At 68.4% G+C, this 57671-nt stretch carries 33 protein-coding genes and 1 tRNA gene (1 of these 34 running past the window's edge); 20 read left to right on the top strand and 14 right to left on the bottom strand.

Going from position 1 to position 57671, the window contains the following annotated elements; translation table 11 throughout:
- Positions 1–466: the beginning of a hypothetical protein gene (locus AC5JJ2_RS09170; protein WP_495857678.1), read on the bottom strand. 566 nt of this gene lie to the left of the window's left edge; 466 of the gene's 1032 nt are visible here — the first part of the coding sequence; the start codon lies at positions 464–466; its stop codon lies off the left edge, out of view.
- Between the two features lie 254 nt (positions 467–720).
- Here AC5JJ2_RS09170 and aceE point away from each other — a divergent pair, with 254 nt between their 5' ends.
- From aceE to AC5JJ2_RS09155, 3 genes are all read left to right on the top strand, one after another.
- Entirely contained in the window at positions 721–3525 is a 2805-nt protein-coding gene (aceE, locus tag AC5JJ2_RS09165) for a pyruvate dehydrogenase (acetyl-transferring), homodimeric type (protein WP_495857677.1), read from the top strand.
- A 24-nt stretch (positions 3526–3549) separates the two neighbouring features.
- Complete coding sequence (locus AC5JJ2_RS09160) at positions 3550–5166, top strand: 2-oxo acid dehydrogenase subunit E2 (RefSeq protein WP_495857676.1); 1617 nt, start codon at positions 3550–3552, stop codon at positions 5164–5166.
- A 122-nt stretch (positions 5167–5288) separates the two neighbouring features.
- Positions 5289–6305 (top strand): quinone-dependent dihydroorotate dehydrogenase, encoded by a 1017-nt coding sequence (locus AC5JJ2_RS09155; protein ID WP_495857675.1) that lies wholly within the window; start codon positions 5289–5291, stop codon positions 6303–6305.
- On the opposite strand, the gene AC5JJ2_RS09150 is transcribed toward AC5JJ2_RS09155, so the two are convergent.
- Entirely contained in the window at positions 6280–7035 is a 756-nt protein-coding gene (locus tag AC5JJ2_RS09150) for an SDR family NAD(P)-dependent oxidoreductase (RefSeq protein WP_495857674.1), read from the bottom strand. The two genes, AC5JJ2_RS09155 and AC5JJ2_RS09150, sit on opposite strands and share 26 nt — an antisense overlap.
- 184 nt (positions 7036–7219) lie before the next feature.
- Here AC5JJ2_RS09150 and AC5JJ2_RS09145 point away from each other — a divergent pair, with 184 nt between their 5' ends.
- Complete coding sequence (locus tag AC5JJ2_RS09145) at positions 7220–8440, top strand: NYN domain-containing protein (protein ID WP_495857673.1); 1221 nt, start codon at positions 7220–7222, stop codon at positions 8438–8440.
- Position 8441: 1 nt separating this feature from the next.
- Here AC5JJ2_RS09145 and AC5JJ2_RS09140 read toward each other — a convergent pair whose 3' ends face one another.
- Positions 8442–9404 carry an aldo/keto reductase gene (locus AC5JJ2_RS09140; RefSeq protein WP_495857672.1) on the bottom strand — a complete coding sequence of 321 codons (963 nt, stop codon included), beginning with the start codon at positions 9402–9404 and terminating at the stop codon, positions 8442–8444.
- 156 nt (positions 9405–9560) lie between these two features.
- Here AC5JJ2_RS09140 and AC5JJ2_RS09135 point away from each other — a divergent pair, with 156 nt between their 5' ends.
- From AC5JJ2_RS09135 to AC5JJ2_RS09125, 3 genes are read left to right on the top strand one after another with little or no spacing between them, the layout of a single operon-like run.
- Positions 9561–12056 (top strand): PSD1 and planctomycete cytochrome C domain-containing protein, encoded by a 2496-nt coding sequence (locus AC5JJ2_RS09135; protein ID WP_495857671.1) that lies wholly within the window; start codon positions 9561–9563, stop codon positions 12054–12056.
- A 20-nt stretch (positions 12057–12076) separates the two neighbouring features.
- Positions 12077–13498, top strand: a complete 1422-nt coding sequence (locus AC5JJ2_RS09130) for a DUF1501 domain-containing protein (RefSeq protein ID WP_495857670.1) — start codon at positions 12077–12079, stop codon at positions 13496–13498.
- 37 nt (positions 13499–13535) lie between these two features.
- Positions 13536–15503, top strand: a complete 1968-nt coding sequence (locus tag AC5JJ2_RS09125) for a redoxin family protein (protein WP_495857669.1) — start codon at positions 13536–13538, stop codon at positions 15501–15503.
- 4 nt (positions 15504–15507) lie between these two features.
- On the opposite strand, the gene AC5JJ2_RS09120 is transcribed toward AC5JJ2_RS09125, so the two are convergent.
- Complete coding sequence (locus tag AC5JJ2_RS09120) at positions 15508–16695, bottom strand: patatin-like phospholipase family protein (RefSeq protein ID WP_495857668.1); 1188 nt, start codon at positions 16693–16695, stop codon at positions 15508–15510.
- 161 nt (positions 16696–16856) lie between these two features.
- On the opposite strand from AC5JJ2_RS09120, the gene AC5JJ2_RS09115 reads away from it, so the two are divergent.
- From AC5JJ2_RS09115 to AC5JJ2_RS09095, 5 genes are read left to right on the top strand one after another with little or no spacing between them, the layout of a single operon-like run.
- Positions 16857–17882 carry a VWA domain-containing protein gene (locus tag AC5JJ2_RS09115; protein ID WP_495857667.1) on the top strand — a complete coding sequence of 342 codons (1026 nt, stop codon included), beginning with the start codon at positions 16857–16859 and terminating at the stop codon, positions 17880–17882.
- The gene (locus AC5JJ2_RS09110) at positions 17879–18991 is read left to right on the top strand and encodes a vWA domain-containing protein (RefSeq protein WP_495857666.1); all 1113 of its coding nucleotides are present in this window, start codon (positions 17879–17881) and stop codon (positions 18989–18991) included. Before AC5JJ2_RS09115 ends, AC5JJ2_RS09110 begins: the two co-directional genes overlap by 4 nt.
- 16 nt (positions 18992–19007) lie before the next feature.
- Positions 19008–19844: a hypothetical protein gene (locus AC5JJ2_RS09105; RefSeq protein WP_495857665.1), complete on the top strand. Its 837-nt coding sequence runs from the start codon at positions 19008–19010 to the stop codon at positions 19842–19844.
- A 16-nt stretch (positions 19845–19860) separates the two neighbouring features.
- A complete protein-coding gene (locus tag AC5JJ2_RS09100; protein ID WP_495857664.1) occupies positions 19861–20799 on the top strand; it encodes a BatD family protein in 939 nt (312 codons plus the stop codon).
- Positions 20796–21557, top strand: coding sequence for an SH3 domain-containing protein (locus tag AC5JJ2_RS09095; RefSeq protein ID WP_495857663.1), 762 nt, complete (start codon positions 20796–20798; stop codon positions 21555–21557). The genes AC5JJ2_RS09100 and AC5JJ2_RS09095 overlap by 4 nt, the downstream gene beginning before the upstream one ends.
- Positions 21558–21564: 7 nt before the next feature.
- On the opposite strand, the gene AC5JJ2_RS09090 is transcribed toward AC5JJ2_RS09095, so the two are convergent.
- Positions 21565–22455, bottom strand: coding sequence for an ATP-binding protein (locus AC5JJ2_RS09090; RefSeq protein WP_495857662.1), 891 nt, complete (start codon positions 22453–22455; stop codon positions 21565–21567).
- 138 nt (positions 22456–22593) lie between these two features.
- Between AC5JJ2_RS09090 and AC5JJ2_RS09085 the strand changes: the two genes are divergently transcribed.
- The 5 genes from AC5JJ2_RS09085 (at position 22594) to AC5JJ2_RS09065 (ending at position 27327) form a co-directional block, all read left to right on the top strand.
- Positions 22594–22992, top strand: coding sequence for a secondary thiamine-phosphate synthase enzyme YjbQ (locus AC5JJ2_RS09085; protein WP_495857661.1), 399 nt, complete (start codon positions 22594–22596; stop codon positions 22990–22992).
- Between the two features lie 148 nt (positions 22993–23140).
- Positions 23141–23827, top strand: a complete 687-nt coding sequence (locus tag AC5JJ2_RS09080) for a hypothetical protein (protein ID WP_495857660.1) — start codon at positions 23141–23143, stop codon at positions 23825–23827.
- Between the two features lie 17 nt (positions 23828–23844).
- Positions 23845–24513, top strand: a complete 669-nt coding sequence (locus tag AC5JJ2_RS09075) for an MOSC domain-containing protein (RefSeq protein ID WP_495857659.1) — start codon at positions 23845–23847, stop codon at positions 24511–24513.
- A 122-nt stretch (positions 24514–24635) separates the two neighbouring features.
- Positions 24636–27209 (top strand): PSD1 and planctomycete cytochrome C domain-containing protein, encoded by a 2574-nt coding sequence (locus tag AC5JJ2_RS09070; RefSeq protein WP_495857658.1) that lies wholly within the window; start codon positions 24636–24638, stop codon positions 27207–27209.
- 45 nt (positions 27210–27254) lie between these two features.
- A tRNA-Met gene (locus tag AC5JJ2_RS09065) sits at positions 27255–27327 on the top strand.
- Between the two features lie 46 nt (positions 27328–27373).
- Here AC5JJ2_RS09065 and AC5JJ2_RS09060 read toward each other — a convergent pair.
- From AC5JJ2_RS09060 to trpS, 4 genes are all read right to left on the bottom strand, one after another.
- Positions 27374–31168 (bottom strand): CHAT domain-containing protein, encoded by a 3795-nt coding sequence (locus tag AC5JJ2_RS09060; RefSeq protein ID WP_495857657.1) that lies wholly within the window; start codon positions 31166–31168, stop codon positions 27374–27376.
- 23 nt (positions 31169–31191) lie between these two features.
- Positions 31192–33042 (bottom strand): serine/threonine-protein kinase, encoded by a 1851-nt coding sequence (locus tag AC5JJ2_RS09055; RefSeq protein ID WP_495857656.1) that lies wholly within the window; start codon positions 33040–33042, stop codon positions 31192–31194.
- Complete coding sequence (locus AC5JJ2_RS09050; protein ID WP_495857655.1) at positions 33039–48002, bottom strand: cadherin-like domain-containing protein; 14964 nt, start codon at positions 48000–48002, stop codon at positions 33039–33041. The genes AC5JJ2_RS09055 and AC5JJ2_RS09050 overlap by 4 nt, the downstream gene beginning before the upstream one ends.
- A gap of 380 nt (positions 48003–48382) precedes the next feature.
- Positions 48383–49465 carry a tryptophan--tRNA ligase gene (trpS, locus tag AC5JJ2_RS09045; protein ID WP_495857654.1) on the bottom strand — a complete coding sequence of 361 codons (1083 nt, stop codon included), beginning with the start codon at positions 49463–49465 and terminating at the stop codon, positions 48383–48385.
- 96 nt (positions 49466–49561) lie between these two features.
- Here trpS and AC5JJ2_RS09040 point away from each other — a divergent pair, with 96 nt between their 5' ends.
- Positions 49562–50353 carry a hypothetical protein gene (locus AC5JJ2_RS09040; protein ID WP_495857653.1) on the top strand — a complete coding sequence of 264 codons (792 nt, stop codon included), beginning with the start codon at positions 49562–49564 and terminating at the stop codon, positions 50351–50353.
- A gap of 1 nt (position 50354) precedes the next feature.
- Here the strand turns inward: AC5JJ2_RS09040 and rph are convergent, their stop codons facing one another.
- Positions 50355–51086 (bottom strand): ribonuclease PH, encoded by a 732-nt coding sequence (rph, locus tag AC5JJ2_RS09035; protein ID WP_495857652.1) that lies wholly within the window; start codon positions 51084–51086, stop codon positions 50355–50357.
- Between the two features lie 139 nt (positions 51087–51225).
- On the opposite strand from rph, the gene AC5JJ2_RS09030 reads away from it, so the two are divergent.
- Positions 51226–51651, top strand: a complete 426-nt coding sequence (locus AC5JJ2_RS09030; protein WP_495857651.1) for an HU family DNA-binding protein — start codon at positions 51226–51228, stop codon at positions 51649–51651.
- 154 nt (positions 51652–51805) lie between these two features.
- The gene (locus tag AC5JJ2_RS09025; RefSeq protein WP_495857650.1) at positions 51806–52024 is read left to right on the top strand and encodes a hypothetical protein; all 219 of its coding nucleotides are present in this window, start codon (positions 51806–51808) and stop codon (positions 52022–52024) included.
- An 80-nt stretch (positions 52025–52104) separates the two neighbouring features.
- On the opposite strand, the gene AC5JJ2_RS09020 is transcribed toward AC5JJ2_RS09025, so the two are convergent.
- The 4 genes from AC5JJ2_RS09020 to AC5JJ2_RS09005 all read right to left on the bottom strand — a co-directional run bounded on the left by AC5JJ2_RS09020 (position 52105) and on the right by AC5JJ2_RS09005 (position 57604).
- Positions 52105–53289: a GGDEF domain-containing protein gene (locus AC5JJ2_RS09020; RefSeq protein WP_495857649.1), complete on the bottom strand. Its 1185-nt coding sequence runs from the start codon at positions 53287–53289 to the stop codon at positions 52105–52107.
- A 110-nt stretch (positions 53290–53399) separates the two neighbouring features.
- Positions 53400–55229: a GTPase gene (locus tag AC5JJ2_RS09015; protein WP_495857648.1), complete on the bottom strand. Its 1830-nt coding sequence runs from the start codon at positions 55227–55229 to the stop codon at positions 53400–53402.
- A complete protein-coding gene (locus AC5JJ2_RS09010) occupies positions 55226–57034 on the bottom strand; it encodes a GTPase domain-containing protein (RefSeq protein WP_495857647.1) in 1809 nt (602 codons plus the stop codon). The genes AC5JJ2_RS09015 and AC5JJ2_RS09010 overlap by 4 nt, the downstream gene beginning before the upstream one ends.
- Positions 57035–57085: 51 nt before the next feature.
- The gene (locus tag AC5JJ2_RS09005; protein ID WP_495857646.1) at positions 57086–57604 is read right to left on the bottom strand and encodes an NAD(P)/FAD-dependent oxidoreductase; all 519 of its coding nucleotides are present in this window, start codon (positions 57602–57604) and stop codon (positions 57086–57088) included.
- Positions 57605–57671: the final 67 nt, after the last annotated feature.

Genomic DNA, 57671 nt, shown 5'->3' with positions numbered 1-57671 from the left:
TGACCCGCGGCTGCGCGTCGATGCGGAACACGGGGAACCGCGGCTCCCACTGCACGTCCAGCGCGAGGGTGTACGTCGCGGCGTCCGCGGCGTCCGTCCGGGCGGTCACGCCGGCCGATGCGATGCGGAATGCCCCGTGGATGCTCGCCGCCGTCGCCGGTCGGCCGGGGGCGAAGGAAATCGCCTTGCTCGACCCGTTCACGACGAGCCGAGTGTTCGTGTCGGCGGCGATGCGGTCGAGTAGCTTCCAGAACGGCGTCGGTCCGGCCGACGCGAACTTCGCCTTCGGGTCGAGGACGCCGGGTTCGACCTTGATCGCCATTTGCCGGTCGATCCGGGCCAGCACGTCGGAAACAGTGGCCGCGTTTTCGAGAGTGATTTCGCTTGCCGGGATCGGCTTCGGGGCGTCGGCGGCCACGGCGAAGGCCGTGGTGAGAAGTCCGAGCAAGCCGAGGGTGCGCGTCATGGCGGGGGGTGGCCGGGGTCGTGTGGACGGGGCCGTGCTATCCCCCTATCCTATCGGGGATTTCAACGCGGTGAAACCACCCCCGGCCGCTCGCCCGCGCGATCCCCGTCGAACCCGGTGTCGCGGGCCTCGGTCGAATAAATCTCGATTGTCTACAATTGCATAGCTCGCACCCCGAACCCGGTTGGCCCTCGTCCGGCGACAAGCGCCCGGCGGCCGGTCGGGTTCGCGGGGCCGTTCCCTGAGGTCACTCGATGCTCGCGAACCCGGAAACGCTCGCCAACCTCCCCGCCGTGACCGCTGACACCGACCCGCAGGAAACGGCCGAGTGGCGGGACTCCATCGAAGCCGTCATCAAGCACGCCGGCCCGGACCGGGCGAAGTTCCTGCTCGACACGCTCGCCCAGATCGCCACCAAGGCCGGGGTCAAAACCGGCGTCGGCATTCAGACGCCTTACGTCAACACGATCCCCGCCGAAGACCAACCGACCTACCCCGGCGACCGCGAACTGGAACGCAAGATTAAGAACGCCGTCCGCTGGAACGCGATGGCAATGGTGCAGCGGGCGAACAAGAAAACCAACGTTGGCGGCCACATCAGCACGTTCGCCAGCTCCGCGACGCTGTACGAGGTCGGCTGGAACCACTTCTTCCGCGGGTACACCGAGAACCACCCCGGCGACGTGATCTTCTACCAGGGCCACGCCGCCCCCGGTCCGTACAGCCGGGCGTTCCTCGAAGGCCGACTCACCGAGACGCACCTCAACAACTTCCGGCAGGAACTACAGGCGGAAAAGGGTCTCAGCAGCTACCCGCACCCGTGGCTGATGCCGGACTTCTGGCAGTTCCCGACGGTCAGCATGGGCCTCGGCCCGATCATGAGCATCTACCACGCCCGGTACAACCGCTACCTGCGTGACCGCGGCCTCTCGACGACGGCCGGGGACGCCCGCGTCTGGGCGTTCCTCGGCGACGGCGAGTGCGACGAACCCGAAAGCCTCGGCTGCATCAGCCTCGCCGCCCGCGACAAGCTCGACAACCTGACGTGGGTCATCAACTGTAACCTGCAACGCCTCGACGGCCCGGTGCGGGGCAATGGCAAGATCATCCAGGAACTCGAAGGCATCTTCCGCGGCGCGGGGTGGAACGTCATCAAGGTCATCTGGGCCAGCGAGTGGGACGCGCTACTCAAGAACGACCACACCGGGGCGCTCGCCCGCCGCATGGCTGAGGTCGTTGACGGCGAGTACCAGGAGTTCGTCGGTAAGGACATGCGGACGGCGCAGGAAGTATCGGAGAAGGTCTTCCTTTCCTACGAAGAGCACGGCCGGCGGCGCGGGGTCTTCATCCGCGACCAGTTCTTCAACACGCCCGAACTCAAGGCGATGGTCTCGCACCTCTCCGACGAGCAACTCTCGCGGCTGAAGCGCGGCGGCCACGACCCGGTGAAGGTCCACGCGGCGTACAAGGCGGCCGTCGAGCACAAGGGCCAACCGACCGTCATCCTCGTGAAGACCGTGAAGGGGTATGAAATCCCTGGGGAGGGCGGCGTCGGCAAGAACACGACGCACCAGAAAAAGATGCTCGGCACGGACCAGGTCCGCGGTTTCCGCGACCGGTTCAAGATTCCCGTCCCGGACGACAAACTCGAGGACTGCCCGTTCTGGAAACCGGCCGCTGACAGCCCGGAGGTGAAGTACCTTCACGAGCGGCGGAAGGCGCTCGGCGGGTACACGCCGAGCCGGAATACGAAGTTCACGCCCTGCCAGCCGCCGAGCCACGACCTGTTCGCAAAGCTGTACGTCGAGCGGCGGGGCGGCACGGGCGGTGGGGACGGCGAGACGAAGGGCCAATCGACGACGCTCGCCTGGGTTTCGCTGATGCAGCAACTCTTCCGCGACGAGAGCGTCGGCAAGTTGCTCGTGCCGATCGTCCCGGACGAAGGGCAGACGTTCGGGATGCCGCCGCTGTACAAGGCCGTCGGCATGTACAACACAGCCGGGCAGATTTACCGTCCCGTGGACCGCGGCACGTTGACCGAGTACCGGGAGAGCACGACCGGCCAAATCTTCCAGGAGGGGATCAACGAGGCCGGGGCGATGGCCGACTTCATCGCCGCGGGCACGGCGTACAGCACCTACGGCGTGAACACGATCCCGTTCTACATCTACTACAGCATGTTCGGGTTCCAGCGGGTCGGCGACCTGATCTGGGCCGCCGCCGACAGCCGCTGCCGCGGGTTCCTCCTCGGCGCGACGGCCGGCCGGACGACGATCAACGGCGAGGGCCTCCAGCACGAGGACGGGCACAGCCACCTGATGGCCATGACCGTGCCGACGTGCCGGGCCTACGACCCGGCGTTCGCCTACGAACTGTCCGTCATCATTGAGGACGGCATCAACGCCATGTTCGTCCGCAACGAGGAGTGCTTCTACTACCTCACGATCTACAACGAGAGCTACGACATGCCGGCCATGCCCGGCGAGCATGTGCGGGAAGGCATCGTCCGCGGCATCTACAAGTACAAGTCGGTCACGCCGCCGAACGCGAAGCACGAGGTTCAGTTGCTCGGCAGCGGCGTCATCCTCAACGACGTGTTGCGGGCGCAGGCGATCCTCGCGGAGAAGTACGGCGTCGCGAGCAACGTCTACAGCGTGACGAGCTACCAGATGCTCCGCAAGGACGCGCTGGAGGTCGAGCGTCGCAACCGCCTCCGCCCGGACGAGCAGCCGAAGAAGAGCTACGTGCAGCAGGTCCTCGGCGACACGAAGGGGCCGATCGTCGCCAGCAGCGACTACCTGCGGGTGCTGCCGGACACGCTCAGCCCGTTCCTGAAGGACGCGAAGGGCACGCGGCTGCTCGCCCTCGGCACGGAGGGCTTCGGCCGGTCCGAGACGCGGAAGAACCTCCGCCGGTTCTTCGAGGTGGACGCCGAGCACGTCGTCATCGCGGCGCTGACGAGCCTGGCCGACCGCGGCGAGATCGACCGGAAGCTGGTGAAGCAAGCGATCACCGACCTGGGCGTGGACCCGAACCGCCCGGCCCCGTGGACGGTTTAACGACCCACACCGAACGAGACACTCATGGAATTTCGTCTTCCCCCCCTCGGCGAAGGGATTGACTCGGCCACGGTCGTCGGCGTGCTGGTGAAGGCCGGGGACGCCGTGAAGGCCGGGCAGGCCGTCCTCGCCGTCGAGACGGACAAGGCCGCCGTCGAAGTCCCCGTCGAGGCGGATGGCGTCGTCGGCCAACTCCACGTCAAGAACGGCGACAAGGTTCCGGTCGGTGGACTCATCCTCACGCTGACCGGCGGCGGTGCGGCTCCGGCCGCTGCTCCGAAGGCCGAACCCGCGAAGGCGTCTCCACCCCCGCCGCCCGCGGCCCCGGCCGCGCAACAACCGGCCGGAAAGGTCGAGTTCGCGCTACCCGCTCTCGGCGAGGGCATCGACTCGGCCACGGTCGTCGGCGTGCTGGTGAAGGCCGGGGACGCCGTCAAGGCCGGGCAGGCCGTCCTCGCCGTCGAGACCGACAAGGCCGCCGTCGAAGTCCCGGTCGAGGCCGCGGGCACGGTCGAAGCGATCCACGTCAAGACCGGCGACAAGATTCCGGTCGGCAAGGTCGTCCTGACGCTACTTGCGTCGGGCGGCTCGACGCCCGCGGCGATGAGCGATTCCGGAGTGAAGCCGACGGCCGCCGTTCAACAGGCCGCGTCCGCGAACGGCAGCACGAGCGCGAAGGCCCCGGTCGCCGTCGCAACGGCCCCGTCGAAGAAAGACTTGACGCCCGCCGGCCCCGCGACGCGGCGGCTGGCCCGCGAACTCGGCGTCGCGCTCGCGGAGGTGAAGCCGACCGGCCGTGGCGGGCGGGTCACGCTCGACGACGTGAAGTCGTTCGTGAAGGCCGAACGGCAAGCCAAGAAGCCCGGCGGCGCTGCCATGAGCGGCGGGACCGTCGCGGACAGCTTTGCGCACCCGGCCCTGCCGGACTTCGCGAAGTTCGGCGAGGTCGAGAAGAAGGCCGTGTCGAACATCCGCATGGCCATCGCGCGGAATTTGACCGTCGCCGTGCGGACGATGCCTACGGTCACGCAGAACGACATCGCGGACATCACCGACCTGGAGGCCGGGCGGAAACGGACCGTGGAAACCGCGCCGAAGGGTGCGGCGAAGGTCACCTGGACGGTGCTCGCGGTGAAGGCCGTCGTCGCCGTGCTGAAGGAGTTCCCGCACTTCAACAGCAGCTTCGACATGAACGCCGGCGAGCTAATCCTGAAGAAGTACTTCAACATCGGCATCGCCGTGGACACGGAGCGCGGCCTCGTCGTGCCGGTCATCCGCGACGCGGACAAGAAAAGTATCCGGGACATCGCCGTGGACGTGGCGACCATCGCCGACAAGGCCCGCACGGGCAAGCTGAGCATCGACGAGATGCGCGGGGGCACGTTCACGATCACGAACCTCGGCGGCATCGGCGGCACGAGCTTCACGCCGATCGTGAACTACCCGGAGGTCGCGATCCTCGGCCTGTCGAAATCGACGCTGCAACCGGTCGTGAAGGACGGCCAGATCGTGCCCCGGCTGATGATGCCGATGTCGCTGACCTACGACCACCGCGTCATCGACGGGGCCGACGGCGCGCGGTTCACGACGCGGCTGGCCCAACTGTTCAGCGACCCGATCCGGTTGCTGATGGAGAGCTAACCGGTCGCACTTAACTTTGCATTTTTCATTTCGACTTTTGCATTGGTTCAGGAAATGACTGAACCAATGCAAAAGTCGAAATGAAAAATGCAAAATGAAAAGCCTCGAAGAGATCGTGTTGAATGCCGTATCAACTCCTCCGGCCGATCCTCTTCTCCCTCGACGCGGAAACCGCCCACAACCTCGCCCTTCGTTCGACCGCCCTTTTCTCGCGACTGCCGCCGCTCGCGCGGCTGCTTCACACGTTCACCCGATGCGACGATCCCGTCTCGCTCGCGGGGCTGACTTTTCCGAACCGCGTCGGCCTCGCCGGCGGGATGGACAAGAACGGCGTCGCCCCGGCCGCGTGGTGGGCGTGCGGGTTCGGGTTCGTCGAACTCGGCACGGTCACGCCACGGCCCCAGAGCGGCAACGACCAGCCCCGCATGTGGCGGGACGTGCCGCGGCAGGCCCTGTTCAACCGCATGGGGTTCAACAACGACGGTGCGGATGTCGTGGCGGCCCGACTCGCGAAATTGAAGTTCCGACCGTCCTTCCCCCTCGGGATTAGCATCGGCAAGAACAAGGACACGCCTAACGAGCGGGCCGAGGAGGACTACGCAGTCGTCGGGGAGAAGCTGGCCCCGCACGCGGACTTCGTTACGATCAACGTCAGCTCGCCGAACACGGCCGGGCTGCGGGCGCTTCAGACGGCTGAGGCGATGGGCAAGCTCGTGGCGGGCGTCCGCGGCGTGATCGGCGGGAAGCCGCTGCTCGTAAAGTTCTCCCCGGAGTTGGGCGGCGACGAGTTGAAGGCCGTACTCGACGCGTGCCTGTCGGCCGGGGCGGTCGGCGTGATCGCGACGAACACGCGGGCCGCGACCTCGCCGACCGGCCTGCCGTGCGGCGAGAGCGGCCGGCCGATCCGCGAGCTATCGCGAGAGCGAGTCGCCGAGATTCGTAAACACGCCGGTGACGGGGTGATGCTTATCGGCTGCGGCGGAATCGACGACGTGCCGTCCGCGGCCGCGATGATCGGCGCGGGCGCGGACTTGATCCAAGTTTACAGCGGACTCGTGTACAAGGGGCCGTTCCTGCCCGCGGCGCTGGCCCGCGGGCTGAAACGTCACCGGCTCAATACGTCGCCCGGCCGCCGCTGATGTCGAAGCAGAAGCCGGTCGTGAAGCTGCACTCGCGGCTGCTCAGGAAGTGGATGAGGTTCGCCACCTCGTCCGGCTTCCCGGTCCGAGCCAGCGGAATCTTGCTCAGCATCATGTTGATCTGCGCCTGGTCGAGCTGGTCGAGGATCGGCGTCTGGATCACCGCCGGGGCGACGCTGTTCACGCAGATGTCCCCCTTCCCGACCAGCTCCTTCGACAGCGACTTCGTCAGGCAGATGACCGCCGCCTTGCTCGCCGAGTACGGGGCCATCTTCGGGTTCCCCTCCTTCCCGGCGATGCTCGCGATGTTGACGATCCGCCCGTACTTCTTCTCGATCATCCCTGGCAGGACCGCCTTGCAGCAAAGCACTAGGCCCGTGACGTTGATGTTCATCACGTACTCCCAGTCTTCGCGCACGCTCTCCCAGATCGGCACGTCCCGCCCCTTGCGGCTCGCGACGCCGGCGTTGTTCACCAGGACGCTCACCGGCCCGGCCGCCTTCACGACCTCGCCGAACACCCGGTCCAGGTCCGCCTCCTTCGTAAGGTCGCCGACCATCGGGACGCCGTTGATGTCCTTCGCGACGCGGTTGGCGTTCTCCGCGGACAGGTCGAACACGCCTACCTTCGCCCCGGCCGCCGCGAGCCGCCGACAGACGGCCTCGCCGATGCCCTGCCCGCCGCCGGTCACCACCGCCACCTGCCCCGCCAGATCGAAGTGCGTCGCCATGTTTGCGCTCGTTCAAGGGGTGTCCGCGGCTCGGGAAAGCCTGCCGCGTTGCCTCTAGCTTTACCCGCGCCGCCGACCGGCGGCATCCCCGCCGTCCGGACATTCCGCGGAAACTTCGGTTGTCGAAGCCGGCCCCCGGTTCGCACAATACCCAGCAACGAATCCTCCCTTCACCGCACCCCCAATGAAGACACAACGGAACGAAGAAAAAGAGCACGCCCTCGCGGTCTTCATCGACTTCGAGAACCTCGCCCACGGGTTCAACGGCCGCCGCGACCGGTTCGAGATCACCCGCGTCCTCGAGCGGCTCGTCGAGAAGGGGAAGATCGTCGTCAAAAAGGCGTACTGCGACTGGAGCCGGTTCGGCACGTACACCGGCCCGCTCCACGAGGCGGCCATCGAGTTGATCGAGATTCCCAAGCGGTCGCAGACGGGCAAGAACTCCGCGGACATCCGGCTCGTGGTGGACGCGATCGACCTCGCGTACTCGAAGGATCACATCGACACGTTCTGCATCGTCTCCGGCGACAGCGACTTCTCGCCGCTCGTGTCGAAGTTGAAGGAACTCGGCAAGCACGTTATCGGCCTCGGGTTGGCGAACGCCACGTCGGAGTTACTCCGGGACAACTGTGACGAGTTCATCTACTACGAGGACCTGAAGCGCGAGCAGCAGGTCATCAAGCCGGCCGTGCCGGAGTCGGTGTCGGAGCAGAAGCAGAAGATGTTCTCGCTCCTGATGGACTCGCTCTTGGCCCTGCGGCGGGAGAACAAGGAACTGATTTACTCGTCGATGGTCAAGGACACGATGAAGCGGAAGAAGCCGTCGTTCAACGAGGGGTACTACGGGTACAACACGTTCAGCGAACTGCTGGAGGACGCGCAGAAGCAGGGGCTACTCGACATCGAGAAGAGCAAGAGCAGCGGGACGTATGTGGTCGTGCGGTTCGGCAACGAGCCGAAGACGCCGAAGCGGGAACGCGAGGAGTCGGCGGCGGCGAAGGACGGCGGCCGGGACCGCGGCGGGCGGAACGCTCGGGGCAGAGGCCGGGGCGATGGCCGCGGCCGGGCGGAACGCCCGGCAAAGCCCTTGCCGGCGACCTCGGCCGACGATGACGCGGCCGAAGATTTGAACGACGTGCCGACGTACCGGCCGCGGGTGGCAGCAAAGCCGGCCGAGGCCGCGCCGGTCGCCGAAATCGCAAAGCCAATAGCAAAGGCCGCGCCGGTCGCCGAAATCGCGAAATCGGTGACGAAGGCCGCGCCGGTCGAACCCGCCCGCGAGCCGAAGCCACGGGAGGAAGCCCCGCGCCGCCGTCCGGCCGCGCCGGTGAAGGAGCAGCCGAAGACCCCGCCGATGCCGCCGGAGATGACGAACGGCTTCGGCGCGGGGCTGGATTTAGAGTGAATTAGATTCCTTCCCGCTTCAAGAATTCTTCGATCCGATGCTCGTCCGCCGCCGACAATCGCCAGTCGGCGGCCCCCATCAGTTCCTTCAATTGCCCGGTCTTCCGCGAGCCGACGATGGCGGCCGTCACTGCCGGGTGACGCAACACCCACGCGACAGCCACCTCGCCCGGCGACTTCCCGGCCGCGGTTCCGATCTGCTTCAGCAACTCGACGAGCGCCAGGTTCTTGGACAACAGCGGCTCCTGGAACCATTTGTTCTTCTCCTTCCGCCAATCGTCGGCCGGCAGCGCGGCGATCCGCTCGCGGGTCCACGTCCCAGTCAGCAGCCCGGACTGCATCGGCGAGTAGGCGATGACGCCGATATTCTCCTTCAGGCAGTGCGGCAGAATCTCGGCCTCGATCTCGCGGCGGATCATCGAGTACGGCGGCTGGAGCGACGTGATCGGCGAGACCTTCGCCGCGCGCTGCATCTGGCTCGCGTTAAAGTTCGACACGCCGATCCAGCGGACCTTCCCCTCCTGTCGCAGCTTCGCGACCTCGGCCCACCCCTCCTCCACGTCCTCGTCAGGCTCCGGCCAGTGGACCTGGTACAGATCGATCACGTCGAGCTTCAACCGCATCAGGCTCGCCTCACATTCGCGGCGGACCGAGTCAGCCTTCAGCCGCTTGCCGATGGTTCGCGTCTCGTCCCACACGCGGCCGCATTTCGTGAACACGTAGGGCCGGCTCCTCACGCCCTCCAGTGCCTTCGCGACAACCTCCTCCGACTTCCCCAGACCGTACACGGCGGCGGTGTCGATCCAGTTGATGCCGAGGTCGATGGCCTCGTGGATCGCGGCGACCGAATCCTTGTCGTCCTGCGGCCCCCAGGCGAACGCCCACCCGCCACCGCCGATGGCCCACGCTCCGAACCCGATGGGCGTGATGTGCAGGTCGCTGTTGCCGAGTGGTCGGGTTTGCACGGGGGAAGCTCCTGGTGTGTTGCCGGGCGTGAAGATTGAATATGAACCGCCCGCCCGCCGGCTCTCACGAAGTTTTCCCGACCGTGAGAGTAATAATTTGGCGCGTCCTGCGTTTAGAGTGCTATCGCGTCCACGTCCGCACCGGGACCATCGGCCATGCCTGCAAAACTTCTCCAGCTCCCGCTGTTTCTCGCCGTCGTGATCGCCCTGCCGCTCGCGGCCCAGGACGCCAAGAAGCCGCGGCTCAATCCGTTCAAGAAGAAGGACGACGCGGCCCGGCCGGACCCCGCGGCGAAGGCATTCGCCGACAAGCCGACGGCCGAGCAGGTGAAGTTCTTCGAGGCGAAGATTCGGCCGGTCCTCGTCGAGCAGTGCTACAAGTGCCACGCGACCGACAGCGAGAAGATCAAGGCCGGATTGACGCTCGACACCCGCGACGGCCTCCGCGCCGGCGGCGTCACCGGCCCCGCGATCGCGCCCGGCAACCCGGCCAAGAGCCTGCTCATCGACGTGCTGACGACGAAGGACGAGGAGCGGCAGATGCCGCCGAAGAAGAAGCTGCCGGACGCCGTGATCGAGGACTTCAAGGATTGGGTGAAGATGGGCGCGCCGGACCCCCGCGACGGGGCGAAGGTCGCGAAGCACGAGATCGACATCGAGAAGGGCCGACAGTTCTGGGCGTTCCAACCGCCGCGGAAAGCAGGAGTCAGGAGTCAGGAGTCAGGAGTCAGTAAGGAAGTCGATGCGTTGATCGAGAAAGGTCGTGAGACGAAGGGGTTGAAAACGGTCGCGGCGGCGGACAGGACGATGCTGCTTCGCCGCCTGTACCTTGACCTGACCGGGTTGCCGCCGACGCCGGAGGAAGTCGAAGCGTTCGTGACCGACAAGTCGGCGGACGCTTACGAGAAGGTCGTGGACCGGCTGCTCGCGTCGCCGCACTTCGGCGAGCGGTGGGGCCGCCATTGGCTGGACGTGGCCCGGTACGCGGAATCGACCGGCAAGTCCGTCAACTTCAACTACCCGCACGCGTGGCGGTATCGCGACTACGTCATCGCCGCGTTCAACGCCGACAAGCCGTATGACCAGTTCGTGAAGGAGCAGCTCGCCGGCGACCTGCTTCCCGCGAAGGACGACGCCGACAAGGAGGAGAACACCGTCGCCACCGGGTTCCTCGCCATTGGCACGAAGACGCTCAACGAGCGAAACCGGTTGCAGTTTGAACTCGACCTCGCGGACGAGCAGATCGACGTGTTCAGCCAGGCGTTCCTCGGCATAACGGCCGCGTGCGCCCGCTGCCACGACCACAAGTTCGACCCGATCCCGACGAAGGACTACTACGCCCTCGCCGGCATCTTCCGCAGCACCGAGACGTGCTACGGCACGATCCGGGCCGTGCAGGGCCAGCACCCGTCGCCGCTCATCACGTTGCCGAAGTCCGAGAAGGGCGACGGCCTGAAGCCGATCTCGCCGGCCGAGCGCGAGCGGCTGGAGAAGCAGCTCAAGGGGCTGAAGGACGAACTCGCGGACCTGCAAAAGAAGAGCATCCAGGACTCGTTCCTGTCGGTCAACGGCGTTCGCCTTCGGATTCAAACTGCGACGCTCGAAGCGAGGGTGAACCTGTACGAAACCGACGGCACGCCGAAGCGGCTGGCGATGGGCACGCGGGACCGCTACCGTGCCGCGAATAGCCCCGTCTACCAGCGCGGGGAGCCGGATAAGCCCGGCGAGGTCGTGGCCCGCGGCGTCCCACAGGTGCTGACCGACAAGCAACCAACGATCAAGGCCGGTAGCGGGCGGCTCGAACTCGCTAACTGGGTCGCGTCGAAGGACAACCCGCTGACGGCCCGCGTGTACGTCAACCGCGTCTGGCTGCACCTGTTCGGCCGCGGAATCGTCGCCACGCCGGACAACTTCGGCACGACCGGCGCAGCCCCCAGCAACCCGGCGCTGCTCGACCACCTCGCCGTGACGTTCGCGGAGAACGGCTGGAGCACGAAGAAACTGATCCGCCAACTCGTGACGACGAACGCTTACAAGCTGGCGACGACGTTCGACAAGGCAAACCACGAGGCCGACCCGGACAACACGCTGCTGTGGCGCATGACGCCCGGCCGCCTCGACGCGGAAGTGATCCGCGACTCGATCCTGGCCGTCAGCGGCAACCTCGACCGTAGCCCGGCGAAGGGGTCACCCGTTCATTCCGCCGGCGAAGGGTACGCCGTCGCCCGCCGGCCGGGGATGTTCGGTTCGCCGGCCTCGGCCGAGAGCAATCACCGCTCGGTTTACCTGCCGATCGTCCGCGACAACCTGCCGGAGGCGATGGCCCTGTTCGACGCCGCCGACCCGAACCTGATCGTCGGCGACCGGACGAACACGACCGTGCCGTCGCAGGCGCTGTTCCTGATGAACGACCCGTTCGTCCTCCGCGAGGCCGAGGCGACGGCGACGAAGCTGCTCGCCAAGACGAACACCGACAGCCAGCGAATCCGCGAGGCGTACCGGCTGTTCCTCGGCCGCACGCCGAACGGGAAGGAACAACTCGCGGCCGAGAACTTCGTCGCAAAGTACGCCTTGAAGCACTCGAAGAAGGAAACGTGGTCGGCGTTCTGCCAGGCGATGTTCGGCAGCGCGGAATTCCTCATGCGAAACTAAACCTCCTACCGGAGTCCGACATGTTCACTCGACGACAGATGCTCCAGACGACGAATTCGGGATTCGGCTACCTCGCGTTCGCGGCCCTCGCGCAACAAGCGGCCGCGCGGGAGGCCGGCAACCCGCTCGCGCCGAAGGCCCCGCACTTCCCGGCGAAGGCGAAGCGGGTCATCTTCCTGTGCATGGAAGGCGCGCCGAGCCACGTGGACACGTTCGACCACAAGCCGAAGCTCACGGCCGACGACGGCAAGAACTACAGCGGCGGCCGCGGGCGGCTGTTCGGCGGCAAGCTCCTCGGCTCGCCGTGGAAGTTCAAAAAGCACGGCGACAGCGGTGTACCGATCTCGGAACTGTTCCCGGAGCTGGCGAAGCAGGCCGACGATCTCTGCGTGATGAACGGGATGCACACGGACATCCCGAACCACCCGCAGGCGTTCCTGCAGATGCACTGCGGGATGTTCCAGTTCCCGCGGCCGAGCCTCGGGTCGTGGGTGCTGTACGGCCTCGGCACGCAGAACGAGAACCTGCCGGGGTTCGTCACGATCGCCCCGCCGGCGAACAACGGCGGCCCCGCGAACTACGCCAACAACTTCCTCCCGGCCATCTACCAGGGGACGAAGATCGGCGGCGCGGCCGGCCCCTACGGCGGCGGGGGCGGCGGCGCGAGCGTCGAGAACATCAAGAACCCGAAGCAGACGCCGAAGGAACAGCGGGACCAACTGGATTTCATTCAGTCGATGAACAAGAACGCCCTGGCGAAGACCGGCGAGAACCCCGGGGTCGAGGGGCTGATCGAGAGCTACGAACTCGCGTTCCGGATGCAGGCCGAGTTGCCGAAGGCACTCGACATCGCGTCGGAATCGAAGGCGACGCTCGCGCTGTACGGCATCGGCTCCGGCGGCGACCGCGGCGGGTTCGGGGGGCGGCGCGGCGGCGGAACCGATGGGTTCGGCCGGCAGTGCCTCATGGCCCGTAAGCTGGTCGAGGCCGGGGTGCGGTTCGTGGAGATCACGAAGGGCGGTTGGGACCAACACCGCAACCTGAAGGAAGACCTCGCGAACAACTGCGAGGCGGTGGACAAGCCGATCGCCGGGCTGCTCGCGGACCTGAAGCAGCGCGGGCTGTTGAAGGACACGCTCGTGATTTGGGGCGGCGAGTTCGGCCGCACGCCGTACGCGCAGGGCACGGACGGCCGCGACCACAACAGCAAGGGGTACTCGATGTGGTTCGCCGGCGGCGGCGTGAAGGGCGGGTTCGTCCACGGCAAGACCGACGACTACGGGCACGAGGCGGTCGAAGGGAAGGTCCACGTCCACGACTGGCACGCGACCGTGCTGCACCTGCTCGGCCTGGACCACGAGAAGCTGACGTACCGACACGCCGGCCGCGACTTCCGGCTGACCGACGTGAAGGGGAATGTCGTGAAAGAAATCCTCGCGTAGAGTGTTCTTCAGGCATCCCAAGACCCGGAGCCATGACATGCGACCGCTGGCCGTTCTTCTCCTCGCCGCCGCGAGCGGTTTCGCGGCGGATTCCGTTAAGGAAGCGCCGAAGCCACTCCGCCCCGCGGACGGCGGCATTGGCCGGCTCGTCCCCGATGCCGGGTTCGTAGACCTGGCCGGGAAGGCGGGGAACCTCGGCGACTCGGCCGCGAAGAAGCTGCTCGTCGTCGCCGTGACGAACACGACCTGCCCCGTCTCGAAGAAGTTCGCGCCGACGCTCGCTTCGCTCGAAAAGGACTACGCGGCGAAAGGCGTCGCGTTCCTGTTCGTGAACCCGACGAAGGCCGACAAGCCGACCAACCCGTTCCAGGGCCGCTACGTCCACGACACCAACGGCCAGCTCGCCGCGACGCTCGGGTTCACCAGCACCACGGAAGTCGTCGTCCTCGATTCGGCCCGGACGGTCGTGTACCGCGGGGCCGTCGATGACCAGTACGGCGTCGGCTACCAACTCGACGCGCCGAAGACGCACTTCCTGAAGAACGCGCTCGATTCCCTGCTCGCGGAAAAGAAGCCGGACGTGCAAGCGACCACCGCGCCGGGGTGCAGCCTCGACCTGGCGAAGCCGACGGCCACGACGGCGGTGACGTACCACAACCGCGTCTCGCGGATCGTTCAAGAGAACTGCCAGACGTGCCACCGGGCCGGCGGCGTCGGGCCGTTCGCGCTCGAATCCTACGACGACGTGGTGTCGCACAAGGGCACGATCCGCAAGGTCGTGGACAAGGGGACGATGCCGCCGTGGTTCGCGGCCGAGCCGAACGCGGGCGAGCACTCGCCGTTCGTGAACGACCGCTCGCTGTCGACGGCGGACAAGGCCGACCTGCTCGCGTGGCTGAAGTCCGACCTGCCCAAGGGGAACGAGTTCGACGCCCCGCGGCCGCGGGCGTGGCCGGCCGAGTGGCAGATCGGCAAGCCGGACGCGATCTTCCAGATCGGGAAGCCGATCGCCGTGAAAGCGACCGGCACGATGCCGTACCAGAACGTGATCGTCGAGACGAACCTCGACGAGGACAAGTGGGTCGAAGCCTACGAGGTACGGCCGACGGCGAAGGCGGTCGTCCACCACGTCCTCGTTCACGTCATCCCGAAGAAGGGCCTCGGCCGGCTGCTCCCCGGGGCGCGGGTCGGAGTCGAAACGAACGTGGACGACGAGCGCCAAGGCTACTTCGCCGCCTACGTGCCGGGCAACGGCCATGTCGTCCTGCCGCCCGGCTTCGCCCGCAAGCTGCCGAAGGGGGCGACGCTACGGTTCCAAATTCACTACACGCCGAACGGCGAGGCGACGGAGGACCAAACCCGCGTCGGGTTCGTGTTCGCGAAGCAGCCGCCGAAGCACGCCGTCAAGGTCGGGGCGGTCATGCAACCCGGCATCCGCATCCCGCCGGGCGACGGTAATCACAAGGAGGTCGGCAAGCTCAAGGTTCCCGCGGACATCGTCGTGCGGTCGCTAATGCCGCACATGCACGTCCGCGGCAAGGCGTGCCGGTACGAGATGACAACGCCGGACGGGAAGACGACGACGCTCCTCGACATCCCGCACTACGACTTCAACTGGCAGCTACGGTACGTGTTCGCCGAGCCGGTGCGTGTGCCGAATGGCGCGACCTTGACGTTCACCGTCTGGTACGACAACAGCGAGAAGAATCCGGCGAACCCGGACCCGACGCGGCTCGTCCGGTGGGGGCCGCAAACGTCTGACGAGATGCACCTGGGGTACGTCGAGTACCTCGTCGATACGGCGACCGAGGGCGTCGAGCCGTTCAAGGCGGACGAGAAGCCGATGATCCCGAAGGACGGGCTGGCCATTCCCGAGCGGTTCACGGCACTTCTCGGGAAGTACGACACGAACGGGGACAAGAAGCTCGACGAGAAGGAAATCGACGCGATGCCGGAGCAGCTCCGCGGCCGCGTCTGGGACTTCATCCGCAAGACGCGGGACTGACCGCTCACCAGAGTGTGCGGAACGTCGTGCCGGCCCGCGGCTCGACCTCGTCGCCGGTGACCGCCCCCGGCGGGGCCTGCCGCCAGACGTTCCCCTCGACCGCGTGCCGATACCCGAGGTCGTACAGCGGTCGCATCTCGCTCGCCTTGATCCGCGTGCTGACTACGTCCAGTTTCGTGTCCTGGGGGATCGAGGCGAGGTTGAACTGCATCCCGGACGTGACGCACAGGGCGTACAACTTCAAGAGTTCCACCTTGTACAGCGCGTACAGGCACGCCGAGACGCTGGCCCCGATCCTCTTCACGACGCCCATCCGCCCCGGCACGGGGTCCGGGTCGATCTTGCCGGCCGCGAGGCAGTAGAGCTGCGACCCGGCCAGCCACTTCGTCCCCGGTAGCGGGCAACGGTGCGGGCCGAACTTCACGAACGTCTGCGTGACCGGCCCGCCGTCCGAGTGTAGTTCCTTGTAGTGGACGCCGTCCACGACGATGTCGAACTCGACGGCCGGGAGGAGGCCGGGAACGGCCGTCGCCGCGAGCATGACCTTGCGGACCAGGTCGAGCGCGTCGGGCCGACCGCTGCTCGCGATCCCGCCCACGTCCCAAAAGACGGGCATCTTCGTGTGGACGTTCAACGTCGCGAGGTACAGCCGCCGGCCGGCGTGGTGGGCGGCCGCGATTTCCGCCAGCGTCGCCTCGTCGATCTCCTCCTCGATGATCCGCTTCAGCCCGGTCGGGTACGCCATCGACCCGTGGAGGATGAGGTTCCGCACGGGCCGGAAGCGGAACAGGTCTGCCTGGTCGAACTGAGTGAAGAAGCATTTCAGCTTCTCGTCGTATTGTGGCCCGAGGTACGCGAACAGCGACACGATCGCGCCGCTGCTGACGCCGGTGACGATGTCGAACTCCGGCCGCGTGCCGTGGGCCGTCCAGCCGTTCAGCACGCCGGCCGCGTACGCGGCGTACTTCCCGCCGGCCGAGAGGGCGAGGATGTTGAGGGGCCGTTGCGGTCCGGCGGCGGGAATCGGCGTCGCCGCGGCGAATTGCGCGGCCAACCCGTCGATGACGATCTTGTCCGTCTCTGGGAGCGTGACGGATTCACTCCCCGGCTCTTTCCACGGCCGTCGGAGCAGGTCGTCCGGCGGTTCGTTCCCTTGACGCAGGTAGGCACACCCGCCCGCCAACGTAACCAATGCGAGCAAATGGGCGCAAAACAAGGGGCCTGCGACCCGCCGGGCCGTGGACATAGCGCGTCTGCCGTGGTGTGATGTTCCCCGACCCGGCCATAGCGACTCGGAAAACCGAATGCAACAGGATTCTCGCCGGTTCCGGCGGGCGGGTGTATCGTGGGGGTATGTCGTTCGCGTCGCCGTGGTTCCTCGCGTTGCTGCCGGTCGCGCCGTTGGTAGTCTGGTGGTGGCTGCGCCGCCGGAAGCCCGCGCTGCGGTACGCGGCCGCGGTGGCAGGACTGCCGACCGGTCGGGCGACGGCGGCCCGGTGGCTGTCCGCCGGATTGCGCGGGCTGATCCTATTTTGCGCGATCGCGGCGCTCGCCGGGCCGCGGTTCCCGGACCGCTCGACCCGGCTGCCGACGGAAGGGATCGCCATCCTTTTCGTCTGCGACGTGTCCGGCAGCATGGCCGAAACGGACTTCCCGTGGGCGACCGACGGCCCGCCAGTTGCCCGCATCGAGGCGGCGAAGCGGGCGTTCCAGTTCTTCGTCGGCGGCGGGACGACGCCGGACGGCGAGACGTTCGCGGGCCGGTCCGGCGACGAGATCGGCCTCGTCGCGTTCGCGGCGTGGCCGCACACGGAGTGCCCGCTCACGCTCAACCACACGGTCTTGCTGGACGTGCTCGCGGGGCAGAAGCCGAAGGAGGCGGGCCTCGATTCGGGCACGAACGTCGGCGACGCCATCGCGGAAGGGTTGATCCGTTTGAAGGCGGGCGGGGACCGGAAGCGGGTCATGATCCTTCTCTCCGACGGCGAGCACAACGCGGCGAAGGACGGCCAGGACGCGCCGTTCACGCCCCGGCAGGCGGCGCAGTTGGCGGCCAACCTCGGCGTCACGGTCCACACCATCGACTGCGGCGGCGAGCCGAAGCCGGACGCGAACGAGGAGGACCGCCGCCAACGGGAGGCCGGCCGCGAGGTGCTGAAGGCCGTCGCGGACATCACCGGCGGCAGCAGTTTCACCGCGAATGGCGGCCGCGAACTTCGCGATGTGTACCGGGCCATCGACCAACTGGAACGGCGGCCGATCGTCAGCTTCAACTACCGCCGCTACCACGAACTCTTCCCGTGGCTGACGGCCGCCGCGTTCGCGGGCCTCGCCCTCCTCGTCATCACGGAAACGACGGTCTGGAGGCGCGTGCCGTGAGCCTCGACCTTCTCGCGTTCCAAACTGGTGTCGGCGCGTGGCTGAACGACGCCCGCGAGTTCCTGGCGCGCGTCCGCTTCGCCCACCCGGACCGGCTGTGGCTCTCTGTCGTCCCGCTCGCACTGACCTTGCTCGCGTGGCTACCGCGCCGCCGGCAGCAGCGGCGGCTCGCGGCCCTCGGCCGGCTCGGCGCGGTCGCCGCCCTTCAGACGATGCCGTACCGGGCGCATCGGCTAACAGCATTCGCGTTGGTCCTGGTCTGGTTGCTGCTCGCGTTGAGTGTGGCACGGCCGCGTTGGGGCCAGGGCGAGGAGCGCGGCATCGCCGTCGGCCGCGACCTCGTCGTCGTCCTCGACTTCAGCCGCAGCATGTGGGCCGAGGACGTACGGGGCGGCATGGCCCGGTGGCAGGCGGCCGTCGCCGGGACGCGGGAGTTGGTTGACGCCCTGCGAAACCGCGGCGGGCATCGCGTTGCGGTCGTGGTCTTCGCGGCGCGGCCGAAGCTGCTCGTCCCGCTAACGACGGACTTCGACCACCTCGACTTCAAGCTCGGCGAACTCGACGCGACCGTCCCGCCCGCCGAAACCCGCCCGGCCGACGACGACGCCGTTTCCGGCACGCGGATCGGAGCGGCGCTCGAAGCGGCCGTCGCCGCCCACGACCCGCGGTTCCCCGGCTTTCAGGACATCTTGCTCGTGACCGACGGCGACGACCCGGCCGAGGACCGCGAGTGGCGAATCGGTATCACCGTCTCCCGCGCTGCGAACGTCCCCGTTCACGTTGTCGGCGTCGGCGACCCGGCGAGGGAATCTTTGATTATTCGCGACGGCGAGCAACTGGAGGTCCTCGGCAAGGACGGCGTGCGCGTGCCGATCCAGACGCGGCTGCACGAGGAAGTCGCGAAGACCATCGCGGACGAATCGCTCGGGGCGTACCTCCCCGCCCGTGACGAGGAACTTCGGCTCGACGAATTCCATCGGGCGAAGATCGAGTCGAACGCCACCCGCGATGTCGGCGACGAGCGGCTGCCGCAGCCGAAGGAGCGGTACGCTTGGTTCCTCGCCCCGGCCGGGTTGTTACTCCTGTTCGTGTGGTGGCGGGAGCGGTAGCGGTTACAATCGAAACATGCGACGAGTCGTTTTCAGCCTGTGCGCGGTCGCGGCGGTCGGCTTCACCCCGCGGCAGGGAACGCCGGTCGATCTCCTACGCGCGGCGAACGCCGCGGTCCGCAAGGGGGACGCCGCGGCGGCCGATCTGCTCTTTCAACACGCCGAGGAGCGGAGCGACGACCCCGGCCTCATTGCGTTCAACCGGGCGACGCTGGCGTTTTCCCTCGGCGACTACCGCGGCGCGGAACTCGATTACCTCCGCTGCCTGGAGGACCGGGCGATCCCGCCGCAGCGCCGGGTGCAGGCCCTCTACAACCGCGGCGTCTGCCTCGTGAGCCGCGGCGGGGACGCGAAGTTGCTCCGCGCCGCCGTGTCGTGCTTCGAGCAGTGCCTGGACGCGGCTCCGGCGGACGGCCAACTCGCGCTCGACGCCCGGCACAACCTCGAACTCGCGAAGTTACTCTGGAACGAGGCCCGCGCCAAAGAGCAGACGCCGCCCACCCCGAACGAGCAGTTCGACGAGGAGCCGCCCGGTACCCGCCCGCAGGAGCCGAACGCCGAGGAGCTGGCGAACGACCCGACCGGGACGGAACAACGTAACGGGAACACGCGAACGCCCCGGCCCGGTTCGCAACAGGCGAAGGGCAACCCGCCCCAGACGCCGGGGTCGAACCAGCAACAACCCGGCGCGGGGACCGCCCCCGTGGTGAGCGACGACGCCACGCCGCAGAAGCTGTCCCCGGAGGACACGACCCGGCTGCTCGACCGGGCGGAGGCGCGGCTGCGGGCGGCCCGGCGACAGAACGAACAACTGCGGGCGGGACCGGAGCGGCCGAATGTGCGCGACTGGTAGGGCCATACTATTGGTCGTGCTGTTCGCGCCCGCGGCGGCGGCCGAGGACGCCCCGGCCATCTACCAGTCGGCCCCGAACTTCTACAACGCCGTCGCCGGGCCGGGCTTCGCCGTGACTTGGGCCGCGACGCCCACCGACGTGACGGTTGACGGGGGCGTGACGCTGACACTCACGATCGCCGGCGTCGCGAACCCGCACCGCGTCCGCCGGCCCGACCTCGGCAGCTTCCCGACGTTCAAGGCTCGCTTCCGACAGATCACTAACGGCCCGGACGGGTCGGACACGAACCGCGTGACGTTCGCGTACCGCCTTTACCCCCGCGAAGCGGGCGAAACGGCCGTGCCCGAAATCCCCTTCGGATACTACTCGCCGGCGAGCCAAAAACTGGCAACGAAGTACCTCGACGAGATTCCGCTGAAGGTTCGACCGCGCGAAATGTCGGCCGCCGCTCCCGTCCCGCTGGAAGCGCCGGAGCGGTTCTTCCAGATTCCGAGCGAAGACGACCTTCTCAAGCCCCGACCCGCGCCGCCCGATTGGCGACACTGGTTGGGCCTCGTCGCAGCCTTGAGTGTAATCGGCGTCGTGTGGGTCGCCGTTTGGAAGCGGGCGTACCCGGACGGTACGCGGCTGGCGGCGCTCCGTCGGAACCGCGCGGTGCGTCGGGCGCTAGACGGGTTGGCGAGCGCGGGGCGCTCGGCCGACCCGCCGGCCCGGGCGGCGGCGGTACTGCGGAACTACCTCGTCGAGCGGTTCGGGCTGCCCGCTGGCCCGGCCGTGCCGAGTGACGTGGAGGCCGCGATGCGGGCCGGCAACGTCCCGGAGGAGCGGGTGGTCGCCGTGGTGGAACTTCTTCGCAAGTGCGACGCCGCCCGGTTCGGCGGGCCGACGGACGGCGGAATGTCCGTCGTCGGGCAGGCCCGCGAGTTGGTCCTCCGCTGGGAGGGCTTGGCATGATCGCACCGGCCGTGGGCCTGATTCTTCTCGTCAGCACGGGTGTCGCGGAAGCGGGTCGCAGTGCGACGGACTGGTTCCGCGCGGGCGTGGCGTCTCGCGAGGACGCGGCCGAAGCCCGCACCGCCTTCCGGACGGCCGCGGCCGCGTTCGAGACGGCCGGGGCTTACCCCGCGACGCCGCGGCTCGCCCTCGCGCGGGCGCGGTCCCACGTCCTGGCCGGCGACACGGCCCGCGCGGTCGCGGCGATTCACGACGGCCTCGCCCTCGCGCCCTACGACGCCGAACTTCAACAAGACCTCCGCGCGATCCGCGAGACGATCCGGTATCCCGACCCGCTCGACCCGCGGTCGCGGGTCCGCCCCGACCCGACGGACGGCCTCCGCCATCGCGTGTCGCCGTGGGATTGCTTCTTCGCCGCGGCGGTGTTCGGCCTGCTGCTCGTGACCGGCCTCGCGAAGCGGCTAACGGCCCGGCCGCCGTGGGCGATCCCGGTCGCGGGCGTCGGGCTGATCGGGTTCCTCGCGGCGGCCGTAATGGCGTGGCAAGTCTCGATCCCGGACCCGCCCCCGGTCATCATCCTGTCCGCGGAAACGACGCTCCGGAAAGGGAACGGCCCGACGTACCCGACCCGAATCGTCGAGCCGCTGCCGGCGGGAGCGGAGCTGCGTGAGGTCGGCCGGCGAGGCGGATGGGTTCAGGTCGAAGTGCCGGGCGGGGCGACGGGCTGGATCGACCAGGCGGCCGCGCTACCGAGGTGACGGGCCGTCAGCCGGCCTTCCCCCGCTTGACCATCGTGATCTCGTTCCCCTTCGGGTTGTGGGTTACCGAATCGAAGAACGTGCGGATCAGCAGCAGCCCGCGGCCGCAGCCCTTCACCATGTTCACCGGGTCGGTCGGGTCCGGGAGTTTCGCCGGGTTGTACCCGTTCCCCTCGTCTTTCACGCGGATCAGGAGCGTCGGCTCGCGGGTGGCCCGCACGGTGATCGTCACCCGCCGGTCCCGGTAGGACGCATCCGTCGCCCGCCGGGCCACGGTTTCGTGGTACACGTCCCAGTCGCCGTCCTTCAACTCGGAACTGATTTCGAGGTTCCCGTGAACGATGGCGTTCGTGACCGCCTCGTGGACGGCGACGCCCACCTGCATCCGCGCGGAGTCGTCGAACTGCCGCATCTGCCGCATCATTGACTCGACGTGCGAGACGACGTGCGGGACCAGGTCCGGGTTGTTCTCGAGGACGAACTCGTGCTCCACCGCCGTCATCCGGCCGAGGAACACGGCCTGCTGCGCCTGCGACGCGGCCACCGAAAGCAGTTCGTCCAGGACTTCGAGCACGTCACGCGCGAGGTTCCGCTTCGGCAGGTAGTTCGACGCCCCGGCCCGCAGGGCGCGGACGGCGAGTTCCTCGCTGCCGAACTCCGTCATCACCAGCACGGGTACGGTCGGCAACTCTTGCTTCAACGCGGCGACCAGCGAGATGCCGTCCAGTTCCGGCATGTGAACGTCGGTGATGACCACCTCCGGGGCGTCCAACGCCGCGGCATCGAGCGCCTCCTTGCCGTCCCCGGCGTGGACGACGGCGTGCCCGGCCGCGGCGAGAATCCGCTCCAACTCCCGCCGCAGCTCGTCGTTGTCGTCCACCAGCAGAATCTTGGACATGGCGGGAGCCTTGAGCCTCGGGGCGTCCCGCGCGGCGGGACATCGCAGCCGATTGTACATCAACTCCCGCTGAGAATCACCCGGCGGACTAAAACAGCCCCACGGCCGAAAGTCGCCCGTCCGGGAGGCGCTAACACCATGAAACGACTCAGCATCCCCACCAATTCCCGCGCCGAGTTCGTCGAGATCACGGCCGAGGTCGCCGCCGCCGTCCGCGAGTCGGGCGTCCGGGACGGCCTCTGCGTCGTGTTCGTGCCGCACACGACGGCCGGCGTCACGATCCAGGAGAACGCCGACCCGGATGTCGTTCACGACATCTTGCTCTGGCTGAACCACCACGTCCCGAAGGACGTGCGCGGCTTCCGCCACGCGGAGGGGAACAGCGACTCGCACGTCCGCGCGAGCCTCTTCGGCAGCAGCGTCACGCTCGTCGTCGAGGACGGCCGGCCGGTGTTCGGGACGTGGCAAGGGGTCTACCTGTGCGAGTTCGACGGACCCCGCACGCGGTCCGTGTTGGTCCAGATCGTCCCGTCCTGACGGAGAAGCCGACACCGCGGCGAGTATTTCGCCGGAACCGGGCGAAAGGGCACACAGGTTTCTTGACGAGTAACAGTGAGGGCGAGTACCTTGCTTGTAGCCTGAAAATTCAGTGCGCCTCGGAATGCACCTCCGCACGGAATCGGCCATGACGTTCATCTCGCCGGACGTGATCGCGGAACTCAAGGGGCTGTCCGTCGGGGCGGGCGTCTTCCTCATTCTCGTCGGCTTCCTTCTCTGGGGGTTCGGCTGGCGGTGGCACCGGTTCTGGGTCGTGTTCGGCTTCACCACCCTCGCCGGCGTCATCGGGATGACCTCTGGCCGCGCGGCCGGCGGGCAAATCCTCGTGATGGGCCTGCTGCTCGCGTTCGCCGGCGGCGTGCTGGCGATCGAGCTGGCGAAAATCCTCTCGTTCGTCGCCGGCGGCACCGGCCTCTGGCTCGCGGCGCAGTCGCTGTTCCCGCAGGGGCAGGAGCTGTGGGCGGTCTTCCTCGCCGGCGGGCTGTTCGGCGTGCTGCTCTACCGGCTCTGGACGATGATTCTGATGAGCTTCTTCGGCGTCGTCCTCTCCTGGCACGCCGCGTTCGCGCTGGCCCAAACTTCCGCCAGTTACGACTCCGTGAAGTGGGTCGCCCAGAACACCACGGCCGTTAACGGCGCGGTCGTTGTCGCGACACTACTCGGCGTGCTGATGCAAGTCGTCACGGCCGAGCGGCCGGAGAAGAAGGCCGTCAAGGACGAGAAGAAGCCGGTGAAGAAGCCGGAGCCGGAGTTGAAGCCGCACGTCCCCGACGAGCCGTGGTGGAAGCGGCTGCCCGGCTTGAAGGCCGCCTGACCGCCTACAATGGCGGCATGTCCCCCACACTGGTTTCGATCCAAGTCAGCCTGCCGAAAACCTTCGGCCGCGAGGCCGCCGCCGACCCGATGGACCGGCCGTGGACCACGGGGTTCTTCAAGGAACCGGTCACCGGACCCGTTGAGGTGACGTGGTCGAACGTCGTCGGCGACGGGCAGGCCGACCTCGAAAACCACGGCGGCCCGGACAAGGCCGTCCTCGCGTACTCGGCCGACCACTACTCCGGTTGGTTGAGCGAGCTGCAACTCCCGCGGATGCCCCACGGCGCGTTCGGCGAGAACTTCACCGTCGCGAACCTGACCGAAACCGGCGTCTGCGTCGGTGACGTGTGGCGGATCGGCCCGTGTGTGTTCGAGGTATCGCAACCGCGGCAGCCGTGCTGGAAGCTGGCCCGCCGATGGCGGATCAAGAACCTCCCCGCGATGGTCGTTACGACCGGCCGGTCCGGGTGGTACTTTCGCATCAAACTGGCCGGAGTCGTCGAAGCCGGGATGCCGGTCGTCCTCGAGCGACGGCCGAACCCGGACTGGACCATCGACCGTGCCAACCGCGTCTTCTATCACATGAAAAACGACACGGTCGCGGCCGCGGAACTGCTCGCGGTCGGCGAGCTCTCAATGAGTTGGAAGGAAAGTTTACACGCCCGAATCGAACGAAGTGCCTGACGGCGAAAACAAGTGGTACTATTTATCTTGAAGAGTCATCAGAATAGGGATAGGATAAATTAGCTTTCCTGAGTAATTCGCCCCGACCCGCCACTGCCCTCACGTTTTCAGGGTTCGACCACATGCCGGCCTCTGTCCGTTCGACCACCCTGCTGATCGTCCTGGCGACGTGCGTTCCCGTAGCGGCGAACGAGCCGACGCCGAAGTTCACCGCCGACCAGGTCGCCTTCTACGAGAAGGACGTGAAGCCGCTGCTCCAGAAGCACTGTTTCAAGTGCCACGGGTCCGGCGAGAAGATCAAGGGCGGGCTAAGCCTGGCTTCCCGGTCCGCGACGGTGGCCGGCGGCGACACGGGGTCGGTGGTGGATTTCAAGTCGCCCGAGAAGAGCCTGCTTTTACTCGCGGTCAACAACAAGCGGCCCGACGGCGGCGACGTGATGCCGCCGAGCGGGAAGTTGCCGGACGCGGACATCGCGACGCTGACTAAGTGGGTTAAGGAACAACTCCCCGTCTCCGCGGCCGACCTCGGCAAGGCGGAAGCGGCCGCGCCGGAACGCGGCAACGTCGTGACCGAGGAGGCGAAGAAGTATTGGGCGTACCAGCCGGTGGTCCGGCCGCCGGTCCCGGACGTTCGCGACAAGTCGGCGACTAACCCCATCGACGCGTTCATCCGGGCGAAGCTCGACGCGAAGGGGCTGACGGCGAACGGCCCGGCCGACAAGGTCGCGCTCGTCCGCCGGGCGTACTACGACCTGACCGGCCTGCCGCCGACGCCGGAACAGGTCGAGGCGTTCGTGAAGGACAAGTCGCCGACGGCGTTCGCGAAGCTCGTGGACGAGTTGCTCGCCAGCCCGCATTACGGCGAGAAGTGGGGCCGGCACTGGCTGGACGTGGTCCGGTACGCCGAGACGAACGGGTACGAGCGGGACGGCCCGAAGCCGTTCGCGTGGCGGTTCCGCGACTACGTCATCCGCAGCTTCAACGCGGACAAGCCCTACGACCAGTTCGTCCGCGAGCAACTGGCCGGGGACGAACTCCCTGGCGAGTCGGCGGACGCGATCATCGCCACCGGCTTCTACCGCCTCGGCCTGTGGGACGACGAGCCGGCCGACGGGAAGCAGGCCCTGTACGACGGGTACGACGACCTCGTCACGGTGGCCGGGCAAGGGTTCCTGGCGATGACGCTCAACTGCGCCCGCTGCCACGACCACAAGAAGGACCCGATCCCGCAGGCCGACTACTACAAGCTCGTCGCGTTCTTCCGCGATGTCCGCCCGTTCAGCGACACACGCGGCACGATGTCGAGTACCAACACGACTGACATCACCGCGATCGAGCAACGGCGGGGGTACGAGGGCGAGTTAAACCAGCGGAAGGCGAAGATCGCCGACTTGATGAAGGAGATGGTCGCCATCGAGGACGAGGCGATCAAGACGCTCCCGGCCGAGGACCAACGGGCGGCCGAGGGGATCGACCGGCCGCAGGTGGTGGCGAAGTTGCCGAAGCACTTTACCGAGGACCAACGTAAGGCGTACAACCGGCTGAAACGGGAGCGGACGGAGCTGGAGAACAAGCCGCTGCCGAACCAGGTGTTCGCGCTGTCGGTCAACAACTGCGACCCGACGCCGCCGCCGGTCCACGTCCTCGCCCGTGGCAACCCGCACGCCCCGAAGGAGAAGGAGGTCGCCCCCCCCGGCTTCCCGACCGTGTTGGGCGTGCCCGACCCGGCCATCGCGCCGGCCAAGCGGGGCGCGAGGACGAGCGGCCGCCGCACGGTGTTGGCGAACTGGATCGCGTCGAAGGACAACCCGCTGACCGCGCGGGTGATGGTCAACCGCGTCTGGCAGCACCACTTCGGCCGCGGCATCGTCCCGTCGCCGAGCGACTTCGGCAAACTCGGCGAGCCGGCCACGCACCCGGAACTACTTGACTGGCTGGCCCGCGAGTTCGTCGAGCCGACGGCCGGGCAGCCCTGGTCCGCCGCCGGCGACGCCTGGACGCTGAAGCGGATGCACCGGCTCATCATGACCTCGAAGGCGTACCAGATGTCCTCGGCCGGGGCCGAGAAGACCCTCGCCGCCGACCCGGCGAACACGCTGTTCTGGCGGTTCAACATGCGGCGGCTGTTGGCCGAGGAAGTCCGCGACTCGATCCTGAGCGTCAGCGGTAAGCTGAAGTCCGAGATGTTCGGCCCGAGCGTGTTCCCGAAGATTCCCCAGGAGGTGCTGGCCGGGCAGTCGGTTCCCGGCCAGGGGTGGCTGAAGACGCGGGGCGGCGGCTACGACCCGCAGACCCACGAGGCCGGCAACCGCCGGAGCGTGTACGCGAGCGTGAAGCGATCACTGCAGGTCCCGATCCTGATCAACCACGACCAAGCGGACACCGACTCGAGCTGCCCGGTGCGGTACACGACGACGGTTCCGACGCAGGCCCTGGGGATGTTGAACAGCGAGTTCACGAACGAGATGGCCGCGGCGTTCGCCGCCCGGCTATCGAAGGAGAACGGCGACCTCAAGCAGCAGATCGACCGCGCGATCCGGCTGACGACGGCCCGTGTGCCGACCGACGCGGAGCGGCAGAAGGACGCGGCGTTCGTGGGCCAGTTGAAGGAGAAGTTCGGGCTGACCGACGAGCAGGCCCTGGCGCGGTACGCCTTGTTACTGTTGAACGCGAACGAGTTCGTCTACCTCGACTGACGGCGTCTTGTCGGCCGCGGATCGGCCGATAAACTTCAGGGAGCGGGCGGGGTAGCTCAGTGGTTAGAGCAATCGCTTCATAAGCGATGGGTCGCCGGTTCAAACCCGGCCCCCGCTACTCGAACGACCACTCCGAACGGAGTGGTCGCGTCATTTCCGGGCCGTCAGTCCGGCGCGCCGACGAACACGAACGAGGCCCAGTAGAACGGCGACTCCCAGCCGCGGGTGCTGCGGACGGCGAGCCGGGCGGCCTTCATCGCTTCCGGGTAAGGCATTCCGCCCGGCCGTCCGGGCTTTACCAGCTTGAAGTACGTCGCCATCATCTCGGCCGTCGCCTGGTCGTCCACCGACCAGCAGCTGGCCACCACCCGCCGCGACCCGGCACACAGGAACGCCCCGGCCAGCGTAACGCCCGCCTCGAGCGGCCGCTGCGGGCCGACGTTCGTGGTGCAGGCACTTAACACCGTCAACTCGCAGCCGGTCAGCCTCAGCCGGTGGATTTCGTGCAGCGAGAGGAAGCCGTCGTCGTCGGCCACGCTCGCGCCGCCTTGCGGCGGGGCGAGCGCGACGGCCGCGAACAGGTTGCCGAACCGCTCGTCCGCGAACCCGTGGGCCGCGAGGTGGACGAACCGCTTATCCGCCATCGCCCCAACGACCGCCTTCTCCGTCGCCCGATCGCCGACTAGCGACGTGACCTGTTCCTTCGCGAACACCTCACCGATCCGCCGGCTTTCGACGGACGAAAACGGCAAGGGCGGCAAGGAGCCGCGGAAGTTGATCGCCCCCGCGTCCCGCCGGGCGACTTTGTTGTCATCGGCCTTCCCGCCCTGCCCGTAGGCCGGGTCGCCGACGGTCAGGAGCGTCGTCGGGCCGGTCGGCTTCGGCCGGGCCATCACCGCGGCCAAGACGGCCGGGGACGGCGCGTACACCATCGGCGGAAGTTCGTCGAGGGCGTACCGCGGCCCCGCCGCCGTCGAGACGACGAGGCACTCGAACGGAATCTTGTGGAACGCCCCGTCCGGGATGACGACGAGTCGTTCGGCCCCGCCCGCCCGCAGCCGGTCGCGGAGGGCCGCGGGAAGCGCCACGTCGCCGAGGGTTTCGGCTCGCGCCGCCTTGACCGGGCCGGCCGGCGACTTCGGCACGATCGCGATGCCCCGCGCCGGCGTGAACGCCTCGTCCGTGATTTGACGCAGGTAGTGGTCGACCAGGCGAGTCGCCGCCGTGCCCGTGAGCGGGATTCGCGGCCCGGCGGCCGGCGGCGGCTGTTCGGGCTGCGGTTGTAGCGGCACGACGACGATCCCGCGGCGGGTCGCCACGTAGGTCGGCCGGCCGGGCGGAACGTCGCCGACGGCTTCGGCCAACTGTTGCGGAACGACCAGCTTGAAGAGTTCCGCCGGCCGGTCGCCTCCGAGGGAGAGCACGGCGTAGCTCTCGTCGCGGCCGACGATGTACGCCAGGACGGCGGTGCCGCGGAGGTTGGGGTCCTTCGGTAACCCGGTCGGCGTGCCGTCGGTCATGCCGCGGTCCGTGAGCGCGCGGGTCACCGGGTCCGCGTTCACGATCTCCCGCCAGGCGTCGGCGTACTCCTTCTGTGCCGCGTCCAGCTTCGCGACCACGTCCTTCGCCGTCGGGTCGTCGGCCGCGAGGAACTGGGCCTTCGCCCGGAGTTGCGAGACCAGCTGACGAACCGTGCCCTCGCGTCGCAGCAGCGTCTCCCGGTCCGGTCCGGTCAGCCGGTCGCGGGGATCGACGCCCGCGGCCAGTACCTGATCGAGCAGCGTGCGGCTCCGGCTTCGGGTGATGACGCGGAGCAGCCCGTCGGCCTCGCCGTCGCGGGCGTGCCATCGGGCCAGTTGCTCGAAAACCGGATTGAACTGCGAGTAGAACTCTGCCCGCTGGGCCGCCTCGCCGAACGTGTTCAGCCGGGCGCGGTCGGCCACGTCGAACACCTCGGCGGCCAGCTTCTTCGCGTCCGCACGATTTCCGGCCTTATCGGCCAGCACGGACAGGCGCCAGAGGGTGAGGCAGCGGTTCACGGGCGGGCACCGCCGGAGGGATGCCTGAAACGACCTAGCCTCTTCGAAGAAGGCTTTCGCTTCCGTGTCGCGGCCTTGCAGTTCGGAAACGATTCCCATGTAGTTGAGTGACCGGTCGAGTTGTACGTCCCGTTCCTTCCGCTGCCGGGCGGCCTCCTCGGTCCAAATCTTGGCGGCGGCCGTCAAATCCCGCCGGTCCAGCTTGTCCCTCGCCCGGACGTGTCGGGCCGTGGAGACGAGGTAGCCGCCGGTAATGCCGTTGGCCTCGCACGCGGCCTCGATGTGGGGAACGTGGGCCATCGCGGATCGGAGCTTGCCTTGGTACAACTCGATCGAGGCCCGAACGGCCGCGATCCACCCGACGGTGATGTCGCCGGATTCCGCGAACTTGGCCAACGATTTCGCCGCCTGCTCAAGGGCCCCCGAGGCCGCGGGAAACTCCCCCTGTTCTTTGTAGATGATCGCGACGTTGAGCCACAAGTTGAAGCGGATCGGGTCCGTCCCCGCGCCGACCCGGTCGCAGACGATCAGACCGGTTCGGAACCGGGCGACGGCATCGGCGAAGCCGCCCCGCATCATCGCAGCCCAGCCCGCGTGGTATTCGTTTAAGGCCCGCACGGGATCGTCCGGAAGTCCGCGGGTTCTGTACAGTTCGTCGCAGCGGGCCACGTATCGCTCGGCCTCGTCGGCGTTACCCAGTGCCAGTTCGGCGGCGGAAAGGTTGGTCAGCACCAGCGTCACCGCCCGCAGGTCCGGCGGGTCGGCGGCCTCAAGTTCCTTCAATGACTTCTGAAGTAAGTCACGGGCCACCGGGTACGAAGCGGTCAGTAACTCCATCAAGCCCTGATCTCGGGACAGGCGGCCGTCCACGATCTGGTCGCCGGCCCACCGCTCCCCGGCCTCTCGGGACAGGTCGAGTGCCTTGCGAAACTGCCGGGCGGCGCTAGTGACCAGTTGCAACTTCACGAACGCGCCGAACGCACTCTCCGGGTCGGCGGCGTCGGCCTTCGTTGCCGACGAAGCGGTGATGATCGCCTGGTACTCAGCCGCCGCCTGCGTCCGTAGGTCCGTGGCCTCGGTCCGCTTCCCGGCCGCGGCCGCGGCAATGGACCAGTCCACGAGGATGTCGCCGACGACCATCTGCAGCTTCGGCCGGTTCCGTTTGTGAACGTCAATCGCCTCGCGGTAGAACGGGACCGCCTCCGCGTACCGGCCGCCCGCGGCCAGGACGTTCGCCCGCAGCCGCTGGGTGTCCCGCCGGCCGAGAGGGTCGCCGAGCTTGTCGTGCAGGGCCGGTAGTTCGGCGAGAAGCGCCAGGGCCAGGGCCGCGTCGCCGCGGGCGTTGACGGCCTCGGCCCGCTCGCGGTCGGCCGCGATCCGCAACGGCACGTCCCCGTCCCGCCCGGCGGCCCGCCGGATCGCGGCCGCGGCGTCTTCGAGTTCCTGCCACCGTTTCCTCACGTCGTCCGTCCGCCGCCCCCGGGCGACCTCGACGCGGCCCCGGTACGCCCGGAGGGTGAAGTCGCCGAGCAGGTCCGCCTTCCCCGTCAGGGCCGCGGCGAACGCCGCTTCCGCCTCGTCGTAGAGCGCGAGTTCGAGGTAGCACTCGCCGCAGACGACATCGAGTTGCCGGGTCGTGGCCGCGTCGCCGACCTTGTTCAGCCACTCGCGGAACGGCCCGGCGATCCGGACCGCCTTGTCCGCGCGGGCCGACTTGATGTAGAGGGCCATGAGCCGCTCGTAGGACCGGCGGACGGTGAACGCATCCTTCGCCTTGAGGGCGGCCTGGTAGAGCGGCTCGGCCAGCGCGGGGCGGTCGGCGGCGAAGTGTTCCTCGGCCCGCTTGAACGCCGCGAGCGGGTCTTCCGACGCCTGGGCGGGAACGCACAACGCCACGACGAGCGAGAACATACAGGTCATGTCGAGTCACCAAAGTGGGCCGGTCATTTCACGCGGAACCGGAGTTCCGCCTCGCCGATCTTGGCCTTCGCGGGGTCGCCGACGGCGGCGGCCGTCGGCACGATCTCGATGCCGCGGAGCTGCCGGAGCTTCTGCCGCAGCTCGTCCTTCGCCACCCGATCCCTGAACTCCCGGTACTTCCCGATCGGCTGGCCGCGCTTGAGTTCGGACTGCTCCCGCGTCGTCGCCACGACGCGCACCCGCTCGTCGCCGTCGCCGACGGTCGGGGTCGTCCGCAGGGCGTAGCTCGGCTTCGACGGGACGACCTTCGTGATGCCGGCGGAGATTTTGTTGTCCTCCTCCTGGTCGTTCGGGAAGATCAGCACGGCGTTGTCGTCCGCGTCCACGACGAAGACGTAAACCCAGGCGTCCGTGTCCGCCCGAAGGCGGAGTTCCAACGGCGTGTCGGCCGCCATTTGCAGCACGCCGTTCGCGTCGGCCGCGGTTTTCGCGGCCAACTCGACCGACACGCCGAAATCGCCCTTCGGGGCGGGCCACGTCTTGTCATCGACTGCCGGGGGCGTTTTCGTTGCGGCCCGCGTGGTTGCCGACGCGTCGGGGGCCGCAGGCTTGCTGCCGTCGTCGCTCCTGTTCGTGGAGGTTGCCACCGGCTTCGGGCCGGCCGGCCAGAACGCCACGGCCAACCCGACGCCGACGAGCGCGAGAATGCCCGCCGCGACGAGCCAGACGATGACCCGTGCGGCCTTCTTTCGCCCCGCGAAGGTTTCCTGGAGCTGCGTCGCGCTGGCGGCATCGAACGACGCGGAATCGAGGAGGGCCGACGGCGGCTGCGGCCGGTGGACGCCGGACGGCGTGAGGTAACGATCGACGATCGGCGCGAGCGCCGCGGCCAGCGCGATCGCCGTCGGGAACCGGTCGGCCGGCGACTTCTCCAGGCACTTCAGGCAGAGGGCCTGCACGTCGTCCGGGACGGCGGGGTTGATCTCTTTCGGCGGCGGCGGCGGGGTCGTCACCACCTTGATGAGCAGGTCCGGGATGCTCTCGCTGACGAACGGGGCGCGGCCGGTGAGTAGGAAGAACAGGACCGCGCCGAGCGAGTACACGTCCGCGGCGGCGGACACGTCCTTGCTGTCGCGGGCCTGCTCCGGCGACATGTACGCCGGCGTGCCCATGATCTGCCCGGTCCCGGTCATGTTCGGCCGGTCGGCGTCGGCGGTCTGCTTCGCCAGCCCGAAGTCGGCGACCCGCGGCCGGCCGTCCGGGTCCACCAGCACGTTCGCCGGCTTCAGGTCGCGGTGGACGATGCCGTGCCGGTGCGCCTGGGCCACGCCCGCCACGATCTGGGCGAACAGCGCGAGCGCCTTCGGGATCGTCGGCACGCCCTCGCGCTCGACCAGCGCTTTCAGACTCGGCCCGTTCACGAACGGCATGGTGAAGAACAGCCGGCCGTCGATCTCGCCGTAGTCGAAGATCGGGACGACGTTCGGGTGGTCGAGCTTCGCCGTCGCGTCGGCCTCCTGCTTGAACCGCGCGGCCGACGTGCCCGTTTGCTGGAGGCCGAGGACCATCTTGAGTGCGACCACGCGGTCGAGGCCCCGCTTGCGGGCCTTGTACACGACGCCCATGCCGCCGCGGGCGACCTCGCCGAGCAGCTCGTACTCGCCGAACCGGGTCGGGTACGACACCGTCTCCGACCCCATCGGGCCGACGCCGAAGTCCATCATGGCGGACGGCCCGGCGGCGACCGAGGGCGGCGACCGGTACGGCTCCGGGTCCGTGTCCGACTCGTTCGCGATGTTCACGGTCGCGGGAAACTCGTCCGCCTTCCGGTCCTGCCCTTGCCGCGGGTCGTACTCGGTCGTGTTCTCGCTCATGACTCCTCCTCGTCCGAATGCCGCAGGGCGAACCGCGGGCGGGTGTCCGTGCGAGTCGGCCACCGGTCCGCGAGCGGCGCGACTGCGACGGCCGCGGCCCCCAGCAACACGACTTCGGCCAAACCAATTCCACCCCGCCGCGGGTCCGGGACCGCCCCCCTAACGTCCGCCTTCGCCGGTGCATTCGCGGGCGGGGCCACTTCGCCGACCGGCATCGGCGGCGGTGCGGCGTTCGTGGCCGACGGGACGGGGGCGAAGTCGCGGTACAACTGGTCGATGAGTTGGAGGTTCTCCCCCTCGGACTCGCCGAAACCGGCCGTCGGCGCGGTCGGGTCGAGCGGCAGGACCGTCGAGGGCGGGCGGTCCGGCTGGTACGTCGCCAGCCCGAAGCTGCCGGCCGCGCCGAGGCCGCTGCCGGACGAAGCCGGGCTGGCTTCCAGCGTCAACCGCCCCGGCGTCTGGACGGGCTGCGACGGGTCGTTGAATTCGACGACCAGGAATCCGGCGTTCACCGGCCCGCCGCTGCCGCCGATTTCGCCGGCCGCGGTGAAGTTGCCCGGCGTGGCCGCGCCGCCCGGCCCGATGGTCGGCGCGGCAACTTCGGCGATACGCTCGGTCGGGCCGGCGGCCGGCGGCCGCGTGGAGGTGCCGCCGCCGCCCGTGAGCGTGGACAGCACGGGGTCGAGCATCGTCTCGGTCGGGACCACGGACGGGATCGGCGGCGTCAACACAGGCGGCGACACCGACGGCGGGACGGTCGCGACCGGCGGCAAGCTCGGTCCCGCCGGCGAGACCGGCGGTGGGGTCACCGGCGGCGCGGCCTCGACCAGCACGCTCGCAAGGGCCGTCGCCGTCCCGCCGTGGCCGTCGCTCACCGTGTACTCGAACGAATCCGTGCCGGCGAAGCCGAGGTCCGGGGTGTAGACGAGGCCCGCGTCGGTCTGCGTCAACGTGCCGTTGGCCGGCCGGGTCGTAACGATCACCGCGAGCGGGTGGCCGTCCGGGTCGGTATCGCCGGCGAGCAGGTCGAGAACCACCGGCGTCTCGAAGGCGGTTTGCACGGCGTCATCCGTGGCGACCGGCGGGCGGTTGGCCGGCGGCGGGGCGGGTTCGACCGTCACCACGACCGTCGCGGTCACCTCGTTTCCATGACCGTCGCCGACGGTGTAGGCGAACGTGTCGGTCCCCGCGAACCCGGCGGCCGGGACGTACCGCACCTGCCCGTTGACGACGCCCGCCGTCCCGTTGGCCGGCGGGCTGACGCTCAGGATGGACAGCGGGTTCCCTTCGGGGTCGGCGTCGTTCGCCAACACGTCGATCACCACCGGCGTCTCGAAGCTGGTCCTCGCGGCGTCGTCCCGCGGCACCGGGGCCAGGTTGACGGGCGGGGGCGGCGGGAGCTGCACGCCGAGTGTCGTTTCTTGCGACCCGGTGTCCGTCCCGTCGAACACCTCGACGCGGACCGTGAACGTGCCGGCGGCCGCGTACCGGTGCGCGATCGTGCCGATCGGCCCTACCCGGGTGCGTTCGACAACGTCGGACGTGCCGTCGCCCCACACGACGCGGACCGTCCAGATCGCTTCCTGTCCTGGATCGGCGAACCGGCCGAGGTCCACGGTTACGAGTTCCCCGGCCGTCGCGGTCGTCGGGACCGTCAGCCCGGACAACGCCGGGGCGACGTTCCGGACCGTCAGGCCGAGCGGTAGAACCGTCTCGGCGACGGAACCGTTCGACGGCTCGACCGCGGTGGCGACGACGCTCAGCGGGATCGCGCCGCCGTCGCTGTCCTGCGGGGCGGTCACCCGGAGGTTCGCCAGGTCGGCCCGCGTCAGCAGCCAGTCGCCGGTGGCCGCGTCCTGCACCCCGGCGGTCAGGGTGTAGCCCGCCGGCAGCCCGACGATGCGGAACGAAACGACCTCCGACCCGTCGGCGTCCCGGCTCGCGCCGCCGACCGCGAGCGGGATCGCACTTCCTTCTTCGCCGACGGCATCGACAACCGCCAGCGAGGGGGCGTCGGCGACCGCCACCACCGCGAACGGCCGGGTCGCCGTCCCGGCGAGCGGCCCGCCCGTGCCGGCGTTCCCCAAGTCATCGACGAAGATCGCGAACTCGTCCGGCCCGGAGTAGTCCGCGGCCGGCGTGTAAGTCAGTGAGCCGCCGGCGGCGAGGAACAGGGCGTTCAGCACGGCGAGCGGCCCGGTCACGGTCAGCGAGTCGGTCCCGTTCCCGTCGATTACGACGAGCGGATCGGGCCGCAGCGACAGCGCGCCGTTCGTGACGCGGAGCGTGACCCGCACCGGTTCGCCCCCCGCGTCCGGGTCGGTGACGGTCAGGCCGAGGGTTACTGCCGCGTCCTCGGTCGGGTCGAGGACGCTCACGCCGCCGACGGCGGGGGCCTCGTTCACGTTCGTGACGCCGACGGGGAACGTCTGCAGTTGCGTCGTCCCGAAGCTGCCGGTCGCCCGGACGGTGATCGTGCCGGCCGATAGCAGCTCGAAGTTCGGCGATTGTGTGCCGACGCGAACAGTGCCGTCGGCGTCGAGGGTGAAGTCGTACCCGGTCGCGGCGACGAGGACGAACGCGAAGGTTTCGCCGGCCACACCGCCGTTCGCGATCACGATTCCGGCGACGGACCCGGTCGGGCTGTTTTCCGCCACCGCGCCGCCGGCGAGCGCGAGCGTGACGCCGGTGGCCGAGAAAACGGTGACCTCGAACGGTCGGCCGGGTGAGACGAACTGGTCTTCGGCTGTGGTGAAGGCGGGGGGGCCGAAGTCGGTGACGACAAAGTCGACCACTTCGCTTTGCGCCGAGAGAAGGATCGTTCCGGCAAAGCCGGGCGGAGGGGTTAACGTCAAGCCGACGAGTTCGGCCTGCGACAGCCGCCACACGCCGCCGCCGAGGGCGGACCCCGCACTGAGCGACGCCCCGACGGGGAGGCCGCCAATCAAGACGTTGAGCGTTTCGGATCCGTCCGTGTCGGCGAGCGCGGGCGGCAGGATGTTGAGCGGGATCGCGGTCCCCGCCGGGCCGCCCGCGTCTGCGGCGAAGGGGGCCGGTACCGGGTCCGCGACCGGTAACGTCGGGAAGGAGATGAACGGCGGCGGCGGGAGATCGTTCACCAAATCGGCGATGATCGGTAGGAAGGTGCTCACGCCGGCGTAATGCTGTCGCGGCCGGTAGGTCAACGCGCCGGGCACGGCGAGCAATGCGTTGATCGCGTCAACGCCCCCGATCAGCGTGATGGACGAGATGCCGTTGTCGAGGATCGTGACGGTCGGAGACGTGGCGTTCACGCGGAGCGAGCCGGTCCCCCCGTTCGTTGAGAGTGTGACAAAGACGTTGCCGACCGCTTCCGGGGCGGTGAAACTCAGGCCGGTGATGACCGACGTGGTGTCTTCCACGCTGAAGATCGGGTCCGGCCCGATCACCGTCGGCAACTCCGCAAAGTTCGCCACGAAAATCGGGACGGTGACGGTGAATACCGGCTCCGTCAGCCCCGCGAACGTCCGTTCCATCAGGAACGTCATCGAGAAGTTCCGCCGGGCCGCGTCCTCGAAGTCCGGGTTTTCCGTGCCGACCCGGATCGTGCCGTCCGGATCGACGGTGAAGTCGTACCCGGTGGAGGAGACGAGCGAGAAGGTGTAGAGCGCGCCCGGCGTCAACCGCGCCCCGACGAGCGACTCGGCGGTCAGCTTCCCGACGACCGTGCCCTCCGGGCTGTTCTCCGCCACCGTGCCGCCGTCGAACGTCACGTCCGGGATGACTGTCACGTCGAAGGAAGTCACGGTCTGGGACACGTTCTCGCTCGTTCCCGGTACGACCGGGAACAGGGACACCGTGTCCGTGACCTGCACCGTCACGACGAACGTGAACGACCCTTCGACGGCGGGGAAGAACACGAGGCCGGCCAGCTCCGCCGGGCTGAACTGCCACCGGCCGCCGCCGAGGTTCGTTCCCTGGTTGAACGAACCGAACACGTCGTCGATGAAGACGGTGACCGTTTCCGACCCGTCCGCGTCCGCCGACGGCGGGAGCGCGATCCGCACCGGGGCCGTCTCGCCGCGCTGCACCGTGAACGAGTCCGCGTCGGCCGTCAGCGTCGAGGCGACCGGGTCGATGACGACGCCGAGGGACGCGAACACCTGGGCCGTCGGCGTGGACGTGTTCGCGAACGTGACGGCGATGAACGTCGCCCCGGCGAACGTCGGGTCGTCCGCGACGAACGCGATCGCGCCGAAGGTGTCCAGCGCCGCCTGGATCTCCGGCAGCGAACCGATTAGGAGCACCGAAGACGTGTTACTGCCAGCCACGCTCACGCCCGGCGGGAGGAACGCCGGGTTCACGCGGATCGTGCCGCTCCCGGTCGAGAGTTCCAGCAAGTGGACGTGGCCCGGCGCGGCCGCCGGGTCGATCAGGTCCAGGACGTTCGCCAGGTCGGTCGGCAGCCCTTCGGTTCCGAACGCCGTCGCGGCGTTCACGCCGAGGTCGCCGAGGAAGTTTAGCCCGACCGTCACGCTCGCGGTCAGGAACGGGTTCTCCTCGACGCATTCCGTCTCGTAGTGCGCGAAGTCGGAGATGAACTGCGTGACGACGAACTCGGCCCGCCCGACGAACCCCGGCGGTGCGGTGACGGTGATCGAGTCCAGTACGGCCTGCAGGTCGGCCGGGTTGACCGTCCCGAACGTGAACCAGAAGCCCGGCGAGGACGGGAGGATGCTCCCCAGGGCCGACGTGACGGCGAACAGGCTCGGGTCGGCGACGCCGGCGATCTCGAACTGGAGCGACCCGAACTCCGAGCCGTCCTGGTCCGGGAACGGCGTCGCGGCCAGGAAGCCGGGCGAAACCGTGAAGACCCCGCCCGGCAACTCCACCTCGACCGAGCTTCCGCCGGCGACCGTCAGTTCCGGCGGGGAGGCGACCGGGCGGACGCGGACGATGTAATCGGCGAAGTCGAACTGGAAGGCCGAATTGACGGCCTCGGCCCGGACGGCGACCTCGCCGCTGAAGAACGGCCGAGGTACCACGTCGAACCCGCCGGCGAGGAACGCGGCGAGCTGCGATTGACTGCCGGTGATCGTCAGGACGCCCGTGCCGTCCCCGGTGGCGAGGGCGGCGGCCGGGTTGCCGGGGCGGACGGCGAACGTGCCGAGCGGGCCGTCGAAGTCGTCCGCGATGCGCAGGGTCAGCGTCGCGGTTTCCCCGCCCACGGCCGTCGGGACGGCGAGCGTCACCGCGGCCGGGCCGACGAACGCCGCAGCCGACGGCGTCACGCCGTTCTCGAAGATCGTCAGCCGGGCCGGGCCGCCGAGCCGCGGGTAGTCCGGCGTCGCGACCGTGACTTGCGTGAAGAAGCTCGCGCTGCCGACGTTCACCGCCTTGTCGTTCGGCGCGGGGAACGACGGGAACGCCGCCCGGTCCTCGACGAACACGGTGGCTAAGACCGAAAGCTGGCCGTCGAAATCGAGCGGCGGGTTGAACGTCAGCCCTGGGATGTCGGCGAACTCGACGCGCCAAGTGTTCGTCGCCGGGTCGAAGACGCCGGCCGACAGGGCCGACCCGGAAGGCAACTCGAAGACGGCGTAGATCGTTTCCGACCCGTCGGTGTCCGGCGTCGGCGGGACGAGGAACCCGATGGGGACGGGTGCGTTCACGGCCGTGCGGACGAACGGCGGGATGTACACGCAGTCCGGTACGTCCGGGTCGGGCAGGAACCGGACGCGGGTGGCGTTTCCGCCGCCAAGCCCGTCCGGGTCGATCACGTCCACCGTAACGACCGACTCGCCGCTGTAATTGTCCCCGATGAAGTTCGACACCCCGACCTTCAGCAACTCGTTGAGGGCCGGGAGCGTGCCGGTGAGCGTCAGCACCGGCGTGCCCGCCCCGGCGATCGTGACGCCGGCGGGCACGCCGGCCGAGAAGGCGAGGGGGTCGAGCCGCCCGCGGCCGCCGCGGACGAACACGGTGTACGTGCCGTTCGGCTTCGAGGCGAAGTCCGGGTCGGCGATCTGGAACGACCGGTCGAGGACGGTCCCGTTCGACAGGACGACCCGCCGGAACAACGCGCTACCGTCCTCGTCCGCGTCGAACGTCGCCGGGGCCGAAACGGTCGGGCGGACGAGCGGGGCGGCGAACACGACCTCCAGCGTCGTGACCGCCTGCCGGGTTGCGACGGCCGTTTCCGGCGGCAGCCCGAGCAGCGGGAACGTGGCCGCGTCCTCGATTCGCGCCCGAACCGTCAGCGCGAACGTCACGGGCGGGGAGAGCGTTTCGCCCGGCGGCGGCGGGGGGACGACCGGCAGGCGGATCGTCAACCCGTCCAGCTGCGGCCGGGTGAGTTGCCACGCCCCGGAGCCGAGGTTCGTCCCGGCGGAAAGGGTCGCGCCGTCCGGCACGCCCGTGACGAGGACCGCGAGCGTTTCGGACCCGTCGCGGTCGAGCGTCTCTTGCACCACGATTGCAAGTGGCACGACCTCGCCCGGATTCCCCCGGACGGCGTGCAGCACCGACAGCGCGGGGACGGTCGCCACCGGCCGGGCGCGGAGGATTGTCGAGTCGAACCCGCGGCGGCCGTCCGGGGCGGTCAGCTCGGCCGTCAGCCGCACCTCGCCGCTGTACCCGTTCGGCGGGTACGTCAGCAGGTTGTTGAAGACGTAGTCCTCGATCACCCGCAGGTCGCCGCGGAGCGTCACCCGATCGCTGCCGCTGCCGGCCGCGGTCAGGCCGAGCGTCTCGACGAAGACCGGGTCCACGAAAATCGTCCCGCGGTCCACCCGGACGGTGTACGCATACCCGGCCGTGGACGCCCCGGTCGGGTCGCTCAGCGCCGCCGGCAGGAAGATGACGTTGTTCCCCGGCGGGGCCTCGAACGAGGACGCGCCGTCGAACAACTCGACGACCGGGGCGGTTCGGGTGTCGATCCGCAGCGGCCGCAGGACATCGGACGAAACCTTCGTCTCCTCCCCGAACGTGAGGGTGGCGCGGTCCACGGCGAACGTTTGCACGGTAAGCTCGAGTAGTCCCGGCCCGCCGACCGGGACGGTGACCGTTAGCCCGGCGAGCTGGTCGGCCGGCAACTCCCAGAACGTGCCGTCGGCGGACAGGTTCCCGCGGTTGAACGTCACGCCGGGGGCGATGCCGCGGACGTTCACAACCGGGACCGTTTCGGACCCGTCGCGGTCGATGAGGTCGATGCCGATCGAGACCGGGATCGGAACCCCGGCTTGCCCGAACGCCGGGGACGCGACCGACACCAGCGGCTCGGCCGCGACCGGTAACACGTCGATGGTCGCCTCGGCGGTCGCGGTAACGCCGCGGGAATCGGTGACTTGATACCGAACCAGGCCGATGCCGCTAAAGAACGCGGGCGGGGCGAACCGGACCCCGCTGGAGAGAAGGAAGTCGTTGATGGCGGTCGAAGTGCCGCCGAGTTGGACGAGCGACCCGGTCTGCGACACGTTCACGCCGAACGCGGCGGCCGCCGCGGCGTCCACGGACAAGGACCCGGCCGTCGTGGTGATCGTGAAGGCGTAAATGTCGTTCGGGTCGTTGCTGCCGACGGTGAACTGCAAGGCCGAGGCGTCCTTGAGGATCGCGATCGTGTTTTCCTCAATCGGCGGGATGCCAACGTCGAGAAGCGCCGCCGGCACGAATGCCCCTTGCGTGCCGAGTTCGGACGTGCCGTCCGGGTCGGTCGGGTCGAGGTCGGTCGCGGTGGCCGTGAAGAACTGGTAGGCCGCGGTCGGCAACAAACCGTTCGCGAACGTCAGTTGTGGCGTAGCTGTCCCGGCCGCGGTCGTCGTCACGTCCACGAACCCGAGGAACACGTCCGCCTGCGTCGTCATCGGGTTGTTGACATCGTTCGCGAAGAACTCGAACCGGTAGGCCCGGTTCGGCCGCCCGGCGAAGTTCGCGGTCAGCTTCGTCGTGCCCGCGCTCGTGAAGACGCCGACCAGTTCCGGCGAGTTGATGCCGCGGTTCGGGATGGTCGTCGTGACCGGGCCGGGCGGGTTCCGGCCGGCGTTGCCGAGGTCGATGCCCAGCCGGGCGTTCCCGACGATGCGGTTTTGCGAGAAGACGTTCCCGAACGCGGTGGACGGCGGGATCGGGGCCGAGCGGATGCCGCCGCCGTTGCCGACGATGGCGTTCCGCTCGACGCGGACGGCCTGGGTGCGGAACCCGACCTCGACGCCGTTGTCCGCGTTCGCCTCGATCCGGTTGCCGGCGACGAGGACGTTGGCGGCCGTCTTGAAACTGCCGCCGTCCACGAAAACCCCGTCCTGGCCGTTGTTCGCGACGAGGTTGGCTTCCAGGTCGTCGAAGACGCCGTTGCCGTCCGTCCCGACGCGGACGTTGGTGGACCCTTCGAGGATCGCGATGCCGGTCCCGCCGTTGCCGAGCTTCCCGGCCCCGTCCGCGGTCGTACCGACGAAGTTGCCGGCGACGACGGCGTTCGTCGTGTTCGTCACGACGATGCCGTCGATCCCGATGCCGGAGAAGACGTTCCGCTCGTTCGCGTTGAAGACGTCGTTGCTGCCGTCCGTGCCGATCCGCGTGTTCGTCGCCCCGTCGCGAACGTCGATGCCCTTGCCGAAGTTTCCCAGGGAGGCCGTGCCGGCGGCGTTAACGCCGACGTAGTTGCCGGCGAACACCGTCCCCGAGGTCCCACTCCCGGTGACGGTAACGATGGTACCGCTCCCGCCGATGACGTTCCGTTCGGCGGCGTCGGCGACGCCGTTGCCGTCCGTACCGATGCGCGTGTTCGTCGCCGCGCCGGAGACGAACACCGCACCGCCGGCGTTCGCGAACGCCGCGGAGCCGGTGGCGGTCGTGCCGATGAAGTTGCCGGCGATGACCGTCGCCGCCGCCGCCCCGGTCACGAACACGCCGCGGCCGACGTTGCCGGAGATGAGGTTCCCTTCCGCCGCGTCGCCAGTGCCGTCGCCGTTCGTGCCGACACGGGCGGACGGCGCGCCGTTGATGACGACGCCGTCGCCGTTGTTCGACGTGATCTGGTTGCCGGCCACGACGGTGCTGTTCGTCGTCGGGCCGGACACCTGCACCCCACCGGAGGCGTTGCCGACGATGACGTTGCCCTCGAAGGCGTCGCCGACGCCGTCGCCGTTCGTGCCGATGACATTATTGCGTGCGAACCCGCCGAACGCGCTGACGGCCACGCCGAACCCGCCGTTGCCGAGGGTCGCCGTGCCGATGCGGTTGCCGGCCACCCGGTGGCCGTCCGACGCGACGCCGAAGTCGCCGTCGTTAATGCCCACGCCGCCGGCGGCGTTGCCGGCGATGAGATTGCCCTCGACCGCGTCGCCGACGCCGTCGCCGTTCGTGCCGACGATCGCGCCCGCGGTGATGCTGATCGCTACACCCAGGCCGGTGTTGGCGAGTTTCGCCGTGCCGGCGAGGTTCGTGCCGATGATGTTGCCGGCGATGCGGTTGCCGGCGGCAGCCTGGAACAACTGCACGCCGGTGCCGACATTGCCGGAGATCAGGTTCGCTTCCAGAGCGTCGGATACGCCGTCGCCGTTGGTCCCGATCAGTGCCGTGCCCGCCCCGCGTTCGATCAGAATGCCGCCGTTGCGGTTCGGCAGGGCGGCCGTGCCGGCGAGGTTGGTGCCGATGCGGTTGCCGGCCACCCGGTTGCCGGTGTTGAAAATCGTGGACTGGAAGGCCCCGTCGATGTCCACGCCATAAGCGTTGCCGGAAATGACGTTCCGCTCCAGGTCGTCACTCACGCCGTCGCCGTTCGTACCGACGATCGCGTTCGTCTGCCCCAAATCGAGCTCGACGCCGCTGCCGAGGTTACCAATGACGGCCGTGCCGGCGGCGTTCGTGCCGATGAAGTTGCCGGCGATCCGTAGGCCCGTCGTTTGCGCGGCATCGATGCCGCCGCCGCCACCGGAAATGACGTTGCCTTCCAACGCATCGCTGATGCCGTCGCCGTTCGTCCCGATGATGAGAGCGGCGGCCCGGCTGACGAAGATGCCGACGCCCGCGTCCGGGCCGAGGGCGACCGTGCCGTCGGTGCCGATGCGGTTGCCGGCGATACGGGTCGTCGTCCCCGCGGTGGCCGTTTGGTCGGTGATGAGGATGCCGTAGCTGACGCCGCTGTCGATGAGGTTGCCCTCGACCGCGTCGCCGACGCCGTCGCCGTTCGTGCCGATCACCGTACCGCTGACGTTGCCAGCGATGAGGATGCCGCCGGTGTTGTTGTTGCCCGGCAGGGCGGCCGTGCCGGCCTTGTTCACGCTGACGTGGTTGCCGGCCACGACCGTGTTGGCCGACCCGCCGTCGATCTGCACGCCCGGACCGCCGCGGTTGTCGGTGTCACTGATGCGGACGATGCTGCCGACGATGGTGTTACGTTCCAGCGTGTCGCTGGTGCCGTCGCCGTTCGTGCCGATGCGGACGCCCGTGCTGCCGGTCACTTGGATGCCGGCACCGAAGACTGCCAACGACGCCGTGCCGGCGGCGTTCAGCCCGATCAGGTTGCCGGCGATGATTGTGTTGAGCGTGCCGTTCAGCCGCACGTCGCCGTTGATGCCGCCGATCGGTGTGACGCCGTTGCCGGCGATCTGGTTCCCCTCGGCCGCGTCGCCGACGCCATTGCCGTCGGTGCCGATGATCGTGCCGGGGGCCTGACCCTCGACCCGCACGCCGATGGCATTGGACAGCCCGGCCGTACCGGACGCATTCGTGCCGATGCGGTTCCCCGCGACCCGCGTGTTGACCGCCCCCGCGCCCTCGATCGAGACGCCGCGGCCCCCGTTCCCGGAAATGAGGTTGCCTTCCAGACCGTCGGACACGCCGTCGCCGTTGGTTCCGATCCGGGTGTTCTGCGTAACGTCCGTGGCCGTGCCGAGAATCAGAACGCCCGCCTGTAAGTTCCCAATTGCGGCCGTCCCGGCCGCGTTCGTACCAATGCGGTTTCCCGCCACGACGTTGTCGAAGCTGCTTCCCGTAAACGCGATGCTGTTGATGATGACCCCGTTCACCCCGTTGCCGGAAATCACATTGCCCTCGGCGGCGTCGCCGACGCCGTCGCCGTTCGTCCCGACCACGTTGCCGGACGAGAACGCGATCTGAATCCCGTTGCCTTTGTTCGGGAGGGCCGTCGTACCGGTCGCGTCCGTGCCGATGCGGTTCCCCGCGATGCGGTTGGCGTTGCTCGCGAAGCTCAGCCCGACCCCGGTACTGTTGTTCCCGGAGATGAGGTTGCCTTCGAGGCCGTCGCTCACGCCGTCGCCGTTCGTCCCCACGAGGTTGGAGCTGGACCGCGGGAAGAATTGAATGCCGCCGCCGCCGTTCGCGACCGCGGCGGTGCCGGCGGCGTTCGTGCCGATCCGGTTCCCCGCGATGCGGTTGCCGGTAGCGTCTTCCAGCGAGACGCCGACCGTCGCGTTCCCCGAGATCACGTTGCCTTCGAGGTCGTCCGACACCCCGTCGCCGTCGGTCCCGATGATCGCGCCTGTTTGTGCGACACCGATGCCGCCGAACCGAACGCCTTCGGCCGTGTTCGGGATCGCGGCCGTACCCGCGGCGTTCGTGCCGATGCGGTTGCCGGCGATCCGAAGCCCCGTTACGCCGCCGGCCAGGACGCCATTGACGTTCCCCGAGATCACGTTCCCTTCCAGCGCGTCCGACACGCCGTCGCCGTTCGTGCCGATGATGACATTCTTGCTCCCGCCCGCCGCGAACACGCCGACCCCGACGGTGGGACCGAGGGCGACCGTGCCGTCGTTGCCGATCAGGTTGCCGGCGATCCGAACGTCCCTCGTGCTGCCGCTTCCGTCGCCGGTAATGACGATCCCGCTGCCCAACCCGCCGACAATCTGGTTGCCTTCGACCGCGTCCCCGATCCCGTCGCCGTTCGTGCCGATGATCGCGTTCGTCGTGCCCTCGCGGATGACGATGCCGCCGCCGGTGTTCGCCAGGGCGGCCGTTCCGCCCGCGTTCGTCCCGATGAAGTTGCCCGCGATGACGACGTTGGTGGCGCGGGAAACGTCCACGCCCGCGCCGTTCCGTTCCGGCGCGCCGTTGCCGGAGAGGATGTTTCGCTCGGCGAGGTCGCCCGACCCGTTGCCGTCCGTACCGATGCGGGTGTTACTCGCGTCCTGAACGATGACGCCCGAAAGCCCGTTGCCAAGACTTGCCGTGCCGGCGGCGTTCGTGCCGACCCGGTTGCCGGCGACGACGGTGGTCGTCGTGGTCGAACCGCGGATGAAAATGCCGCCGGCGGTTTGTCCGAACAAGAACGAAGCGGTCAGGCCGTTCGCCGAGATGAGGTTGCCTTCGAGGTCGTCGCCCGCGCCGTCGCCGTCGGTGCCGATGACCGTGCCGGTCGCCCCGCCTTCCACCAGCACCCCGGTCTGCGAGTTGCCGAGGGACCCGTTCCCGTCGGCGGTGGTGCCGATCCGGTTGCCGGCGATCCTGGTCCCGACCGCGCCGTTGGTAACGTGAAGGCCGAGGCCGCTGTTCCCGGAAATGAGATTTGCCTCGGCCGCGTCGTTCAACCCATCGCCGTCGGTCCCGATCACCACCCCATTGGTTGCAAACCCGACGAAAACCCCGGTCCGATTCCCACGCGCGGCGTTGCCGGCGACGGTCGTGCCGATCCGGTTTCCTTGTACTCGGACGTTGGTGGTCGTGCTACCGACAACCTCGACCCCGGCCAACGTGTTGGAACTGATGACGTTCCCGCGGACCAGGTGGCTCACCCCGGCGACGCTCACCCCCTGGCCGGCATTCCCCAGGGCGACCGAGCCGGTCACGTCCACGCCGATGTAGTTACCGAGAATCGACGTGTTCTCCCGCGACGGGCCGGCGTAGTTGCTGCTGATCGCCACGCCGGTCGCGCGGTTGCCCGAGATGACGTTTCGGAACAGCGGGTCGTCACTGCCGACCAGCACCGGGGCGGAGGTGCTGTCGATCCGGATGCCCTCGCGGTTGCCGAGCGCCTTCGTGCCGGTCGCGTCGGTCCCGATGAAGTTGCCCTGGATGGTGTACCCGACGGAGCCGCCCAGGCCGGTCGTGAAGATCCCCTCGCGGGCCGTTCCGGCGATGACGTTGCCCTCCGTCAGCGTCCCGCTGCCGACGATCCGCCCGCCGATCAGCGTGCCGGCCGACATGCCGGTGATGCCGTGCAGGTACTCCGGGTCGGCCAACGCGACGGTGCCGGTGCGGTCGGTTCCGATGTAGTTGCTCTGGATGGTGTTGTTGCCGCCACCGGTGTTGCCGTTCAGCCCGATCCCGATCGCGACTCCGGCGATGACGTTGCCCGGAAGCCCTGGGCCGACCCCGCCGCGGCCGCCGATCATGTTGTTGGACGCCCCGTTCGTGACGAGCACGCCGACGGAAGAGACTGGCACGACCGGGCCGATCAGGGCAGTGCCGGCGGCGTTCAGTCCGATCAGGTTACCGGACACCCGGTTTCGGTCCGTACCCGAGCCGTTGATCTCGATAATCGCGACCGGGCCGCCGGCCAGCAAGTTCCCCTCGGCGGCATCCCCCTTCCCGTCGAGGTTGGTCCCGATGACCGTGTCACTCGCCCCACCATCAACACGGACGCCGTTGATGACGTTGGCCAACCGGGCGGTGCCGTCGGCGGTCGTACCGATCCGATTCCCGGCGATGCGCGTGAACCGCGTGCCGGTGCCCGTGACGTACACCCCGTGGTTGACCTGATTCACCCCGTTGCCAGAAATCAGATTGCCTTCGGCCGCGTCTCCGGCCGACCCGTCCCCGTCCGTCCCGATGACGGTGTTCACCGCCCCCCCGTTGACGAACACGCCGTGCCCGAGGTTTCCGAGTTTGGCTGTGCCGGCGGCGTCCGTGCCGATCCTGTTACCGGCGACCACGGTGCCCGTCGTGTTGCTACCGGTTACCAGGAGCCCGCTACCGACGTTCCCGGAAATGAGGTTCCCCTCGACCGCATCACCAACGCCGTTGCCGTCGGTGCCAATCACCGTGCCGGCCGCGCCGGCGGCAACTTGCACCCCGGTTTGTCCGTTTCCCAGGGCCGCTGTCCCGGCAGCGTTCGTCCCGATTCGGTTGCCCACGATCCGGTTGCCGGCCGTTCCCGCCCCGGTGACCCTGATCCCGTTGACGGCGTTACCACCGATCAGGTTGCGGTCCGCGGCCGCCGGCCCGCCGATCGTGTTTCCAGTCGGCCCGTTAAAGATCAAGACGCCGTCCAGCCCGTTGCCGACCGCGACGGTCCCGGCGGCGTTCAACCCGATGACGTTGCCAGCGATCGTGCCGTTGGTCGCCGCCCCGCCCGCCCGGTAGATGCCGTGCCGGCTGTTCCCGGAGATCACGTTCTGGCGGTAGACCACCCCGGACCCGAACGAGTACACGCCCGAGTCGGTGTTGGCGACGGCCGCCGTGCCGGCCCCGTTCGTGCCGATCCGGTTGCCGATGATGGAGGTCGCGGCTCCGCCGTCGAACACGCCCTGGAAGAAGTTACCCGACAGCAAGTTCCCTTCGTTCGCGCCGGTCCCGCCGACCACGTTGCCGGTGCCCGAGACGATCTTCACCCCGTCCAACCCGTTCGCCGCGGCCGCGGTCCCGGCCGCGTTCGTGCCGATGTAGCTGCCGTACACGACGTTATTGTTGCCGACGATGTAGATGCCGGCCCCGTGGTTGAGGCTCGCGTCGTTCGGGTCGCGGCGGAACCGGTTGATGACGAGGCTGCGGACGCTGGACCCGCTGCTGTTAATCCACAGGCCGTCCACCCCCACGCCGGCCGACGTGCCGGCCAGCTCGATCAACGGCGTGTCGATGAATCCCGGCTGCGTGCGGCCGTCGATCGTGACGGCCTCGGTAATGATCGGCAGGGCGGACAACGGGGTGATGGTTTGGACGCCGCTGCCAGGAATGGCGAACGTGATCGTGTCCGGCCCAGACGTGGCGTTGGCCTGCGTGAGCGCGAACCGGAAGGTTCCCGGCGTCAACGCATCGGACGTGCTCGTGACCCCAAACGTCGCCGGAACCTCGCGGCCTTCGAGGTGCTCCAGTGTCAGCCGCGTCCTGCGTTTTCTCGTGTCCTTTAGGCGAGTGTTTAATCGCCGAAAATACAAGTGGGACGCAAACATGCGCAATTCGCCTGGGCGGGGAAAGCTATCATGCTCGAACGAATGCAGAGTATCTTCGCACAGTTATAGCGACCGAACAATTCCTTTTTGGCACAGTAAATCCGAAAAATCCCGCCGGGTCGCGGGATCGTAAACCCTCGGAAGGACTTCAACCGGACTTGTCACGGAGTTGAAACGTCTACCACTCGTCTTTCATTACGGACAGGATCAGGGCGGGGATTCAAAATTCTTGCGGATCATCACACCGGTCGCGGCAACATCCCGACCGCGGCGCGGACGAGTTCCATCGTCATCGTCGCCTCGGCCCGCGCCTTCTCGGCCCCGGTGCGGAGGATCGCCTCGACCCGATCCGGGTTGCCGGCCAAATCTTTCCGCCGGACGCGGGCGTCGGCGAAGTAGCCGTCGATCTTCTTGAGGAGCATCTGCTTCGCGTCACCGTAGCCGAACGGGTTGCCGTTCCGCGACTCGGCGTCAAGCATCGGGTTCTGGTACAGGTCCGCCAACTTCGCCACCTCCTCGGCGGTCGCGAACAGCTTGTAGACGGCAAAGGCGTTGCAGGTGTCCGGGTTCTTTGGGGCTTCGCGCGGCGTCGAGTCGGTGACGATGCCCATCACGGCCGTCTTCAGTGCCTTCCCCTCGGCGAAAATCTCGATCGTGTTGCCGTAGGACTTGCTCATCTTCCGACCGTCCGTGCCGGGGACGGTCGGTGTCTCTCCGAGTTGCTCCGCCGGCAACGGGAAAACCTCGCCGTAAGCCTGGTTGAAGTACCCGGCGATGTCGCGGGTCATTTCCAGGTGTTGGACCTGGTCCTTGCCGACCGGCACGACGTTCGACCGCACGATCAGGATGTCCGCGGCCATCAGGATCGGGTAGGTGAACAGCCCGACCGTCGGCGTGATCTTCTGGGCAACCTTGTCCTTGTATGACGTGGCCCGTTCCAGCAGGCCCATGCCGGTGACGGTGGACAGAATCCACGCCAGCTCGCACACCTCGGGCACGTCGCTCTGCCGGTAGAAGCACGCCTTGTTCGGATCGAGGCCGAGCGCGAGGTAGTCGAGGGCCACGTCGCGCACGTTCTCGGCGAGGATGTCCCGCGCACTCTTCCACGTCTTCTTCCCGGCCTTCTGGGCGGCTTCGGCCTCGCGGGCCTCGGCCTCCTTGAGCGTGGTGAGGGCGTGGTAGTCGGCGATGAAGTAGAACGCCTCGCCGGCGTCCTGCCGGGCGATATGCTGGCGGATCGCCCCGAAGTAGTTGCCGACGTGCAACTTACCGGACGGCTGGACGCCGCTGAGGATTCGCTTCGCGGTCGGGGTCGCCACCATCGGTCGCTCCGCACGTCAGTTGCACTTTACCCGATCATCCGGACACACTTAAAGTATGCCCGGTTCGGTCGCCCGCCATCACCGAGAACGCACGGCATGGAAACCGCCCTCGCGCATCCCCCGTTACAGCCGACCCCGCCGGACGCGGAGAAGCAGGCGGAATTCCTACTGGACGCGCTCAAGCAAGCGGTCGCGACGCCTGGCGAGCACCGCCTCTTCCGCTGGGGTAAGCTGAGCGGACTGTTCCCCAGCCGCGTCGGCCCGTCGGCGGCGGCGGCGAAGCGAGCGCTGGCGGACGGGCTGTTGGAACACGTCCGGACGGAGGCCCGCGGCAAGCTGATCGTCGAGTGGGTGCGAGCGAGGCCGTGGGCGGTCGAGTACCTGCACGACCACGACTCGCCGAAGGCCGTGCTGCGGGAACTGCAGGACGTGATCGGCGCGACCCGCGCGGGCGTGCCGGTCTGGATGGCCCAGGCCCGCGACGAAGCGGCGCAGCTGGCGATGCGGTTCGAGCACACGGCTCGCGAAATGATACGGCGGTTGGACGCCCTCGCGGAACGGGTCGAAGCTGCGCTGCAACGGGTGGAAATCGCGACGCCAACGCTTAGCCACGGGCTGATCGAACGCATCCCGTGGGCGGAAGCCGCGTTGACGTACCTCGACCACCGAGGGGCCGGCGGCGCGGGGTGGTGTCGGATGAGCGAGTTCTTCCAGGCGGCGAAGTCCGGGCAGCCCGACCTGGGCGTGACTACCTTTCACGACGGCGTTCGCAAGCTCTACGACGGCGGGCTGATCCGGCTGTCGCCCCCCGCCGACCCTGAGGCGATACGCGAGCCGGAGTACGCCGTCGAGATCGACGGCCAGATGATGTGGGTCGTCGGCCGGTGAACTAAAACGGCCACTGCTTGCCGAGGGCGGCTTTCTGAGCCGCCGTGATCTTCGCGATACCGTCCGCCCCCAGGTCGAGAAGGCGGTCGAGTTGCTTGCGGCTGTACGTCGATTCCTCGCCCGTGCCTTGAACTTCGATGAACGCCCCACTGCCGGTCATCACGAGGTTCAAATCGACTTCCGCGTCCCGATCCTCGACGTACTCCAGGTCCAGCCGCTCCTCGCCGTGCACTAGGCCCACGCTCGTCGCGGCGACGCTGTCCTTCAAGATCGACTCGATCGGCGATTCGAGTTCCTTCTTGATGGAGTGCAGCGCGTCCACGACGGCCACGAATGCCCCGGTGATGCTCGCCGTCCGCGTGCCGCCGTCCGCGTCGAGAACGTCGCAGTCGATCCAGAGCGTCCGCTCGCCGAGCTTCGACAGGTCCACGACGGCCCGCAGGCTCCGGCCGATCAGCCGCTGAATCTCGACCCCGCGGCCGTCCACCTTTCCGGCCTTGTCGCGGGCCTTGCGGCTGTTCGTCGAGCCGGGGAGCATCCCGTACTCCGCCGTCATCCAGCCCTGGCCCTTACCCTTCAGGAACTCCGGCACGTCCTTCGCGATGCTGCACGTACAGAGCACCACCGTGTCTCCGCACTTGACGAGCACGCTGCCGGCGGCGTTCCTCGTGTACTTGCGCTTGAAGGTCAGGGGCCGGAGTTGGTTCGGCTTGCGGTCGTTCGGTCGCGTCATCCCCTCAACCTACGAAGATGCTTGGAGGCCGAGCCGGTTTCAGGAACCATTTTCTTGACAGTAATCCTTGTTCTGCCTAGAGTTGAAACCACGGACACCTCGTCGAACCACTCTCTCCGCGGCCGCGGTGGAGGTTTACGTGACCAAGAAAGAAATCGTCAAGCAGATCTCCGAGAAGGTCAACCTGACCCAACTGAAGACGAAAGAAATCGTGCAGATGACGTTCGACGCGATCATCGCCACCCTGGTCACGGAAGGGCGGATCGAGTTGCGGAAGTTCGGCGTGTTCGAGGTCCGCCAGCGGAAGGCCCGCAAGGCCCGCAACCCGCGGACCGGGGAGGCCGTCGAGGTGCTGCCGAAGAACGTCGTGACGTTCCAGCCGGGCAAGGAGATGGAGGAAGAAGTCCGCAACGCGAAGGTGGTTACGGCGAAGCGGAAGACACGGAAGGCCGCGCCGCGGCCGCTCACGGTGCCGGCGGAAGTCGAGCCGAACGGCGCGATGCTGGCCCCGGCCGGGGTCGTCGAGGCGGTGCCGATGGACGAGATGCCGCTCAAGCCCCGCTGAACCCGGTCCAACGTGTCAAATCGGTGAGGGCACGGGGTCTGGGAATCCGCGCGGAACGATGCCAACGATTCCGGTCGTGCCGAATTCAAGTCTTGTATCAATTCTGCCGATGACAAGCCCGAGACGGATTCGACTTCCACGGAGGGGGCGGGCCATGTTCCGCAAACTGGTGTACCTGGCGGTGATCGTGACCGGGCTGGCGGGGAGCAGCGGCTGCCTGATGAACCAGTACGCGGCCGACCCGAACACGCGGATGGAGCAACTCATCAACCAGTCCGAAGACCAGCGGCAGATCGGCGAGTTCTGGCGGCGGTTCTGGCACAACGACCAGCCCAGCCACCTGACGCCGGCCCGTATCCACGGCGGCATCTAACCGAGGGCGTACCGGGTACTCAGTACCCGGTACCGGGTACTGAGTACCCGGTACCGGGTACTGAGTACTCAATACCCCTTTCACGGCGACGACCACCCGGCCTTCCGGGCGGCCTTCTGCGCGTACATCTCCTGATCCGCCCTCTGGTACGCGGCCGTCAGCGCGTCGCCGTTCGCGAACGTCGCCGTGCCCCACGCCACGACCAGCGTGTGCGTGCCGGTCACGCCCGGCAGCCGCTGGTTGGCCAACCCGCCGTCGATGGCCGCCAGCCGGTTCCGCAACTCCGCCTCGCTGCCGCCCGGCATCACGATCACGAACTCGTCCCCGCCGATGCGGAAGATCGGGTCCGTGACCCGGAACTTCGCCACCAGCGCGCGGGCCACCAGCCGCAACGCCGCGTCCCCGGCCGCGTGCAGGTGCGTGTCGTTCAGCCGCTTCAGGTCGTTCAGGTCCACGACGGCCAGGCAGCCGACGTACTGGGCGTTACTCGCGTGCGCCCCCTGCCACTCCTCGAACGCGCGGCGGTTGAGCAACCCCGTCAGTCCGTCAGTCCGGGCGACCTTCTCCAGTTCCAGCTTGGCCGCCGCGAGTTCCACGTTGTTCGCTTGCAGTTGGTCGCGGACCCGCTCGCACGCCAGGATGACGGTGCCGAAAACGATCAGTAACTCGACCAGCGCGTCGAACAGGACCGACAGCCAGACGAACGTGAACTCCGACTCGATCGACGCGTTCGACCCGCTGAGCAGGTAGGCTTGCACGAACATCAGGCAGGACAGCGCCACGAGGCCGACGCGGACGATCGGCATTCCCACGGACGCCGCCGCCGGCCTCGCGAACCGGGTCGCCGGGAGCGCGGCCAGGAACAACATGCCCAGGAGCAGAAAGTGGAACGGCTGGACGGCGTGGGACGTGCCCAGCGCCCACGGGGCGACGAGGCCGAACAGGCCGAACGGCGCGATCCGCCACGCGTCCGATAACGCGAACGGCCGGTCGTGCGTGTACTCCCGCAACCCGGACCAGAACAGGAACGCCGTCACGTACCCGCCGACGGCGTAAACGCCGAAACTCGCCCGCCCCACCCAGCTCCTCGGATCGACCTGGAACGTGACGTACAGGAATCCGAGGGCGACCGCGAGGGTGACCGCGGCCAAGGCCCAGGACGTGAGGAATCGGACCTGAATCGCCCGCCCGAGCTGCCACAGGAAGAAGGCAACCAGGCACGTGCCGATCGACTGAATCGCGACCGCGGTGAGGACGAACCCCATGTCTCGGCTTCGTAGGTGTCGGCGGCGGGGGGTTACGGGTTAGCGGACATTATAACCATCGAGCCGGGCCACACCCGCGTTGCTCGTGCGACAGTTGCATTTTCCCCGATTTATCGCCCGTACAACTCCCCCACGTGGGCCGCCGACTCGCGGGCCGACAGCCACTCGCCGACCTCGGCCGTCTCCGCCAGGATCGCCTCGACCGCCTTCCGCTCGTCCGACACGACCTGCGCCACCTCGGTCGGCACGGGCAGGTACGCCCGCTGGAACTCTTGGTTGAGCTTCGCCTCGAGTTTCTCTCGGAACTCGTCGCGGATCGACGGCCACCGGACCGGGAAGACGAGCGAGATGAGCATGTGAAGGAGGATCAACACGCCAATCGTGGTCAGCGGCGGGATGAGGAAGTTCGTGACCGAAAGGCTCGCCTCCGGCACCGTGAACTTCCAGAGCACGATTAAGAAACTCGAGATGAACGTGGCTTCGGGCAGGTAGTTGGCGAGGAGGCGGACGACACTTTGGACGACGGCCTTCGCCCCGGTCGGGTTCGTGAACTCCCGCTCGACCTCCGTGAGGCCGTCGAGGAGGGTTCGCGTGTACCGCTCGTCCCAGTCGAACTTCGAGACGGCCGCCGTCCGCTCGTTCAGCAGCGCGACCGGGAACCCGCCCTGGTTCGCGTCCACGAGCAGCTTGTTGACCAGCGCCGCCCCCCGCTGGTCGAGGACGCGGTCCCCGGCGGTGCGGGCGCAGCCGTGGGCGAACGCGGCGAGGTCGAGGTCTTCCGGGGCGGCCGGTTGGGCGGCGCTCGGCAGCGAGATCGCGCCGCGGAGTGGCCGCCACGAGTACCGCATCGTCGTCAGCCGTAGGTACGCGGCCATCAGCCCGCGGAACCGGTGCTGGCCGCGGACGTTGAACTGCTGCTCGATCTCCGTCCTGTGCGGGTCCAGGGCCACGACGAGCACTTCGGCCGATACGCGGGCCTCTTCCGTCAGCAACTTCGTCCACGACTCGCGGACCTTCCCCGCTTCGTCCGTCAGGTCCGGCGGGCGAACGGCCTCCGCCGATTGTGAAACGTGGGCAAGCAACTGCCCGACGCCGCGGGCCTTCACAGACTCGATTTCCAGCCGCGTCAGCCCGAGTTCGATCCAGTCCTTCAGCTCCTGAAACTGCTCGCCGACCGGAAGCCCCTCGGCCGGAACGTCCCGCCCGGCGGCCGCGGCATCGACCCAGAGCTGCGCCGTCGTGCGGAACAGCCGCGGGTTCTCGAACCCCTCGGCCTTCAAGTCCTTGAGCAAGTCCTCGTCCGGCCGCACGCCGGTCGGCCCGGTTTGGACGCACCGGTCCCACTTGTTCAGCACGAACGCGAACGCCCGCCGCAGCCGCTGCTCCTTGAACAGTTCCCAACCGAGTTGGTCGTGGTACTTCTCCTGCGAGCCGACGTACAGCACCACGTCCGCGACCGGCAGCAGGGCGATGAGCTTCTCGCGGTTCGCGAGGTCGTTGCTGTCCACGTCCGGCGTATCGACGATGATCTTGTGGGCCAGCGCGTCGCGGTCGTGGCGGACGAGCCGGCACAGCCGCAGGGCCGGGTCGAGCTTGTCCGGGTTCACCGACTGGTGGAAGTAGACGACCGGGTCGCGGGTCGTCGGCCGGGTGAACGACGCCTGCGCGACGGCGGCCCCGGCCAGCGCGTTCATGAGCGTGGACTTGCCCACGCCGGTCCCGCCCATGAGCATGACGACGAGCAGCGGGTGGTCCACGTCGAGCGAGTCGGCCTTCCGCTTCAGGTCCTCCGTCAGCCCCTCGATCTCGGCGCGGTAGACTACGGGAACGGGGTGGAGGTGGTGGTAGTCCAGCCAGGCGCGGAGCCGCCGTTCGAGGCCGCGGAGCAGCGGGGCCAGCGTGCGGAGGAACGGGGCTTCGGACGGTGCGGCCACACTCATGCGGGTTTCGCGGGCGGTGAGGGGTGGACGAGTTTCGCCAGGTCACGCAGCACGTCCGGCACGCGGCGGAGGACGAGTTGCAATCGTTCGACGGCCGACCCGCCGGTGGCCGGGAGTTCTTCCAGCCACGTCGCGAGCGGCGTCGTGATGTGTTCGCTTAGTAGGGACTCCCGCTTCGCCCGCGCCGACGAGCGGACGGTTTCGACCTTCGCACGGATGGCGAGTTCGGCGACCGAGTGGCTGACCGCCGCCGCGATCGGAATCAGAATCAGGTGATACCAGTTCGGCGGCCACGTGAACGCGACCGTCGCGCCGACGGCAGCCGCGTCCACGGCCAGCTTGCCGAACCGCAGCCCGCCGAGCAGGCCGGGGTGGGCCGACAGCTTTTCCGTCAGTGACCGCCCGGCGTGTTCGAGTTCGTCGCCCTCCTTCAGCTCGAACTGCCGGGCGAGAACCTGGAACTTATCCATCGCGAGCTGGTTCAATCCGGAGTCGAACGCGCGAGCGACTTCCTTCCAAATGGTGTGCGACCCGGCCCGCCGCAGGCTCTCGGCGCGGATCGCGTCGAGCCAGCTCGTCATCGCGTTCGCGAGGACGGTCTGTTCCGGCAGGTTCGGCATCTCGCCGGTACCCCCGAGTTTCACCAGGAAGTCGCGGGCGTAGGTGAACGGCGTGCGGAGGATGGAGAACCCCATCTCGACGTACCGCGCCGGCCCCGGCGGGGCGAGCATGTCAATGAGCTGTTGCCGCGTGCGGTCGAACCGGCGGAACGGCTCGCCGACGAGATACTCCTTCCGATATCGCTCCTCGAACGTCCGCCGGCCGGTCGCGACCGTCGCCTTCCAGGCGTCGAGTTCGGCGAGGTCCTTCCGCGCGACTTCGAGCAGCCCTTCGGAAGACGTTTCGAGGTACTTCACGGCGTTGCGGGCCGTCCGGTCGCGGGCCTCTGCCGCGGACTGGCACAGGACGAGTACCTGATTCAGCAGTTGGACCCGGTGTTTCGCCCCGGCCTTCGCGGGGTCGGTGCGTTCCTTCTCGGTCAGGCTCGGTATCGCGACGACGGGTACGGCCGGGATGTCGCCGGTGGTTTGAAGTTTGGACAGAACTTCGGCTTTAAAGTGTTCGACGAGCGGGGCCGCGTCGGCCTCCTTCATCTTCGTCAGCACGACGACGACGGCCTTCCCGGCCTGCACGAGCAGTTGCAGGAATTGTGTTGGAATCTCGTCGTTGTACCGCTCGTCGGACGCGACGTATACGACCACGTCCGCCAGGGCCGCGACCTCGATCAGCCGGGAGACGTAGCCGGTGGAGGCCCACGTCGTCATGTCCGGGCAGTCCCAGAGGACGAACTCCGCGAGCGGGTCGTTCTCGCCAACGGCCGGGATGCGGTGGACCTGATACACGTCCTCGTCGAGGTTCGCCGGCTTCTTCTCAGAAAGCCGTCGAAGCGGGCCGAGGAAGCCGAGGTAGGACGGCCACGGCGACGTTTGCGAGGCCGGGACGTAGGCCGTCGGGTGGCGGGTGTACCCGGCCTGCGGGTTCGCGTCCGCGACGACGGCCCCGGCCAGGAAGTTCGCGACCGTGCTCTTCCCGGCCCCGGCCCCGCCGACGACGGCGACGTGCAGCGGCGTGGCCGGCTGCTTCTCCAGCGACCCGCCGACGACGTTCCGGGCCAGCGCAGCCGCCAGCCGGAGGTGGCCGGCGTGCCGGGCGAGGTCCGGCTGCTTGCGGCAGTGCCCCTCTAGCCAGTCGTAGTCGGCGACCAGCTGCGCGAGCTTCGCCCGGTAGTCGTGTGGTTCGCTCATGTTCGCATTTCAACAAATCGGCCGGGAGAGGCAACCGGATTTACCCCGGACTCACGACCGGAACGTCGGCCTCGCCCGCAAATCCGGCCGCCGGTCCAGGGCGAACGCCGTCGGCGGCACGCACGTCGGCTGGCCGAGAATCAGTTCCGTCACGAACCGGGCCGTGCCGAGGGACAGTTGCACGCCCGCCCGGTGGTGGCCGACCGCGGCGATCACGTTTTCGTGCCCCGGAACCGGGCCGATGAACGGCACGCCGTCCGGCGATCCGGGCCGTAGCCCGGCCCACGCCGCTTCCTGCTCCGCGTCCGCCAGCGCGGGCACGACTGCGTTCGCGAACGCCCGCAGGTCGGCCAACCCGGACGCCGTGGTCTGGTTCTCGAACCCGGCTTCCGGTTCTTCCGTCGAGCCGACGAGGATTCGCCCGTCCCCGCGCGGCACGAGGTAGCGCTTGTCGAAGATGAGCGTCCGCCCTAAGTACCCGGCCGAGGTTGTTTGTGTCTTGTTCCCTCCCCCCTTGGGGGGGAGGGTTAGGGAGGGGGGTGAGCTCCCTTCCCCCGACGCGATCCTCACCGGGCGGGGCAGGCGGGGGGGGGGGGGGGGGGGGGGGGGGGGGGGGGGGGGGGGGGGGGGGGGGGGG

The organism is Limnoglobus sp., from assembly GCF_059499385.1.
The sequence above is the reverse complement of the archived record's forward strand: the minus strand, read 5'-3'. Positions and strand labels throughout refer to the sequence as shown.

Coding starts and splice junctions, on each gene's coding strand:
- AC5JJ2_RS09125 (WP_495857669.1), top strand. CDS start 13,536: ATGCGACCGCTGGCCGTTCTTCTCCTCGCCGCCGCGAGCGGTTTCGCG.
- AC5JJ2_RS09155 (WP_495857675.1), top strand. CDS start 5,289: ATGCCGTATCAACTCCTCCGGCCGATCCTCTTCTCCCTCGACGCGGAA.
- AC5JJ2_RS09075 (WP_495857659.1), top strand. CDS start 23,845: ATGTCCCCCACACTGGTTTCGATCCAAGTCAGCCTGCCGAAAACCTTC.
- AC5JJ2_RS09055 (WP_495857656.1), bottom strand. CDS start 33,042: ATGAGCGAGAACACGACCGAGTACGACCCGCGGCAAGGGCAGGACCGG.
- AC5JJ2_RS09070 (WP_495857658.1), top strand. CDS start 24,636: ATGCCGGCCTCTGTCCGTTCGACCACCCTGCTGATCGTCCTGGCGACG.
- AC5JJ2_RS09145 (WP_495857673.1), top strand. CDS start 7,220: ATGAAGACACAACGGAACGAAGAAAAAGAGCACGCCCTCGCGGTCTTC.
- aceE (WP_495857677.1), top strand. CDS start 721: ATGCTCGCGAACCCGGAAACGCTCGCCAACCTCCCCGCCGTGACCGCT.
- AC5JJ2_RS09085 (WP_495857661.1), top strand. CDS start 22,594: ATGAAACGACTCAGCATCCCCACCAATTCCCGCGCCGAGTTCGTCGAG.
- AC5JJ2_RS09160 (WP_495857676.1), top strand. CDS start 3,550: ATGGAATTTCGTCTTCCCCCCCTCGGCGAAGGGATTGACTCGGCCACG.
- AC5JJ2_RS09010 (WP_495857647.1), bottom strand. CDS start 57,034: ATGAGCGAACCACACGACTACCGGGCGAAGCTCGCGCAGCTGGTCGCC.
- rph (WP_495857652.1), bottom strand. CDS start 51,086: ATGACGCGACCGAACGACCGCAAGCCGAACCAACTCCGGCCCCTGACC.
- AC5JJ2_RS09130 (WP_495857670.1), top strand. CDS start 12,077: ATGTTCACTCGACGACAGATGCTCCAGACGACGAATTCGGGATTCGGC.
- AC5JJ2_RS09150 (WP_495857674.1), bottom strand. CDS start 7,035: ATGGCGACGCACTTCGATCTGGCGGGGCAGGTGGCGGTGGTGACCGGC.
- AC5JJ2_RS09090 (WP_495857662.1), bottom strand. CDS start 22,455: ATGTCCAAGATTCTGCTGGTGGACGACAACGACGAGCTGCGGCGGGAG.
- AC5JJ2_RS09040 (WP_495857653.1), top strand. CDS start 49,562: ATGGAAACCGCCCTCGCGCATCCCCCGTTACAGCCGACCCCGCCGGAC.
- AC5JJ2_RS09095 (WP_495857663.1), top strand. CDS start 20,796: ATGATCGCACCGGCCGTGGGCCTGATTCTTCTCGTCAGCACGGGTGTC.
- AC5JJ2_RS09020 (WP_495857649.1), bottom strand. CDS start 53,289: ATGGGGTTCGTCCTCACCGCGGTCGCGATTCAGTCGATCGGCACGTGC.
- AC5JJ2_RS09115 (WP_495857667.1), top strand. CDS start 16,857: ATGTCGTTCGCGTCGCCGTGGTTCCTCGCGTTGCTGCCGGTCGCGCCG.
- AC5JJ2_RS09015 (WP_495857648.1), bottom strand. CDS start 55,229: ATGAGTGTGGCCGCACCGTCCGAAGCCCCGTTCCTCCGCACGCTGGCC.
- AC5JJ2_RS09060 (WP_495857657.1), bottom strand. CDS start 31,168: ATGACCTGTATGTTCTCGCTCGTCGTGGCGTTGTGCGTTCCCGCCCAG.
- AC5JJ2_RS09135 (WP_495857671.1), top strand. CDS start 9,561: ATGCCTGCAAAACTTCTCCAGCTCCCGCTGTTTCTCGCCGTCGTGATC.
- AC5JJ2_RS09105 (WP_495857665.1), top strand. CDS start 19,008: ATGCGACGAGTCGTTTTCAGCCTGTGCGCGGTCGCGGCGGTCGGCTTC.
- trpS (WP_495857654.1), bottom strand. CDS start 49,465: ATGGTGGCGACCCCGACCGCGAAGCGAATCCTCAGCGGCGTCCAGCCG.
- AC5JJ2_RS09025 (WP_495857650.1), top strand. CDS start 51,806: ATGTTCCGCAAACTGGTGTACCTGGCGGTGATCGTGACCGGGCTGGCG.
- AC5JJ2_RS09080 (WP_495857660.1), top strand. CDS start 23,141: ATGACGTTCATCTCGCCGGACGTGATCGCGGAACTCAAGGGGCTGTCC.